Raw genomic sequence first — 46,785 nt, 5'->3', positions numbered from 1 at the left:
GTCGTGGAGGCTGCGTTCTGGCTGGCGTCTGTTGAGGTTGCCGCTGCAGGCGTAGTCGTGGAGGCTGCGTTCTGGCTGGCGTCCGTTGACGTTGTCGCTGCTGACGTAGTCGTGGAGGCCGCGCTCTGGCTGGTATCCGTTGAGGTTGCCGCTGGCTGCGTCGTTACCGCCGCGTTTTGATCGGGCGTGGCCTCTGGTTTTGCTGGTTCAGCGGCGGGCGCCGGGGCTGGAAGCTTGGTGACGCCCTCTTTGGCAAAGACCGGTTTGTCTTTAGTAACCGAATAGGCAATCTGCGTCGATTCGCCCGCTGCCGTGGTGACTTCCAGCGCGGGGATCGTTACCCGGCCCAGGCCCAGCATGGTAGCCGCATAGCCACCTACCTTGTGCTTACCGGCGGGCACGCGAACCTCGGTGTTCTGACCGGCGATCAGCGGTCCGGCATCGTTGCCGTCAATGGTCAGGAAGATATCGGAGCCATCGTCGGCACGGGTCATTACATGCGACACGTTAATCTGTGAAGGGCCTTTAAAATAATTATCAGGCTGATCGCTGGCTGTTTGATGTTTAGCGCAACCGGTGAGCGTTACGACGGCCGTTAAAGCGGCCAGGGTGAAACGATAAGACATTATACCTCGCTATCCTGTGTTGGCTTTGAGACCCCATTTTAACGCTACTGCGCGCCGGAATACAGCAGGCTGGCGTTAGGGTTCCTCTCAAAAAATGTTTGGAATAGTAAATAGCGCTGTGTATTATTCCCCCAGACATCAGGACTATGCTCCTTTTGCGTAAGCGTTAACGTCAATCAACGCACTATCAGCAGGCGCTTTCCTGCTTTTCGTGCGAAGGTAATATGGCTCAGACTGACTCCTCAATCCGTTCCTCTGCTGTTTCCAGCTCCGGCTATTTTTTGTTTGTGCTGCTGATTACTGCGGCGAACTTACGTACCCCAATTGCCGCCACTGGCCCGATTCTGGACAATATCTGCCAGACATTTGGCCTGAATCCCTCGCAGGCGGGCCTGCTGAACTTTATTCCGCTGCTGATGTTTGCCGTCCTGGCACCGGTTTCTGCCGCGCTGGGCAACCGCTTCGGGCTGGAGAGAACGCTGTGGTGTGCGCTGTGGCTAATCACGTTGGGGTCCGTGCTGCGTATCAGCGATGGCGAGACCGGGCTTTGGCTGGGAACCTGGGTGCTGAGCTCAGGTATCGCGGCGGCCAATGTGCTGCTCCCTCCGCTGATTAAGCGTGATTTTCGTGAGCACACGGCCAAATATATTGGCCTGTACGCCACCACCATGGCGATCTCCGCCGGACTGGCCTCTGGCGTGGCGGTTCCGCTGGCGGAAATGACCCAGGCTGGCTGGACGCTGTCGCTGGGCGTCTGGCTGCTGCCTGCCGGAATTGCGCTGCTAGCCTGGCTACCGCCGCTGAAAAATCATGCCCAACCGCAGCACGCGTCCCAGAAAGCTTCTGCCGCCAGGCTGAAAAATCCCTGGGGATCGCTGCTGGGCTGGCAGGTGTCGCTTTTTATGGCGCTCCAGTCGATGGCTTTCTATACCCTGATTACCTGGTTCACGCCCTATGCCCAGGCTAACGGATTTAGCCAGCAGGCCGCTGGATGGCTGCTGTTCGTTTATCAAATCGTGGCGGTGGCTTCGAACTTTGCCTGTATGGCGGCGCTGAAGAGGCTGCCCGATCAGCGCCTGCTGGGGTTTGTCTGTTCGCTGGCGATTTTTATCGGGCTGGCAGGATTATGGCTGGCGCCGCATTTTGCCGCGCTGTGGCTGATTATCGCCGGTTGCGGGGCGGGAGCCTCAATGGTGACCTGCCTGACGCTATTCAACCTGCGGGCCGCCGATCATCGTCAGGCTTCCCAACTTTCCGGCATGGCGCAGTGCGTTGGCTATGCTCTGGCTGCGCTGGGACCGCTCTTTTTCGGCGTGCTGCATGAGCACAGCGCGGGCTGGACGCTGCCTCTTGGCGTCCTGACCGCGATGAGCCTGCTGCAAACGATCGTAGCCCCGCTGGCTGGAAGGAAAGCGCAGATTGGCTGAACGGCGGGAAAGACGTTCAGCGCACCAGTTTAGCCAGCTCCGGCCGGTTCACCAGGCGTAACCATGCCTGGTGAACCGCGTCAGGAAGGTCAACGTGCCCAATAAACCCCTGTCCCGCCGGACCATAACCTTCGGCATCATCGCGCAGCCTGCGAATTTCGCCCAGCGTCATGGCGACAAAGCGATCCACTGACCACAGCCCCTCAGCCGTTTCTGCGCCAGCAATGCGCAGCCCGCCGTCCGTTTTCTCCAGGTAGGGGATAAATACCGGCCAGCTGATAAACGTGGCTGAGACGCCGTGGCTGGCCCAGGTGTAGCGGTAAGTTTCTACGGTTCTGCGCTGCATCAGCGGGTCCTGGACCAGGATGATGCGCTGCGGCCGCTCGCCCAGCGTTAATAGCATTTGCAGGCTGAACGCCGCATTTTCGCCACAGTTACGCGATTTATTTTCCAGCAGAAGCCGATCGCTGCTGAGATTAAATGCGCTTGTTGCCAGCTCTGCCAGCAGTTCCGCTTCACTGGCGCCCGCAAAGCGAAGCGTTCCATACTGCTGGCTTGCCGTCAGCGCATTACGCAGCAGTTCAGTCGAGTGGCCTGTGCCGCCGCTGATCAGCAGGGGAAGCGACGTCTGCGCCAGCAGGGCGAACGCACCGGCAATATTTGGCAGCACCGCATGACCCGCAAGGATCATCAAATCGGCTTCGCTGGCTTGCTCAGTATTAAAATCATCCTCGGCCAGCCAGTAGGCGAGGGTATTCAGGTCTGCAACATCACTAGCGGATAAATTCATATTCTGGCTCTTGTGGTTAGTGGCTCCGGTTGGTTTGCCATCCCGATCCTGTTAGTCCCTATACTACGATAAAGTCACTACTTTTCCCTTTGCGCCTTCAGGGTAACACTATCCTTCACTCAACAAGGGAGGTAACTGATGCTTGTATTTCTGACTGGCGCGACGGGATTCATCGGGTCGCGAATTGTTACTGAACTGCTTGCGGCGGGACATCAGGTTCTTGGTCTGACAAGATCCGACGCCGGGGCTGAGGCGCTTGCGGCCGCAGGGGTGGAAGCGTATCGCGGTTCACTGGAGGATCCTGACAGTCTGCGCGCCGGAGCGGCAAGGGCGGATGCGGTGATTCATACCGCTTTTGACCATAACTTCGCCAACTTTGCCGCCAACTGTGAAAAAGATCGCCGCGTTATTGAAGCCCTGGGCGACGTGCTCAAAGGCTCCGATCGTCCGCTGCTTATTACTTCGGGCACCGGCATGGGAGAAGTAGGAAATGGGCAGCCGGCCAGGGAGGATGTGTTCAACGATCGGCATCCCAATCCGCGTATTCTCTCAGAGAAGACCGGGAATGTGTTGCTGGAGGCAGGCGTTGACGTGCGGGTGATTCGTCTTCCTCAGGTGCACGATACGGTTAAACAAGGATTAATTACGCCGTATATCGGCATTACCCGCGAGAAGGGCGTGGCGGCCTATGTCGGCGATGGTGCTAACTGCTGGCCTGCCGGTCACGTTCTGGATGTGGCTAAGCTCTATCTGCTGGTGCTGGAAAAAGGCCAGAAAGGCGGCCGGTATCACGCCGTGGCAGAGCAGGGCATTTCGTCGCGTGAGATAGCGGAAGTGGTTGGTGCAGGGCTTGGCCTGCCGGTGGTGTCTCTGAAGCCAGAGCAGGCTGCTGAGCATTTTGGCTGGTTCGCCATGTTTGCCAGCCTGGATCTTAGCGCTTCCGGTACGTGGACCCAGCAGCAGCTGGGTTGGAAGCCTTCGGGGCCGGGGCTGATCGCAGATCTGAAGGGGATGGATTATTCCCACCCGATCAACTAAGCGCCAGCGTCTGGCATAAAAAAAAGCCGCTCACAGCGCTGTGAGCGGCTTTTTTATGGCTTGCCGACAGGCTGATTATGCAGCCAGCAGCGCCTGACCGGTGCTTTCAACCAGCGCCAGCAGGGTTTTAATGTCTTCCAGCGTCACCGTTGGGTTCAGCAGGGTCATTTTCAGACAGGTTACGCCGCCTGATTCGGTTACGCCAACGTTGGCGCGGCCTGAGTCAAGCAGCGCATCGCCGATCCGCTGGTTAAGCAGCGCCAGAGCCGCATCGTCCGCGATCGTCGAAGCGGTCGGGCGATAGCGGAACAGCACGCTGGCCAGCTGAGGCTGCATGACCAGTTCCAGCGAAGGCTGTTCGCTGACGTAGTGAGCAACCTGCTGCGCCAGCGTGACGCCATGATCGATGATCTGCGCATACTGTTTCTGTCCTAACGCTTCGAGCCCCATCCAAAGTTTCAGCGCATCGAAACGGCGGGTGGTTTGTAGCGATTTAGAGACCAGATTCGGCACGCCCTGAGCCTCGTCGAACTCTGAGTTCAGGTAGGCCGCCTGGTAGCGCATCAACTCATAGTGACGGGCCTCTTTCAGCAGGAAGGCGCCGCAGCTGATGGTCTGGAAGAACTGCTTGTGGAAGTCCAGGGTAACCGAATCCACCAGCTCAATGCCGTCCAGATAGTCACGGTACCGCTCAGACAGCAGCAGCGCGCCGCCCCAGGCCGCATCAACATGCACCCAGATCTGCTGTTCAGCTGCCAGCCCGGCAATAGCCCGCAGCGGATCGATAGCGCCCGCGTCGGTGGTTCCCGCCGTGGCGACGATAGCCAGAATCTGCTCGCCGTTGGCTTTCGCCTGCGCCAGTTTCTCGCGCAGATCGTTCACATCCATTCGCGCGAAGGCATCGGTTTTCACCAGCGTCACCGACTGATAGCCAAGGCCGAGCAGCGCCATATTCTTCTGCACCGAGAAGTGAGCATGTTCAGAGCAGAAGACTTTAATCTTCTTCAGGTTGCCGACCAGGCCATCCTGCTGAATCGAGTGTCCCTGACGGGCAAAGAAGGCATCGCGCGCCAGCATCAGTCCCATCAGGTTGCTCTGCGTTCCGCCGCTGGTGAATACGCCCGCATCGCCAGCCTGATAGCCAACCTGGCTACGCAGCCATTCAATCAGCTTCATCTCGATGATGGTTGCTGACGGGCTTTGATCCCAGGAGTCCATGCTCTGGTTAGTGGCGTTGATCAGCACCTCAGCGGCCTGGCTGACCACCAGGCTTGGGCAGTGCAGGTGAGCAACGCACTGCGGATGGTGTACCGACAGGCTGTCTTTCAGGAAGAACTCAACCGCACGCTCAATGGCGGCCTGGTTGCCCAGGCCCTGAGGGTTAAAATCCAGCGTAATGCGCTCGCGCAGTTCGGCAACGGACTTGCCCTGATACATCTCAGGCTGCTGTAGCCACTGCACAACGGCCTTGCTGCTCTGCTCGATCGCCTGTTTGTAGGCTTCGGTGCTTTGCGCGGAGGCCGCGAGAATAGGGTTTAACCCGGACATCAACTTCACTCCACTCAAACCGGTTTGACGCCTGCTAATAACAGCGCGTTTTCAAATTTATCCAGGAACACACAGAGTTCCTCATTGGTGATCAGCAGGGAAGGCAACAGGCGCAGCACGCAGCCGTTACGGCCCCCGCGCTCAAGGATCAGCCCGGATTCGAAACATTTTTTCTGTAGCAGCGCAGACAGCTCGTCGTCAGCAGGATAGCTGCCCATATGATCCGGCGCTTCGTTGGGTTTGACGATCTCCATGCCGATCATCAGACCCAGGCCACGAACGTTGCCAATCACCGGATAGCGTTTCTGCAGCTCGGCCAGTTTGCCTTTCAGCCATTCTCCCTGGGCAGCCACTTTTTCAGCGATGTTGTGTTCTTTAAGGTATTTGATGGTCGTCAGGCCGGTGGCCATAGCCAGCTGGTTACCGCGGAACGTGCCGGTGTGGTGACCCGGTGACCAGACGTCAAATTCTTTCTTAATTCCCAACACGGCCAGCGGCAGGCCGCCGCCAACGGCTTTCGACATTACGATGATGTCCGGCTCGATGCCAGCGTGCTCGAAGGCAAACTGCTTGCCGGTCCGGCAGAATCCAGCCTGAACCTCATCGAGGATCAGCAGGATGCCGTGCTCGCGGGTGACCTTACGAATGCATTGCAGCCACTCGGCCGGAGCCGGGTTCGCGCCGCCTTCGCCCTGAAGGGCTTCAAGGATCACGGCCGCAGGCTTGCGCACGCCGCTTTCAACGTCGTTGATCAGGTTTTCGAAGTACCAGGTCAGCGCTTTTACGCCAGCGTCACCACCAATGCCCAGCGGGCAGCGGTACTGGTGTGGGTAAGGCATAAACTGCACTTCCGGCATCATGCCGTTGACCGCTTCTTTCGGGCCCAGGTTGCCGGTCACCGCCAGCGCGCCGTGGGTCATGCCGTGGTAGCCGCCGGAGAAGCTGATCACGCCGGAACGGCCGGTGTATTTTTTCGCCAGCTTCAGCGCGGCTTCTACGGCATCCGCACCTGAAGGACCGGTGAACTGCAGGCAGTACTCTTTGCCCTGGCCTGGCAGTAAAGAGAGCAGGTATTCCGAGAACCGATCTTTTAATGGAGTGGTCAGATCCAGTGTATGTAACGGCAAGCCGCTGGTAATGACACTTTGTATGCTTTGCAGGACGTCAGGATGATTGTGTCCCAGGGCCAGCGTTCCAGCACCGGCCAGGCAGTCAAGATATTGATTATTCTCAACGTCGGTAATCCACACGCCCTGCGCTTTAGCGATAGCTAACGGCAGTTTGCGAGGATAACTCCTGACATTTGATTCAAATTCAGCTTGTCTCGCCAAATAGGTCTCATTGTTTGCATTTAAAGAATTCGCACCTAAAGTTTCAATACGGACTTTATCCGTCATCATATCTCTCCTACAACCGGGGCGTCCGTACGTCCTGGATGAATAAGTGGTTAAAAAAGTAGCAACTCAGTGTAAAATCGCGCCCAATATAGGGCTTTTCCTGTCCGACCTCAATGATTAATTTTGTTAAGATTTGTTTACTATTTTTCTATATGAATCATGTCGTTGCAATACACATGTCATCAGTGTGGGTTTTCGCGTCGGCACAGGTGCTTTGCGGCAGGTTTTTTTAGCGGAGGGCAAACTCAGCAGCGATCTGATAACGCGTGCTGCGGCCACCGCCTTCCAGCTTTTCAATACAGCCTTTTTCCAGCAGATCGCTCAGATGGCGTGTTGCCGTCGCTTTACTCACTTTTGCCACCTTCTGGTACTGGCTGGCGCTGATACCCGCTTCAAATCCCTGTTCGCCGCCGTCCAGCAGGCGATTTAAGACCTTGCTCTGCTCTTTACTCAGCGTGGTGTTTCGATTGCGCAACCAGAACCGCGCTTTTACCTGAGTGCGGCCAACGCTGGCGATGGCTTCACTGAGGCTTTTATTCAGCGTATCGAGAAACCAGCTCAGCCAGTCAGTGATATCCAGATCGCCTTTTTGCGTCTGCTCAAGAATGCGGTAATAGCTGGCGCGCCTGGTCAGAATAGCGGGGGACATGGCATAAAGTCGGATGCTCTGGCTATCCGCCTGCGACAGTGCCAGGTCGGTCAGCGCACGGGTAATGCGTCCGTTGCCATCATCGAAGGGATGCAGCGTGACGAACCACAAATGGCCGATCGCCGCGCGTAGCAAAGGGTCGAGCAGCACGTCATGCTGACTGCTGGCAAACCAGTCGATAAACTGTTGCAGCTGCTGCTCCAGTCCGTCGCGCGGAGGCGCCTCGAAATGGACCACCGGTCTGTCGATGCGGCCTGACACTACCTGCATGGTGTCGCTGCCGCGCAGGACGCCAACGCCCAGCGTATGCACGGACTTTTCATCCTGAGGGAACAGCCACCGGTGCCACTGACAAAGTCGTTCAGTGGTCAGCGGCTGCTCCCGGTTATCGATGGCGTCCAGCATCATGGCGGCAAGGCCTTCAGAGCGGTCGGAAACCGGCCAGGGCTGCGCTTCGGTTACGCCTAACCGGCGGGCCAGCGAGGAGCGTACCGACAGGGCGTTCACCTTTTCCTCTTCAATAGCCGAGGAGGAAAGGATATTCGCCAGTAGCGTATCCAGCGTCTGCTGCGATTCATCATCCGGTTGCAGTCCCGCGCGGCCGAGCAGCAGCCCGCGCTGCTGCTGAATTTCACGCAGGCGCGGCAGTAGCTCAGCGTCTTGCCAGTGGAAACGCGGCCACTCCGGGTGCTGCCATATCCATCGTGATGTCATCTTTGCCGACGCCCTCTGAGGAGAATGAGCCGATTAACGTAACTTTTGGCTCGCAGGATGAGCCGAATAAGAAGGTTATTCGGCTCACTACATGAGCCGAATATAGCAACTAATCGGCTCACAGGCTAGTGAGGCTCGGTTTGTCTCCGGCAAGAGCAGACTTCTTTCCGCTGGTGCTGCCCAGAAGAGGAGCCTGAGCCTGGGGTCAGATCACATAAGATAGCGCCATTTCACCATCCGCTGGTGCAGATCGATCTGCTCGCCATCCACGCTGAAGCGCCCGTCGCCCTGATGATGTATCAGCCGCTTTTCCTCTTTCTCGTTGTCGATCCAGATACGCTGGACTTCGAGAACAAACAGGTTATAGCGGCTTGACCACTCGCTGTCGGAAATGCGGCATTCCAGATTGGCCCAGCATTCGCGCACCAGCGGCGCGCCCACCGTTTCCGCCGCTACGGCGGTCAGACCAAAATGCTGGAACTTATCCATTGTGTCGCCTGAACAGTTGCCAATATCGACGACGGTTTCAGCCAGCTCAACGGTAGGGACCGCCAGCACACATTCGCCGGTTTCCACCAGAGCTCGATGGCTGTGATCCCAGGGGCCGATAATGACGCCGACCAGGGCAGGCTCATGCTGCATCATCATATGGAATCCCATGGTCATCAGGTTGGCCTGGCCGTCCACACCGCGTGTAGACACCAGTACGATGGGCCCGGATTCGAGAATGCGATGGGCCTTTTCAGCGGGGAAATGATCAAACATGACAAATCTCCTGATGCGTTAACCACGGGCTGTCACAGCTCGCAGAGGGTTGTTAAGATTACGGTGGGTTTCCCGATGAGCCTGGTGGTCACGGAATGTGAACCGTTCCGGCGGCTGGCGTGGGCAACCACGGTTGACGGTGACGAAACAGGGTCGAGTGCCTATCACGGTTGGGTTATTACCCCGACCAGCGAAGGGTGCCATGTGTTAACGGAAGAGACGCAGCAGGGGCCCTGGTTCCTTGAAATGCTCGGTCGTCAGCATCCCGGCGGACTTTACCGCTATCACCAGCAATGGGTGGAATGTCTTGCCCGTGCCGCAGAGGCAGAAGTTTCCCACCGCCGTAATGATACCGCGGTGGGTTAACGAAGTAACGTGACTGGATGGGTTCCGCAATCACCGGCCGGAACGCTAGGGCGCACTGTTTCCCGTATCCATACGGAGCCCATTGATGTAGTAAAGGGTCGCGTTGGCGGCCAGCACATGCTGTTCATCGTTACCCGGCTTATGGGACTCCACCTCGGTAATATGATAGGCAGCGGCACCCGCCTCCAGCGCTTTCTGCACGAAGGCATCGTTCAGCTCTTCCATCGACGTGACCCAACTGACTGATGCCAGCCCGTTAGGTTTGAGGGAGGCTATCTCATGATGAGATAAGCCCGCACGAATAATCACGGGCTTAACGGTCTGGCGTGAAAATATAGATAAAACATCATTCACTAATTCTTTCATGATCCTGCTCTCCGGTGTTGAACATTAAAGCCGGTTATTTGCAAAAGGGTAACGACCCGATAACGGGTCGTTAAGTAAAGTAACCGTTAACAAATATCGGCGATTGCGCACGTAAGGTGTTGAGCGTCGACAGGCCTAATTAAGCGCTTTTACCGTGGAACCGTTTGACTTTAATTGCTAATTAGATGTTATAAAAATGTTTAGCCACAACTCGGTTAATTAACAATGAAGGTATTTTCAGCCTGTTACATTTTGGCGCGAATTGACACCGCCCGCGGCGGCTAAACCGCTATTCGCCATTGCCTATTTGCCAGATGAAAGTAGGGTCATTGCCGTTGACTTCCCAGTCGCCCACATTGCGTAATTTATAAATCACCGGATTGTGCGACGCCACCGTACGCGCGTTGCGCCAGTGCCGATCGAGTGATTTACTGACGCGGGTATCAGAAGCCCCCAGCGCGTTAAACAGTTCACTGGCCGCGCGCGTCACCAGCTCGACGGCAATCGCCTGCGCGCGAGCTGACTCAACTTCTGCCAGCACGTTAGCGGCGTGAATCCGGGCTTCATCTGCGCCGTCTTGCGCCGCGTCAAAAGCCTGTTGCAGCGAATGCGTCGCGCGCTGCACCGTGGCGTCAACGGCCCAGGCCCAGCTACTGATCTGGCCAACAACCTGTAGCACCTGCACATCCTGTTTAACCAGCCGGGCGTTACCGTGGCTGTATATCCGCTTGCGCAACGCTACGCCCTGAGCCGCATCACGGTTAACCGCGCGTCCGATACCGGCCAGCGTTGCCAGCAACACATGCTGATAAAAGGCGGTCTGGTAACGGAAACGCTCGCTGAAGTCGTAAACATGCGGCTGGGCTACCTGAGCCTGCCTGAAGCGCGTGGTGCCGCTGCCGGTCAGTCGCTGGCCGAATCCATCCCAGTCGTCGTCGCGTTCGACTGCCTCTTGCCGGGTGCTGACCAGGGCAATCACATCGCGGTTGTTATCCGTGCGTTTTGCATAGACATCGATCCAGTCAGCATAGAGCGTGCCGGTGCTGTAGAATTTCTCCCCGTTCAGCCACCATCCGTGCTCTGCTGGCGAGACGGTGGTGATGACCTCTCCCAGCTTAATGCTGCCCGTTTCACTCCAGCCGCTGCCCACCAGCTCACCCTCAATAAAGCGGCTAAACCACTGGCGGCGATCTTCGCTGTCCGGCTGATTGAGCCGGTCTTCGACAAACGCAAAGTGGGCCCGCAGCGCCTGCGGCAGATTTGAGTCTGCCTCGGCCAGCTCGGTCAGCAACTGAAATAACTGCGGCAGGGAAGCGCCAAAACCGCCATGCCGCACCGGGATCCGCAGGGTGCCGAATCGGGCCTCTTTCAGCCAGCGGATGGGTTCCCGGGCCAGCGTCCGGTCGCGCTCCCGTTCAACGGCACCGGCCGCAATACGGGCAAAAATCGGGCGGAAACGCTGCGCCAGTTCGGCGTATTCTGCACTGTTTACTTCAGACATGGTGTTCTCCGTTATCGTGCTGGTCATCAATGTCCTGACGGGTAGGCTCAAAACGAATGATTAGCAGGAAAATGATCGGGATGATTGCCGCAAGGGAGACTATCCAGAACATATTGGTGCCGTAACTGGCCTGTAAAATGGGCAGGATGAATAGCGCCAGCGCGCTGCCGATACCCGACAGAGAACGGCCGAAACCCACGCCGGTCGCCCGAATATGGGTAGGGTAAGAGAGCGCGGGGTAGATCATCATTTGCGCGCCGGGGCCAAAACCTTCGGCAAACAGCCACAGTCCCAGCATCAGAATCGCGAACACCACACCGAGCGTGGCATCAGGATGTCCGATCAGGGCCAGCGAAATCAGCGCGATGAACTGAAGAGCAAAGCCGGCAATCGCCACATGGCGCGACGGGAATTTCCACGCCAGCCGCATCCCCAGCAGTCCGCCGGTGAAGGCAAACAGCGCATTCAGCCCCAGCGAGGCAGAGATTGTTTCAAATACCCCCGCGCCCAAAAACTGCGCCAGAATAGAGGGCAGGAAGAAGGCAATCGCCGTGTATTCGAATGAAATACAGATATTCATCACCGCGGTAACGATGGTGCGCTCACGGTATGGCTTCTGAAACAGGACGCGGAAGCTGACTTTGGGCGGTTTGTGGCTGGCGGCCTCCGGCTGAAGCGGCTTCTCTTCATGGGCAACAATGCCGTAAGAGTCGCGTAAAATGCGCACTGCGCCGCTCAGGTCACCCTGGTTGGCAGCCCACAGCGGCGATTCATTCATAAACTTACTGCGTACTGCAATAATCAACAGTGCCGGAACCGCGCCAAACAGCAGCGAAGCGCGCCATAACCAGTCGATATGCTCCGCAGGCAGTAAGAAGTAGAGCGCGAAGATGATAAAGAAACAGGCCGAAGAGGCGGCATACCACATCGGGCACCAGGCCGCGAGCCGCGCCGCTTTATTACTCTTGCCGGAGAATTTTGAAAATTCGGCCAGATAAGCCATCGCGACCGGTAAATCAATGCCCACGCCGACCCCCATCAGGAAACGCGCGCCAATCAGCACCCAGACGTTCGGAGCAAGGCCGGCGGCTATCGCGGAGACCACGAAGAACAGCATATCCGCCATAAAAACGGAGTAGCGGCCATATTTGTCGGTTAACCAGCCGCCAATTAAATTACCCAGGATGGTGCCGATCATAATTGAAGAGGTAACGAGGCCGGTTAGGGTGGGGGTTAAGCCAAACTCCTTCACCACGTCATCAATGCCGTACGAAAGCGTGGTGAGATCGTAGGCATCAAGAAATACGCCGCCGAGCGCCAGGAAAACAATCCAGCGCGCATAGCTATTTTTCTCGGTATTACTGTTAATTAATCTCGCCACGTCGCTGACGGAACGAACCGGTGTTGAATGCGGCGGCGGTACTGCAATGCCGTCGTCAATATTCAGTGTGCTCATAGTATCCTCGTTATTTTATTGTGCAGGTAACAGGGCAGTTATAAGCAGAATTACCGGCAACAACAAACAACAAAAAAACCTATCTATTGCAATAAAATCAATTACTTGAATTATTTATTTTCGCAAATGGAAATACCGGATGCATCAGGGACGCATCCGGTAAAAGTGAGATAGTTTTCTGACGTTATTCAGCTGAAACGGGGACTAATACGCCTTTTACCAGCGGATCGTCGGTTTCCTTCAGCCACTGTTGTAAACGGGGATCGGCGAAGGCCTGCTTCAGTTTTACAATATTTTCATCCTCTAACCAGGCGTTGCCGATAACCAGCTGTGAAGCAAAGGTTCGCGGCGCAGGCGGAAACAGAATGCCTTTATCACGCGGTACTTTGCCCGCATCGAATTGTGAAACATAGCCGATCGCCGCATCTACAGAATTAAGTGCGCGCGGCATAGTTAACAGATCTAATTCTTTAAAATTAAAATTGTGCGGGTTGTCTTTAATATCTTTGAGTTTCGCGCTACGAGGTTCTACCGCAGGATCGAGACCAATCAAACCAATTCGCTGTAATAACCACAGCGCCTGCGCCTGGTTCGCGCCATCGTCAGGCACCACAATTTCGGCTCCCTGCGGTAAATCCTTAATGTCGCTGTAGCGGTCGGAATAAATACCAAAAGCCCACTGGAATAACGGCATCGTCGAGGTGAGCTGGAATTTATTGGCGTCAACGACCTGCTTAAGCCACCACTGATGTTGATAAACCGTGGCGGCGTACTGACCTTCCGCAACCGCACGGTCCGCCTGCACCGGGTCCTGTAAGCCAACCGCCTCCAGCTTGATACCGTAATCAGGGGCGATATGCTCGCCGACATACTGGATCAGACGCTCTTCGCCCGCCATCGCCGGTTCAAAATGCACTTTGAGCGTGGTGCCAAAGGTTACGGCCCGCTGCTGATGGGCAAAATGGTACCAGGCAAAACCGATCGCCAGGATCAGCACTCCGGCCACAGCCAGCCACGGCCATCTTTTCTGCTTTCTGAGTTCAAAATTTTGATATGTCATGATGACGCTGCTCCCTGAGTAGGTTTAAGTGCCTTAATTAAACGGTCACCCGTAAACTGAATAATCTGAATAGTGGCGATAAGAACAATGATGGTGGCGATCATGATGTGATTATCGAAACGCTGATAGCCGTAAACCACCGCCAGATAGCCGATGCCACCGGCACCGATGGTGCCGGCGATCGCGGAATATTCGATCATCGAGATCAGATTGAGCACGATGGCGGCGACGATAGCCGGTAGCGCCTCGCTGAGCTGAGCTCGCGCAATGATTTGCCAGGTGGAACCGCCGGAAACCAGGCCGACAGCCGTAACCTCGGCAGGAAGTTCACGTAACGCATTCTCAACCAGCCGCGCAAAAAAAGGCGTTCCGGCAATAATCATCGGCACCACCGCCGCAGGAATACCGATCGTGGTGCCGGTCAGCCAAAAGGTGAAGGGGATAATCGCGGCCATTAATACCAGAAAAGGCAGCGAGCGGCCCATATTAGCCGCCCAGCTCAGGCTACGATTGAGCGCTGGCTGCGGAAACAATCCCTGAGACGAGGTATTGAACAGCACGATGCCAAGCAGCCCGCCTAGCGTGATCACAAACAGCATGACAATGCCGACCATCAGCCAGGTTTCGCCATAGGCTGGCAGCATCAGGGCAGGGATATCGCTCCAGGGCGTGTCCTGGCTCATCACCTCGACCGGCTTCATACGGCCTCCCGTAGCGCCGGGCGCTCATCCACCATTTCCGCATGAATGCCAAACTGATGGAGCTGTTGGATCAGCGCCTGCGTTGCCACTGGCTGGTGGGCGAAACGCACGGCGATACGCATCCGGCCAGCCAGCACCTCGCCAACCTGCTCAATATGGGCAGCCAGCACATCGACCTGAAGTCCGTGTTGCTGACTAAGACGGCTGATCCAGTCGGTGGCAACAGGCCGGTTTGCGTAGGTGAGTTGCAGCAGCAGATCGCCAGACGCCGACAGCGGTTGCAGCGGGAAAAGCTGCTCGCCCAGTGACGATGCCTGTCCCGACAGCAGCTCGCGCAGCGTCCCCTGGGTAACCAGTTTGCCCTCCGCAATTTGCGCCACGGCATCTGCCGTTCTGCGCACGACATCCATCTCGTGGGTGATAAGAATGATCGCCAGGCCAAACTGGTCGCGGAGCTGTTTCAGCAGGGTTAAAATCGACGTCGTCGCCTGCGGATCAAGACCTGATGTGGCTTCATCGGCCAGCAATACCGACGGCCTGAGCGCCAGCGCGCGGGCAATCCCAACCCGCTGACGCTGGCCGCCCGAGAGCTGTATCGGATAAAAATCGGCCTTGTCGCTCAGCCCAACGCTTTCCAGCAGCGCGCCGACGTGGCGTTTAATCTCGGCTGGCACCACGCCCAGCCATTCCAGAGGCAGCGCAACGTTTTCCCAGGCGGTTTTGCGCTGTAGCAAGGCGGAGGATTGAAAGACCGTACCAATGGCGCGGCGGCGCTGCCTCAGCGTTTCTCCCGAGAGTTGTGACAGATCCTCGCCGTTTACGCGAATGCTGCCGGAAGTGGGTTTTTCCAACAGGCTGATGCATTTTGCCAGCGTCGATTTTCCCGCGCCGCTCGGCCCAACTACCGCGGTGATGGTGCCTGCGGGCACGGTTAGCGTAATATCTTTTAAGATATCGACGGAATGACCGTGCGGAGCCCGATAGGTTTTGCATAACCCGGCAATTTCAATCATAAAACCTCCGCCGATTTCAGCGGATTTCCGCTAGCCGGTGTCCGACGGTAACCCGCTCCCGGATGCGGTAACGCCAGCCGCGGCCCCTGAGCAAACAGCTTTTCGCGCAGGGTTCCCGGCTGGTAATCCTGCTTATAGACGCCGCGCTTTTGCAGTTCGGGAACAAGCAGTTCAACAACATCACTGAAGGTTTCGTGGGTCACGGCATACGCCAGGTTAAAGCCGTCAACGTCGGTCTCTTCCACCCAGCTTTGCAGCTCATCGGCGACGGTTTCCGCGCTGCCCACCATCAGCGGACCAAATCCACCAATGCCAACCCAGTCGGCCAGCCCCTGGACTGTCCACTGGCGGTCAGGATCGGCGGTAGAGAAGGTTTCTACCGCCGACTGAATGGCGTTGGTATGCAGATGCTTCAGCACCTGGTCCGGCTGATACTGGCCAAAATCGATGCCGGTCCAGCCGGAAATCAGCGCCAGCGCGCCTTCATAGCTGACATAGCGGGTGTATTCCTGCCATTTAGCCTGGGCCGCTTTATCGCTTTCACCGACAATCACCGTTTGCAGGTTAAAGATCAGAATACTGCGCGGGTCGCGGCCCGCTTCTTCTGCACGACGACGAATATCGGCAACCGTTTTCTTCAGCAGCACTTTCGACGGGGCGGCCACAAAGACGCACTCTGCGTGTTCGGCGGCGAAGGCTTTGCCCCGGCTGGAGGCGCCCGCCTGATAGAGCACCGGCGTGCGCTGGGGAGAAGGCTCGCACAGGTGAATGCCGGGGACCTGGAAGAAATGACCCTGATGATTGATGGGATGAATTTTGCTGGGGTCGCTGAACACATGCCGCTCGCGGTCGCGCAGGATCGCGCCGTCTTCCCAGCTGCCTTCCAGCAGCTTATAGATAACTTCTAAATATTCATCGGCGTAGTCGTAGCGGGCATCGTGACCGGTTTGCGATGATTGCCCCAGGTTACGCGCGCCGCTTTCCAGATAGGAGGTGACGATGTTCCAGCCAATACGCCCTTTAGTCAGGTGATCGAGCGTGGACATACGGCGGGCAAAAGGATAGGGGTGCTCGAACGACAGAGAGGCGGTTAAGCCAAAGCCGAGATGTTCCGTCACCAGCGCCATAGGAGTTATCAGCGCCAGCGGATCGTTTACCGGCACCTGGGTCGCGTTACGAATGGCGGCTTCATTATTGCCGTTCAGCACGTCATAAACGCCGAGCACGTCGGCAATGAACAGCCCGTCGAATTTGCCGCGTTCCAGCAGGCGAGCCAAATCGGTCCAGTAGTCGAGATCTTTATACTGCCAGGAACGGTCACGCGGGTGGGCCCATAAGCCTGGGGACTGGTGACCGACACAGTTCATATCGAAGGCATTTAAGCGAATTTCACGTTGCGATGACATAGCAAGCTCCACAGCGGGTTCGGCTATTGCGGGCCGCCCACTTTTCAGTAAGTTTTTTTTATAAGGGGAAAATCAGTCAGTCAGCGAAAAGGGACATCGTTCCCGGTGTGAGGGTGACGAGATGCCAAGCAGCTGCCGCGCCACGGATTCGGCATGTTCCGCCACCTGCGGAAGCCCCATCAACTCGCCAAACCGCGCGCGCGCTGCCGGGCCGGCAACGTACAGATGCAGATTGGTCTTGCCCTGCGCGGTGAGCGTCTGGGAGCGGGCGTTAACGTGAATGCCGAGCGCCAGCGGATCGGCCTGGATTACGCCATCGTCAGCGAGCTGACGCAGCAGCGCCTCACTGTTGAGCAGCGCGCCGTGTGCCGGGCCGGTGGTGACAATCACCCGGTCAACGACAAGATCCTCAATGGCTGCGCCTCGCGGTTGCAGCGTCAGCCGAATGCTGCCGTTATCATCCTTTGCGGCTTGCAGGCGCGCGGCAGTAACGCTCAGTTGCCCGCTGCCCTGCAACTGGTTTAATTCCGCGCTCACCTGCGGGGCAATGCGGTAACGATGAACATCCCACCACGGCCGCAGGTGGCGCAGGAAGCGACGCTGTTCATTCAGCGACAGGGTCTGCCAGATAGCCTGGCCCTGACGGCGAATATCATCCAGCACCAGTTGCCACGGCAGATCTTCAGCTGCCGCGCGTGCCACTTCCTGGCGAATTCGCCGTAGCCAGGCTCGCGCGCTGGCAACCTGCGGTTGGCGATAATCCAGCGTCCGGTTCTCATACTGCCCGCTAAGATTGGTACGCGGCAGCTGTCCACGGCGCGAAAACGCAGTAATGCTGCCGAGGTGTCCCTGACCATGCAGCGAGGCGACCACGTCGGACATGGTTAATCCTGTACCGACGATCGCCACACGGTCGTGAGTCTTGACGCTGGACAGCGCATCAGGCTGCCAGGGATCGGCAATCAAACGTTCGTGACCCTGTAACGTTTTCAGGCTGCCGGGAAGCGCAGGAGGAGGGTGGCTGATTGCCAGTACCACCTCATCGGCCTGATACTTTTCACCTGAGGCGGTAGTAACCACGCCATCGCGCAGGGATACCGCGCGATCGCACAGATGCTGGAGTTTCACCGCCGAGCGCTTCTTTTCCTGCAAAAATTGCTCATTCACCCAGCGACCAAACTGCCCACGCTGCGGATAGACATTGCCATCACTCCACAGCGCGTTGCGATCGGCCTTAAACCCCGGAGAGTCACGGTACCAGCGATCGAAAGCGCCATCTTCATCACCGGCAAGCTGCATACGCGATGCCGGAACGTTGATACGGTGCGCGGGATCGCTGGTGCTGTAGGCCACGCCCTGCGCCAGCTGCGGTCGCGGCTCAATCACCGTTACCTGCAACCCTGCGGAGCCGAGACGCGCCAGATGAACCGCCAGCGCCGTGCCGGTAAATCCGCCGCCAATAATGATAATGTGCTTTGACATGCGTCTCCTTCCTGGGGGTTAACTGGCGCTGACCGATTTTTGCGGACGGCGGTCGCCGCCAATGGTCTCACCGAAAGGGCCAGTGTTAACGTTGCGCTGCTTTTTCTCTGCATTTGCAGCCAGCGGCAGCAGCGGCATAACCAGTTCTGCAAAGCGGTGGGCCTCTTCCAGATGCGGATAGCCGGAGAAAATAAAGTTCTCGATGCCCAGCGCCTGGTATTCGCGAATGCGCTCCGCAACCTGTTCGGGACTGCCGACCAGAGCCGTACCGGCGCCGCCACGGACCAGGCCGACGCCTGCCCACAGGTTCGGCCCGATGCGAAGCCCGTCGCGTGAGCCGCTGTGCAGCGCGCTCATGCGGGCCTGACCCGTCGAGTCCATACGTGCAAATATTTTCTGCGCGGCGGCAATAGTATCGTCATCCAGGTGGGCAATCAGGCGATCTGCCGCCGCCCAGGCTTCCTCTTCCGTCTCGCGGACGATGACATGCAGGCGAATACCGTAGGAGAGGGTGCGTCCCTTTTCCTGCGCCCGTTTACGCACCACCGCCAGCTTTTCGGCCACCTGCTCAAGCGGTTCACCCCAGGTCAGGTAAGTATCGATCTGATTTGCGGCAACGTCGATGGCCTCTTCAGAGGAGCCGCCAAAATAGAGCGGTGGTCCGTCCTGTTGGACCGGCGGGAAGAGGATTTCGGCGCCTTCAACGCGGATATGGTCGCCTGAGAAGTCGACTTTCTCCCCCTTCAACAGCCGGGAATAAACCTCAAGGAACTCTCTGGTGACCTGATAGCGTTCGGCATGGTCGAGAAAGATGCCGTCGCCTTTGTTTTCTACCGGGTCACCACCGGTAACCACGTTGATAATCAGACGTCCTTCTGACAGGCGATCCAGCGTGGCGGCCATCCGTGCGGCCAGGCTGGGCGGCTGTAAGCCAGGCCGCACGGCGACCAGATAGCGTAGCTTTTTGGTAATTGGCGCCAGCGCTGAGGCTACCAGCCAGGAATCTTCACAGCTTTTGCCGGTGGGGATAAGCACACCGTAATAGCCGAGGTTGTCCGCCGCCAGCGCAACCTGTTGCAGGTAAGGTAAATCAACGGCTCTGCCTCCCTGGGTGGTGCCCAAATAGCGACCATCGCCGTGAGTCGGTAGAAACCAGAACAGGTTGAGGTTTGCCTGCGCAACATTACTCATAAGTTACTTCCCTTATAACGATATCTGAATTTAATACATAGAGAGTGACGCTTTGGTTATATGGCTGTAAGCAGCTATCGTGCCAGCTACGGTAAAAGTATTTTTTCCATAAAATTCAATAAGAAATAAATCCATGCCCGTCGGGTGGCGTGCTGCAAATGCAGCAACAGTGATAACACCCTGCTGCATTTGCAGCAGTCAGGCTTATTTTTCCGCTCGTTTTCGTCGGGCGCTGACGATATTGTCATGGCCTGTTATGACTCCGGACAACGCCATGCCGAACTCAACGCCTGATTTAATTGACCCTGCCTCGCTGGCTTTTAAAACTGTGCTCGACCAGCTTGCGCCAACGGACGCGACGGTGCTGATTATTGGAGAGACGGGAACGGGGAAAGAGGTGATGGCGCGTTATCTGCATTATCACAGCCAGCGTCGTCAACATCCTTTTGTCGCCGTTAACTGCGGTGCACTGACTGAAAGCCTGGCCGAGTCAGAGCTGTTTGGCCATGAGAAGGGGGCTTTTACCGGCGCGATGGATCGCCATCAGGGTTGGTTTGAAGCCGCTGAGGGCGGCACGCTGCTACTTGATGAGATTGGCGAGTTAAATCCGTCGCTTCAGGTTAAGCTGCTGCGGGTGTTGCAGGAGCGCGAGATTACGCGGGTTGGTTCATCCCGAACGGTGAAAGTTAACGTCCGGGTGATTGCCGCAACGAATATCGATTTGGCGGTGGCGATACGTGAACGCCGGTTTCGCGAAGATCTCTTTTACCGGCTCAACGTTGCCAGCGTGACCCTGCCGCCGCTGCGTCAGCGCAGTGAAGATATTCCGCTACTGGCCCGACACTTTTTGCAGCTGTATGCCCGCCGCCTGGGACGTCCACAGTTAAGCCTTAGCGACGAAGCTATCGCCACATTGGTGGATTATCCGTGGCCCGGCAACATTCGTGAGCTGGAAAACACGCTGCACAATGCCGTGCTGCTGAGCAAAGAGTCGCAGGTCACCTCTCAGCAGCTGCGGCTGGGCACGCTCGCCGCGAATGACACGTCTGCGGGAGAGGATAAGCTCGACAGTTTCCTGCGTCAGCAGTTGCAGGAGAGCGACGGTCCGCTCTATCCCCGCGTGATGTCCTCGCTGGTGAAAAATGCCTATGAGCTGAGCCAGGGTAATCAGCTACAGACGGCCTCTTTGCTGGGCATCAGCCGCAATACGTTGCGTACCCATCTTGGTCATCTTGGCCTGATTAAACCACGTCGTAGCCTGGGCAGCCACGCCAGCCAGCCGCCGCCAGACCGGGCGATACGGGAAAGAGAGTTACGTATTGGTTATCAAAAATTTGGCAATCTGGGGATTCTCAAGGCGCGACAGTCGCTTGAAAAACAGCTGGCCGGGAAGGGCGTCAGCGTATTGTGGAGCGAGTTTCCGGCCGGTCCCCAGCTGCTTCATGCGCTGAACAACCGCGAAATAGACTTTGGCACCACGGGAGAAGTCCCGCCGCTGTTTGCTCAGGCAAATAACAGCTCAATGGTTTACGTCGCGTGGGAACCCGCCGCGCCGCAGAGCGTGGCGCTGATGGTGGCAAAGGATAGCGGAATTGACAGCATTGCGGCGCTGAAGGGCAAGCGCATTGTGGTGAATAAAGGTTCAAACGTTCACTTTCTGCTGCTACAAATCCTCGATGAAGCCGGTTTAGCGCTGGATGATGTGCGAATTGTCTATGCTCCGCCTAAATATCCGCTCACGCCTGGCGAACTGGCTGCTGTCGACGCCTGGATGATGTGGGACCCCCTGCTAAGCGATGCCGAACAGGGCGGGCAGCTTCAGGTTATCGCGAATGGCGTGGGGCGGGTTCATAACCATCAGTTTTATCTTGCCGACCGGGCATTCACCCAGCACTCCGGCGACCTGGTGCAAGTCCTGATGTCTGCTCTGGAACAGGCCGGGCGCTATATTGATGGTCACCGGCGCGAAGCCGCGGCGCTGCTGTCTGTTGAGCTTGGCATCCCCGCTGGCTCACTGGTCCACGCCCTGGAAAGGCGCAGCCATCAAACGCAGCGGATGAATTTAGCCATTATCCGCGAGCAGCAGAGGATCGCCGATCGTTTCTATGCGTTAGGGCTTCTTCCTCGCGCCATAAAAGTGCGTGATGCCGTCTGGCAGCAATGACCATTTTTAGCTAAGCATAGGATTTTTTGTCGCTAAGCCGTTAAGTCCGTGTTTGCTATGTTGCGCTAATTACAACATCACTCAGGAAAAAGAGATGAAGAAACTTTTATTAAGCGCGCTATTCGTTGCTGCGCAGGCCGCTTTTATTTTCAACACGCAGGCGGAAGAGGCACCAAAAACACTCAATATTGGTTTTCAAAAAGCCAATATTTTTGCCCTGCTGAAATATCGGGGGACGCTCGACAGCGACTTTAAAAAGCAGGGCATTGCCGTGCATTGGGTTGAGTTTCCCGCTGGTCCGCAAATGCTGGAAGGGCTGAACGTCGGCAGTATTGATATGGCGGCGACCGGGGACGCGCCCCCAACGATCGCGCAGGCTGCAAAAGCCGATCTGGTTTATCTCGCACACTCTCCGGCAAACCCCAAAACGGAAGCCATCCTCGTCCCGCAGGATTCCGCCATCAAAAACGTCGCCGATCTGAAGGGTAAGCGTGTAGCGCTGAATAAAGGTTCGGATGTTAATTATCTGCTGGTGGCCGCGCTGGAAAATGCCGGGCTGAGTTATAAAGATATTACCCCGGTTTATTTACCGCCGGCAGACGCACGCGCGGCTTTCCAGCGCGGCGCGGTTGATGCGTGGGTTATCTGGGACCCTTATTATGCGGAAGTCGAGACTAACGCTAAGGCGCGCCTGATAAAGAATGCTGAGGGTCTGGTTCCGCATTACACCTTTTATCTGGCCAGCCGTAAGTTTGCCGATACCTATCCTGAAACCGCGAAGCAGGTTATCGATCGGCTTGGCGCCTTAAGTCGCTGGGCCAACCAGAATCAGCAGGAAGCCGCGAAAATCTTATCCCTCTCTACCGGGCTGGCTCAGCCTGTCTGGGAACGTGCGCTGGCGAGAATGCCGTTTGGCGCCGAGCGGATGACGCCGGAAGTGTTTAAGGAACAGCAGAAGCTGGCCGATAAATTTACCCAAATCGGCCTGCTGCCGGTTAAAGTTGATATCAGCAGCGCAACCTGGTCAGAAGATAAAAAGTAAGGTGATGCCCGGGCACTTCGCTGAGGTGCCCGGGAAATGCGTTAGCGGAGCATCTCAGGTCTCAAGGTTTTTTATCATTCGTTGTAATGACGACACGAGCGCAGAACACTCCTCGTCACTCATCCCGTTGGTTGCCTGTTCAACTACATCAAAAAGGCTTTCTTTAACCTGTGGAAGCGTCACCCGCGCCTGCCTGGTAAGCGAAATGTAACTTGATCGTTTATCCACCGGGTGCGGTTTACGCACTATCAGGCCATCCCGCTCCATCCTGACCAGCAAAGCGGCCATTGTCGGTTGTTCAACGCTGGCATAATCCGCCAGCTGCTTTTGTTGCATATCGCCTTTTTCCTCCAGCGCGATTGCCACAGGAAGATAGGCCATACCAAAGTTAAGCGGACGCAGACGTTGTTCAAACGTGCGCATCAGCAGGCGGGATGCCTGATTTATCCAGAAAGTGGCAATGGTTTCTGGTGCCCATTGTGCATTGCGATTGATTTTCATAGTATGCTATGTACTATGTATAGCATGCTATGTACAAGTAAAAATACCGCTTCTCTCAACATCAGATAAGGAATAGATATGGGCGCACCAGATAAAAACAGTGACTTCGATGAGGCGTATCGCTCAGGTATCGGGCATCTTATGTGGACGGATGTCCGTGTTCCGGCGGAGCTTAAAACACTTATTCAGGAAACTTCCCCTGAAAATGCGCTGGAACTTGGCTGCGGTATCGGCCTGTTTTCTGACTATTTCGCCAGGCAGGGGGTCAGGATGACTTCCGTTGACTTCTCAGCCGTGGCGATTCAGAAAGCCCGGGATCGCGTCCGGGAAAATTATCCCTCACCGGATTTTCATGTTGGAGATGTCACTCACCTTGATGGTATCGCTGGACCCTTCGACGTCTCTTTTGACGTAGGCTGTTTTCACTGTCTTGATCTGCCGGGACAGTTAAAATATGCATCTGAAGTCAGTCGCCTTCTGAAGCCGGGGGGAACCCATCTGATCTGGGCGATGGATAATTCTCCCCGGGACATGGAAATGTCACCCGCCGTCATCGCAAAAGTATTTGGCCAGCATTTTGAATTAGTGAGTGCAGAAAAAAAACGCCGGCGCTTTGTCCGGTCGCACTGGTACAGGTTATTAAAAAATCATATTTAATTTAAGCCAGCCAGGACGACTAGAATGCCTGTCATGACATCTATTAAGGCAAATTGACACCATGTCCGTAGCGGAAAATCTTGATATCGAACTCCTGCGTACTTTTATCGCCGTGGCCGATTTGCACACCTTCAGCAAAGCCGGTATCCGTTTAGGGCGAACGCAGGGGGCAGTAAGCCAGCAGATGCAACGGCTGGAAACGCTGGTCGGCACGGCGCTGTTTGAAAAAGAGGGCAGAACCAAACGCCTGACGCAGCATGGCCAGCATCTGCTGAGCTATGCGCGGGATCTGCTGTTACTTAATGATGATGCGCTTCGCTCGTTAAAAGACAGTCGCTTTTCCGGCGTACTGCGTATTGGCTCGCCACATGATGTGGCAGACACCCTGTTGCCGACGCTGCTCAGCCAGATTGCGCGTTGGGCTCCGTCACTCAATATTGAGCTGGACGTTGGCCGCAGCCCCTTTTTGATGGAAGCGCTGCATCGTGGCGAAGTGGATATGACGATTTCAACCCGTTTCGATCCTCAACTGGAAGGCGTGCTGCTAAGAACGTCGCCGACCGTGTGGATCTGTTCAGCGCAGTATCAGCATCGCCCTCATTCTCCACTGCCGCTGATCCTCGCGGACTACCCCAGCATTTTTCGCCGGGTGGCGATTGAGGCGCTGGATGCCGCGCAGGTTCGCTGGACACCGGCTTATACCACCTCCAACCTGTTAGGCATCAAAGCAGCGGTGAAGGCCCGGTTAGGCGTTACCGCACGGAGTATTGAACTGCTGGACAGCGAAATGCGCGTGCTGGGTGAGAGCGATGGCTTGCCCCGTTTGCCAGACACGCAGTTTTTCCTCTGGATAAGGCCCGGCACCAATCAGACGCTGGTAAAGCAGGCGTTTGAACTGTTGGCGAGTGGCTTCAGAGCGCAGCAGCATCCGCAATAATATTAGGTGATGAGGAAAACCTATTAGCATTCAGGATAGGTTTTTAGTGCGCCGAAGCAGGTCGATCCTGAAATATTTATTATTTATCATTGTGTTAATTAAAGTTAACGGCTGGCGAAGCCGTCCATTGCTTATAAAAGCATAAAAATATATCCATTTCTCATTTCAGTACCCTAAATCCCCTCACTAGTATTGGCCCATCATCAACCATACCGGGCCGAACATGACTTCGCTTTATTCAGGTTTTGACGACGTTTCCCCCGCAGATATCGTGGGCAGCCCGCTGCACAGCGTGCTCCAGCAACCGTTTTTGCTGGGCCTGTTTCTGCCCATTCAGAACGGCGGCTGGAGCCCTTCACGGCTGGAACGCACCACTGACTGGCACTTTGACTATAACAAACGGCTGACCCTCGACGCGGAAGCGCTGGGGTTCGATTTGGTCTTCGGCCTTGCGGAGTGGAATCCGAAGGGCGGCTACGGCGGCGAAATCCGCTATCGCGAACACAGTATCGACCCGTTTATGACCACGGCGGCGTTGAGCGCGGTGACCTCCCGCATCCTGCTGATTTCTACCCTGCATATTTTATATGGGCCATGGCATCCGCTGCACCTGGCGCGTTTTGGCGCCTCGCTGGATCTGATTTCAGGCGGGCGTTGGGGGCTGAATATGGTCACCGGCAATCAGGACAGCTATGCCCGTATGTTTGGTGCGCCGCAAATTGAGCACGATACGCGCTACCGCATGGCAGAAGAGTTTGTCGCGCTGCTCAAACGTTACTGGCTTGATGACCAACAGGTGACCTTCAGGGGGGAATTCTGGTCGAGCGAAGAGGGCTGGGTAACGGCCAAACCGCGCTATGCGCGACCGCTGCTGGTCAATGCCACCGGCTCCCAGGCAGGGATTGATTACGCGTCTCGTCACTCTGACCTGGTCTTTATCACCAGCCCGGCGGGGGCAGAGATTGAGGCCGCGCTGGCGGCGCTGCCCGCGCACACGGCGCGTATCAGAGCCGCTGCCGCGTTACAACAGCGCACGCTGCGAACGTTAATCAATCCAATGGTCATCTGCCGCCCCACGGAGAAAGAGGCGTGGGATTACTACCGCGCCATTGTTGCCGCGCAGGACGAAGTCGCGGTGGATAATTTCTTCGCGTCTTCAAGAAAGCGCGATAGCCAGGCCTTTCTCGGCCATCAGCGCGACCAAAAAATCGTTGGCGGCAATATTCAGCTGGTCGGCTCACCGGAACAGATAGTTGCTTATATGCAGCGTCTGCAACAGGCAGGCTGCGATGGCGTGCAGGTGGCATTTTACGACTACGCGCCCGATCTTGCTTACTTCGGCGAAGCGGTACTGCCGTTGATGAAACAAGCGGGGCTGCGCCTGTGAAGCCGTCACGCTTCAAACTGCATCCGCTGCTGGCCCGGCTGTTACAGGCGCTGCCGGTGGCGTTTATGGTTATCATCCTTAATTTTTTCCTGCTGAAAAGCGTGCCCGGCGACCTGGCCGACGTGATCGCCGGGGAAGCGGGGGCCGCAACGCCGGAATTTATGGCACAGCTGCGCAGCCAGTTCGGCAGCGACCAGCCCCTGATGATTCAGTTCTTCTCCTATCTGAAAAACGTGCTCAGCTTTGATCTCGGCTGGTCGTTTCGCTATAGCGAATCGGTGACGCAGCTGATCGCCGAACGGCTCTCATCCACGCTGCTGCTGATGGGGGTTGCGCTGCTGATCGCCGTGATGCTGGGGACAATGCTGGGGGTGATTGCGGCAGTAACGCGCAGGACCGTCGTTGAACGTTTCATTGGCCTGATCGCCACGTTGGGTTTTGCCATGCCGGTGTTCTGGCTTGGGCTGATGGTGGTGGTGGTGTTTACCGTAAAACTGGGGTGGCTGCCCTCCAGCGGAGACAGCACCATGGGGGCCGATTTATCCGGCTTCGCCCGGTTCTGGGACGTGACGCGCCATCTGCTGATGCCTGCTGGATGCCTCGCCTTTAGTTATCTCGCGCTCTATATCCGCCTGATGCAGGAGTCGGTTCGCGGCGTAGCGCTACAGGATTTCGTCCGCACGGCACGCGCCAAAGGGTGCAGCCGTTTCCGCCTGATATGGCGTCATATTATCCCTAACGCATTGCTGCCGGTAGTGACGCTGACCGGCTTACAGTTTGGCGCAATGTTGAGTGGCTCGGTAACGATTGAAACGGTGTTCGCCTGGCCGGGGCTGGGCCAGCTGGCGCTGTCGGCGGTATCCACGCGCGATGTGAATTTGCTGCTGGGCATCTTATTTGTCACCTCGCTGTTTGTGGTGGTCGTGAATCTGCTAACGGAGCTGGTACATGCCGCCCTCGATCCTCGTAGCCGTAGCGGGGGACATTTATGAGTGCGCTCAGTTTGCTGAAACCCAGAGGCATTCATGCCAGCGGCTGGTGCGGAGCCTTCATTTTGCTGCTGATTGTGGCGATTGCCTTACTTGCTCCCTGGCTTACCACCAGCGATCCGACCGCCATGATTGCTCGTCCGTACCTCGCCCCGGGCCAGAGTGCGGCGCACTGGCTTGGCACCGATACGCTGGGGCGCGATATCTGGAGCGGCATTGCCTGGGGGGCGCGCCTGTCGCTGTCAATTGGTCTGTCTGCCGGATTGCTGACGGCTCTGCTGGGCCTGGTCATCGGGACCATCGCCGGTTTCTATGGCGGCTGGGTCGACAACCAGCTGATGCGCATTACCGAGCTGTTTCAGATCATGCCTTCGCTGCTGTTCACGCTGGTGCTGGTGCTGATCCTCGGCCCAACCGTTTCGACCATTACATTCGGTATTGCCGCCACATCCTGGCCTAATGTTGCGCGCATCGCGCGTGGCGAAGCCCGTCGACTGCGGAACCTCGACTTTGTGCTGGCCGGTAAAGTGATGGGGATGCGTGACCTGCACATTTTGTGGCTACACATTTTACCCAACGTATTGATACCGGTAGTGGCGATGCTGGCAATGCTGGTTGGTCATGCCATTTTGACCGAAGCCGCGCTGGCGTTCCTCGGCATGGGCGATCCCAATGTGGTGTCGTGGGGCAGCATGATTGGACAGGGGAGAGACGTATTGCGCAGCGCCGGATATATCTCCGCCATTCCAGGGATCGCCATCTTTATTACCGTTGCATCCCTGAGCCTGCTTGGCCGGGCCATCAATGATGTGATTAATCCGCAACGTGGGAGGCTGCAATAATGGCGCTGTTAGAGGTTAGAAATCTCACCATCACCTACCGTGGTCAGGCTCAGGCTGCCGTAAAGCAGCTGGACTTCTCGATTGAGGCGGGGGAAACGCTGGCGCTGGTCGGCGAATCGGGCAGCGGGAAAACCACCACGGGCTATGCCGTATTAGGACTGTTGCCCGCTGAGGCGATCGTCACGGCCGATCGGCTGGAGTTTGAAGGGCGGGACATCCGCCATTTTAACCAGGCTGAGCTGGGCCGTCTGCGCGGCGGGCGTATTGGGATGATTTTTCAGGATGCGCTTTCGGCGCTTAACCCGCTGATGACGGTCGGCGCTCAAATTGCCGAGGCCGTCCGTTTACATCATCGGGTAGGGCGAAAAGAAGCCAAATTCCGGGCGCTGGCGCTGCTGCGCCAGGTACGAATTCCGATGGCGGATGAGCGCTACGCCAGCTATCCGCATCAGCTGTCGGGCGGTATGCGCCAGCGCGTGGTGATCGCCATGGCTCTGGCCGGCAACCCGGCATTACTGATTGCCGATGAGCCAACCACCGCGCTTGACGTCACTATTCAGGCGCAAATCATCCGGTTGCTTGCTGCGCTACAGCAAGAGACCGGCACCGCCATCTTGCTGATTACCCATGATTTAGGCGTAGTGGCAGAACTGGCCGATCGCGTGGCCGTGCTGCGTAATGGCGAATGCCTGGAAACCCAGCCAGCAGCGCGGCTGTATCAGCAGCCGCAGCACGCCTACACCCGCCAGTTGCTCAATGCCCGGTCGGTGGCAGGAGGCCAGCTATGAGCCGTTTACTGGATGTGCGGGAACTGACGGTGCGCTATGCCACGCCAGCGGCCACCTTCACCGCGGTCGATCGCGTCAGCTTTCATATCGATCGGGGAGAGGTTCTCGCGCTGATTGGCGAATCCGGCTGCGGTAAAACCTCGCTGGGCAAGGCACTGGTAGGGTTGCAGCAGGTGCAGGAAGGCGACATCCACTTTCGTGACACTAATCTGGCGGCGTTATCGCCGCGCCAGCTGCGTCCACTGCGGCGGGCGATCCAGATGGTGTTTCAGGACCCGCTGTCAGCACTGGACCCACGTCAGCGCGCGGTGAATGCCGTTGATCTGCCGTTGAGCCTGCACAGCGGCCTGTCGCGTCAGGCGCGTCGGGAGAAAGCCGCACGGCTTTTTAACGATGTGGGCCTGGATAGCGCGCTGATGGATCGTTTTCCCCACCAGCTTTCTGGCGGGCAGCGTCAGCGTCTGAACATCGCCCGTGCGCTGGCGCCGGAACCGGCGCTGATTGTTTGTGATGAACCCGTGTCGGCGCTTGACGTCAGCCTGCAAAAACAAATTGTCGATCTTCTGCAGGCGCTGCAACAGCAAACCGGCGTCTCAATTCTCTTCATCAGCCACGATATTTCCGTGGTTGAACGAATTGCCACACGCATAGCCGTGATGTACGCCGGGCACATTGTTGAAGTCCTGCCCAGGGAGAACATGTGGAGCCACGCGGCGCATCCCTATACCCGCCTGTTGCTGAGCACCATTCCCGGCGTCAGCCCCGATCGGCGGCGCCTGCGCCAGGCCCCGCCTGACGAAGAGTCGCCGGTAAATCCCTACGAAATCAGTCAGGGCTGCCGTTTTCAACAGCGTTGCCCAAACGTGCAGGCAGATTGCCGGACGCAGACGCCAGTTCTGTCCCGGCAGAGGGACGGCCATTCTGTGGCTTGCCACCATCCGCATCTTCCAGCAGAGCCGTCGTTAATCATCAGGAGAGCCATATCATGACGGAGTTACATTCAGCACGTCCCCTCGACACGCCGGAGGTCGGGGAATTACTCACGGCAACGCGAGAACTGTCGGCGCGGCTGACCACACAGTCTTCTGCCCGAGATGCAGGACGCACTCTGCCTTTCGACGTGTTCGCGGAGATTCGTCAGCTGCGACTCGGCGCGCTGCGGGTGCCGACGGCGGTTGGCGGCGCGGGAGGAAGCTGGGTCGACGTGGCGCAGCACTATATAACGCTGGCTCGTGGCGATGCCAGCGTTGCGCAGGCGTTTTTAGGGCATGTGGTGTTTGTGGAACGCCTTCGCCTGATGGGCACGGCGGCACAGCAGCACGCATTTCTTCCGCTGGCAGCGGCAGGCTATCTTTTTAGCGGCGCGGCCGCCGAGCGCGGCGGTCAGTTTCGTGGCGAGCTGCAAACCCGCCTTACCGCCGAAGGCGATCATTTCCGGTTAAACGGTGTTAAGTACTACAGCACCGGCGCGTTATTTGGTGACTGGCTGAAGATCCGCTGCCTGAATGCTGACAACCAGCTGGTCTCCGCCATTGTGCCCGCCAACCGACCGGGCATCATTCGCCATGATGACTGGAACGGCATGGGGCAGCGCTGCACGGCCAGCGGCACCACCGAACTGCATAACGTCTGGGTTGATAAGGCTGAGGTACTGATGATGGAGCCGTGGCGCACTCAGCGTCATCACGCGGGCGCCACCGCGCAGATTATTCACTGTGCGATAGATGCGGGCATTGCACTGGCGGCGCTGGACGATGCGCTTGAATTCGCTCGTCAGCATGTCCGTCCGGTTAAAGAGAGCGGCGTGACCAAAGGCAGTGAAGATCCCTATTTACTGCATACCGTTGGCGAGATGTCGGCGCATTGTCGGGTTGCGCAGGCGCTGGTGTTAAGTGCTGCCGCTAAGCTGGAAAAGGCTGCCGCCGCCCGTTTTGCTGGACAGCCGACCACGCTGTGCGAGCAGCTGGCTGCCGAAGCCTCCCTGGCCGTTGCCGAAGCCAAAACCGTCTCAACGCGTGCTTCTCTGACCGTTTCTCAGTGGCTGTTTGATATCGGTGGCGCTTCGGCAACGCTGCGCACCCGCAATCTTGACCGCCACTGGCGCAATGCTCGCACGCATACCACCCACGATCCGCTGGCCTATAAATACCGCACGCTGGGGGATTATTACGTTAATGGCGAGTTACCGCCGCTGACTTTTTCTTATTAATGAATCAAAAAACTTAATCAGGGGTTTCGCATGGATTCTTCAGACTTGTTGCATCTTAGCCGTCGCCGTCTGCTGGAAATGATGGCTATCAGCGGTGGCGCATTGGCCGCCTCGGGCTTTCTTCCCTCGGCGATTGCAGCCCAGGTTAGCAGTCACGCCTCCGGCGATGGCGTCATTAAAGGCGGTACGCTGTTCGCCAACGTGACGCCGGAACCTGCCGGACTGGTGGCGGGGATCAATATCTCAAGCCCGGCGGTAGTGGTGTCTTCCAGCATTTTTGACGGGCTGGTCACTTACGATAAAGATTACAAACCCCAGCCTCAGCTGGCCGAGTCGTGGGAACAGTCGGCGGATGGTAAATCCATCACTTTCCATCTGCGTAAAGGCGTGAAGTGGCACGATGGTCACCCCTTTACCTCCGCCGATGTGCAATGGTCGATCCTGAATGTGGTGAAGAAAACTCACCCTCGCGGGGCGTCTAACTTTGCCAAAGTGACGGCAGTTGAAACCCCGGACGATCACACGGTGATCCTGCGTCTCACCGGCGCGGCGCCGGTACTGTGGTCCGTGCTGTTTGGTACTGAAACGCAGATTGTGCCGAAGCATCTGTATGAAGGGACCAACCCGCTGACGAATCCGTGGAACGTGAAACCGATCGGCACCGGCGCCTTTAAATTCAAAGAGTGGGTGCGCGGCAGTCATATTGTGCTGGAACGCAACGAAGACTACTGGGATACGGGAAAACCGTATCTGGATCGGATCATCTTCAAAATGCTGCCGGATGCCGGGGCGCGCAGCGTGGCGCTGGAGAGCAACGAAATTCAGTTCGCGGCCAACAACCCGGTTGCGGAGAGCGACGTTGCGCGCCTCGCCGCCGAACCTAATCTGGTACTGGACACCGAGGGCTGGCAGGTTCCGGCACCGATCTTCTTCTTTGATTTCAACTTCCGCCGAAAAACCTTCCAGGACGTGCGCGTGCGCAAAGCCTTTGCTCATGCTATCGACAGAAAAGGGCTGGCGGATATTGTCTGGTACGGGCTGGCGAATGTGGCGGAAAGCTGCGTGCCGAGTTTCCAGAAACAGTTTTTCAAGCCGGGATTGCCGCAGCATGAGTTTTCGCCGGAAAAAGCCGAGCAGTTGCTGGATGACGCGGGGCTGAAACGTGGGCCGGACGGCGTGCGGCTGCGCATCAACCATATTACCGAGGTTTCCTATGGCCAGGTTTATTTACGGGCAGCGGAGTATATGCAGCAGCAGCTTAAACACGTAGGGATTGAGGTTGAACTGATCAATCTGGAACTGGCCGCGATGATCCGGCGCGTGTTTGGCGAATATGACTTCGATACCTTTTCTCAATGGTATTCCGCCTATCCCGACCCGCAAATTGGCGTGACGCGGCGCTTCTGGAGCAAAAATATCAAGCCCGGCACGCCTTCCAGTAATGACTCTGGCTACAGCAATCCGGAGATGGATCGCATCATTGAAGGCATCCAGCAGGAGGGCGATGTGGAAAAACGCCAGCAGTATATCTGGCAGATGCAGGAGCTGGTGCAGACTGACGTCGCCTCTGTCAACTTGCTGGAGCTGAAGTTCTTTGGCTTCTATTCGAAAAAACTCCAGGGGTTGCGCAAGGGGCCGATGCTGTTCTATTCCACGCTTGCCGATGCCTGGCTGGAGAAGTGATCATGGGCGCACCCGTTTTAAATTCAGTAACGCTGTTGACCCAGGCGCAGATCCTCGGTCAGCAACTTGCCGAAGAGTCGGCAGAGTATGACCGGAGCGGTGAAGCGAACTTTTCCGCTTTCGAACGCATCAGCCAGCTGCGTCTGGGGGCATTACGCGTCCCGGTTGAGTATGGCGGTGCCGGAGGATCGATACCGGAGCTGGCGCGGCTGGTTGCCGCGCTGGCGAAGGGTGACCCTTCAGTCGCGCAGGCCATGCTGCCGCATTTTGTGTTTGTCGAACGTACTCGCCTGATGGCAACGCCGGAGCAATGCGCCAGATTCCTGTCGCAGGTGGCGCAGGGAACCTTAGTTGGCGGGGCGTCCGCGGAGTTGGGCGGCCAGTATCGTGGGGAAATGCGTACGCGGCTTACGCGTCATGGCGATGCGTATCGCCTCAGCGGTGAAAAACACTACAGCACCGGCGCGCTCATGGGACAGCTGTTAAAAGTGCTGGCGCTGGATGATAACGACCAGTCGGTGCTTGTGGTGATCCCCGCCGATCGTCCGGGCGTGGTGCGCCATAGTGACTGGTCCGGCATGGGGCAGCGCGGCACGCTCAGTGGCCGGACTGAACTTCATGATATCAAGGTCGAAGAGCACGAAGTCATGCGGGTTCATCGCTGGCAGCAGCAGCGACATCATACCGGTTCAGCCTCACAGATTGTGCACTGTGCCATTGAAGTGGGCATTGCGCAGGCGGCGCTCAGCGATGCTGCCGGTTGGGCAAGGAGCAAAGTCCGCGCGGTAAAAGAGAGCGGGCTGCCGCAGGGCAATAAAGACCCTTACTTATTGCATAAAGTGGGTGAAATCGCCGCCCGTACGCACGGTGCGGAAGCGCTGGTGCTGCTGGCGGCGGAGCAGATTGAACTGGCATCGGACGCCCGTTTTTCAGGCGCCGCCCCGGAAGAGATCGAGCAGCTCGCCATTGATGCTGCCGTTATTACCGCGGAAGCCAAAGCGATTGTTACAGAGGCGGCTCTCTTTGCCTGCCAGACACTTTTTGATGTCGGCGGCGCGTCTATGACGCTTCGTAAACACGGTCTGGATCGTCACTGGCGTAATGCGCGGACCCACACCACGCACGATCCTGTTGCCTGGAAGTACCGTGCCATCGGTGACTTCCGCGTGAATGGCTGCCCGCCGCCCATAAGCTATCTCTATTAATTCTCCACTGAAGGACTGACGTAATGAGTGCAGATATTACTGTTACCCAGCTTGAGCGCTGGCTGGGTGATGGGCAGGAACTGGCCATTTTTGATCTACGTGAACACGGCGAATATGGGGAAGGCCACCTGTTTTTCGCTGTGCCGCTTCCCTACAGCCGTCTTGAGCTGGATGTCAGCCGGTTGGCACCTAACCGCCATGTCCGCATTGTGGTGTATGACGACGGCGTGAGCGGCGTGGCGGCCGCCGCTTTAAACCGTTTAAAAGCGCTGGGATACCAGCAGGTTTTCCTGTTGTCAGGAGGAACCCAGGCCTGGGAAAAAGCCGGATACAGTCTGTTTGAAGGGGTGAATGTTCCTTCCAAAACTTTTGGCGAGCACATTGAAGCACTACGGCATACGCGATCCCTCTCCGCTGAAGCACTTCAGAAGCGGATTAACAGTGGCGAGCCTTTGCTGATTCTGGATGGCCGCCCCTTTAGCGAATATCAGAAAATGAGTATTCCCGGCAGCATCTGCTGCCCCAATGGCGAGCTGAGTGCGCGTTTTGACGACCTGGCGGCGGATGACAGCACGCCGGTGGTGATCAACTGTGCCGGGAGAACGCGAAGTATTATTGGCGCGCAGACGCTGATTGACTTAGGCGTTAAGAACCCAGTCTACGCCCTGGAAAACGGCACCCAGGGTTGGATGCTGGCAGACTATACGCTTGAGCATGGGCAAAGCCGTCGCTATCAGGAGGAGATGGCCGTCACCCCCGAGCGAGTCAAGCGTGCCTGCGCGCTGGCGGAATCTGCAGGCGTCAGTTGGGTGTCACCAAAACAGGTCAGGGCGTGGCAGGATGAACAGCAAACCGTTTATCTGCTGGATGTGCGTACTGAGAAAGAGTTTAACGCAGGCGCAATACCGGGCGTGCAGTATGCTCCGGGTGGCCAATTGCAGCAGGCTACCGATCAGTATGTGGGGGTGCGCAATGCGCGTCTGGTGCTGATTGACTCGGAAAGTGTCAGGGCACCGGTCACCGCCTACTGGCTACGGCAGATGGGGCATCAGGCTTATGTCCTTAACGGGGGCGTTGCCGTGGCCCGGCAGGCAACCCAGCCGTTGCAAAACCCGCTCACCGCGCCGGAATTAGCAGAAATAAGCGCGGCGCAATTAAACGATCGGTTACGGGCGTCACATCCGGTAGAAATATGGGATATTCGCAGCAGCCAGGCTTATAAAGAGGGGCATCTTCCCGGCAGTAAATGGATTTCCCGTGCTCATATTATCGGTAGCGATGTGAGCGATGTTGTGCTTATCAGCGATGATCCGCAGCAGGCTGGCTGGTATTCCCTCGAATTGCCGCCAGCCAGTCGTATAAATCTGTTGGCTGGCGGCATGGCAGAGTGGCGAGCCGCGGGAGGTGAAGTCGTCGCCTCTGCGGATTATCCATCAGATGCAGAGCGTATTGATTATCTGTTTTTTACCCATGACCGGCATCATGGCAACAAATCAGCGGCACGCCAGTATCTCGAATGGGAAGTGGGTTTGTGGCAAAGGTTGCATGTCAGTGAGAAGGCGGCGTTTAAGCCTCTGACGGAACGCTAAATCCCTCACGCGCCTGCTGTCACGTTTACCCCCCAACTTCATTCAGCTTCATCGTAGGCGCGTCGTGAAGCTTCTATATCCTGCCATGTGTCGCGAATCCACTGGGTAAAGCCCGCCAGCGGTGCCAACATGGAGCGCCCTCGTTCGGTCAACTCGTATTCGACGCGAGGCGGCAGTTCAGGGTAGTAGTGGCGCGAAACCAGTCCATCCCGTTCAAGGTTGCGCAAAGTCAGCGTCAGCATGCGTTGCGAGATGTCCGGGATGCCCCGTCGAAGCACCCCGAAACGCATCGGGGTATATGGATAGAGAGATAAGAACGAAATAACCAAAATTGTCCACTTGTCTCCCAGTCGGGCTAATACACTCCCGGGAGCACAAGGCGTCAGTACCGGGCCTCCGGGCGTATGTAGAACAGGTCGACCATTGACCTCATCTGGCATCATGGTCTGTCCATCTTCAGGAATACTCTCCATTGGTTATCTCTCTGTAACTCAGTATCAAAAAAGTGCCGTCTTGCGGAAATGTCATGATAGTTCAAAATGAGAACCTTCAAAAGTTACTATGGGTTACTGAAATGCAACAGTCTTTGGAATTTTTGGTTTTTGGTGCTACCGGGCAGCAGGGCGGTGCTGTGGCAAGAGCGTTGAAAGCCAGGGGGGAAACGGTACGTGCCTTCGTCAGGGATGCCCAAAGCCATAAAGCAAGAGCTCTTGCCGAACAGGGCATCAAACTGGTTGTGGGCGATCTGTTTGACCGTGCCTCGATTGAGCGGGCGATGCAGGGCGTCGACCGTGTGTTTAGCGTGCAGACCAGTTCGCCATCCGGCCTGGTGTCAGACGAACAGGAGGTGATGCAGGGCAAAGCAATCGCCGATAGTGCGGTTGCAGCAAACGTTGAATTCATCGTGTACTCTTCGGGCGGAGCGGCGGGAAAAGGTCTGACCGGCATGGGGCATTTCGACAGCAAGTCCCAGATAGAGGAGCACATTCGCGGCCTGCCGATCGCCGCTACGATCACGCGTCCGGCCAGCTTTATGGAGATGATGCTGCTGCCTGGTATGGGATTGAACACGGGTGTATTCACCTTTTTCATGCATCGGGATCAGCCTATGCAGATGATTGCGCTTAACGATCTTGGCCGAATTAATGCCGAAATCCTATGCCACCCGGAGCGTTACGCAGGTCAGGCGTTGGAGCTCTCAGGGCAGAGTATTACCGGCAAAGACTTGGAGTGCGCTTTCTCGCTTGCTGCAGGCCACCCAATTCGCTATCAGCGGTTTTCAGAAGAGTTGCTGGCAGGCAACGTGTTCCTGAGAAAACTGACGGAACTTGTGGACAACGGCGTGGTTGCAGGAATTGCAGATATCCCAGCCTTAGAGAGAGAGTTCGGTCCGATGTTGACACTGAAAGAATGGCTTGCGGGGGCGGGAAAAGCTCCTTTTGACGCTGCGCTGAATATGGCAACTGCTGATATTGCATTGAGATAACACCGTCTGCAGGAGTGCGGCTGCGCTCCTTCAGGTTATGGCATTCATCACTCTGGACCACAGACCCGACGTCAATTGCAGATGCAGTTGGAAGATTTCCTATCCTCGGGGTCTGGAGTTAAAGTCAGATCCACTAACAAAAATTAATCCTGCGGTTTTTCAGCATCCTGCTGGAGCAACCGGTCTCGTTTGTCGAAGATGCTCGTCATTTCCTCCATGTTCTCAGTGCCCCAACTGCACAGCGGGATGATCGCCTCGGCCAGGCTGCGGCCGAGCGGGGTCAGCTTGTAGTCCACGCGCGGCGGCACTTCCTGGTAGTCGGTCCGCGCCAGTACGCGATCGGCTTCCAAATCCTTCAATTGCTGGATCAGTACCTTATCGCTAACGCCCTGGATCAAGCGCTTGAGCTCGCCGTAGCGCTTCGGACCGTCGCGCAGGAAAAAAAGGATCAGCGGTTTCCACTTGCCCGAGATGATGCGAAGCGTGGCGCCGAGCCCGCAGGATAAGCCGATACCACAGGTTTCAGGTTGAGAAGATTGGGTCATTTTTTTTGATACTTACCAAAAGGTGCATACTTGACCTCAGGTTATCAGAATCGCACACTGGCCCGCAAGTAAGCCGTTACCTGATTCCGTACAACTCAAACGAAGGGTGCATGATATGAACAGACTGGATGGAAAGACCGCAGTGATCACCGGGGGCGCTACCGGCATCGGTCGCGCCGCAGCAAAGCGCTTTATCGAGGAGGGCGCCTTCGTCTTCATCTTTGGCCGTCGGCAGGAAGCGCTCGACGCCGCGGTGGCAGAGCTGGGGCCCAATGCCCGCGCGGTGAAAGGCTCGGTTTCCGATCTTGATGACCTGGATCGACTTTACGCGTCGGTGAAGGATGAGCGCGGAACCCTCGACATCGTCTTCGCCAATGCCGGAGCGGGAAGCCAGCTTGCGCTTGGCAAGATCACTGGCGAGCACATCGACGAAATCTTTGACACCAATGTGAAGGGGGCGATCTTCACGGTTCAGAAGGCTTTGCCGCTGATGGGCGAGGGCGGTTCGATAATTCTGACTGGTTCGAGCGCTGGCACCACGGGCGCTCCGGCATTCAGCGCCTACAGTGCGAGCAAGGCGGCGGTGCGTAATCTCGCTCGGACCTTTGCGCTGGATCTGAAGGGCACCGGTATCCGGGTAAACGTGCTGACGCCAGGGCCGACGGCAACTGAACTCGCTAAGGAAGCGCTAGGCGAGGAGGGCATGAAGGTCTTCGCCGCGATGAATCCGCTTCAGCGCATGGCCGATCCCGCGGAGCTCGGGGCGGCGGCGGCCTTTCTCGCATCGGACGACAGCAGCTTCATGACCGCCAGCGAAGTTGCTGTCGACGGCGGCCTGGCGCAAATCTGACCGGCTACGCCCGACCGGTCACGCATTCGATAGCGAGGCCGCAGGGCGTAGTAGTCAATCTGAGGAGCAGTTAAGTTGATACTGCCCTTAATTTCGCCCCTGCTGACGTAGCAAATAGATAAAATAGGGCGCGCCAATAAAGGTGGTCAGCAGCCCTGCCGGGATCTGATTCGGAAACATCAGGATGCGGCCGCACCAGTCGGCAATCAGCATCAGTAGTCCCCCGATGATTGCTGCCATACCCAGCTGCGGTACGGCGCGGCGAAAGCCCATCATGCGCGCCATATGCGGTGACATCAGCCCGATAAAACTCAGTGGTCCGACGGTTAGCGTTGCGCCAGCCGTTAACACTGAAGCCAGCAGCAGGATAGTCAGGCGAGCGCGGACCAGCGGTACGCCTGACGAGCGGGCGCTGTCGTTGCCCAGAGGCAGAATATTTAGCCAGCGGCTGCACAATGGCGTCAGCGCCAGTAGCAGCAGCGTTAGCAGAGCGCTGGCTACGGCCTGTGCGGGTTGCACACCATAGGTTGAGCCGGAAATCCAGGCCAGCAGATTACCGAGGCGAGGATCGCCGCTTGCCAGCAGCAGCGAAATCGCGGCAGAGAACAGCGTGCCTAGTGCTATGCCAGCCAGCAACAGGCGCTGACTGGAAAAGTGCTGACGACCCGCGACCAGCAGGATCACTGCCAGCGTCAGGGCTGCCCCGGCACTGCCGGCATACAGCATTGAGCTAAAGCCTGCGGCAGGCAGTAAAAACATCATCACGATTGTCGCGGATGCCGATCCGGCGCTAATGCCGAGCACCTCCGGGCTGCCCATCACATTGGCAGTCAGTTTCTGAATCAGCGTACCGGCTAGTGCCAGCATAACACCGGCACTCAGCGCTGCGAGAGTGCGCGGCCAACGCCACGGCAACAGCTGTCCAATATTGCCTCCAGCCCAGCTGATACCATGGCTGTTACGCCCCACCATCAGTACGATCGCCAGTGCAAAGAATAACAACAGCGTCCCCCCAGCAATCCATATACCTGGCCGCTGACGCTCCTTCAGCAGGCCGTTGCGGCTGGCGATCTCCGTATGGCGCAACTTCGGTAACAGCCACAGCAGGACGGGCGCGCCAAGCAAAGCAGTGGCGGCTCCGGTAGGGACTTCCTGCCATACCTGTGCCAGCAACACCATGGACTGGTCGGAGATCCACAGCAGCAGCGCACCCGTCAGCGGGGCCAGTAACATTCGCGAGAGCAGACGACGCGCACCGAAAAGTTTAGTCAGTAAAGGGGCAAACAGACCGATAAAACCGATCACCCCGACTGCACTGACCATCAGCGCGCTCAGGGCGATCGCCAGTACCAGCGCCGCCAGCCGGGCAGCGCTCAGCCCCAGCCCGAGGTTGCGGGCGATATCGTCATCGATGCCCAGCAGCGTCAGCGGCCTGACCAGCAGCAGCGCCAGCAACCATCCGGGTAGCAGAAACGGCAGCAGCATCAGCACCTGATGCCAGTCCTGCTGATTCAGCGCGCCGCTGCTCCATAAAAACAGGCTTTGCAGCTCCTGATAATGGAACAACGCCAGCAAGCTGTTAATCGCGCTGCAATACAGGCTCAGCACCAGCCCCGCCAGAATCAGCGTCACCGGCGAGAGCCGTTTCCCCCACGCGGTGCCAAACACCGCCACGCCGACCACCAGTGCTCCTGACAGCGCGGCGAGCGGTTGTCCCAGTGCTCCGCCTGGCAGCATACCGAGACTGGCCATGGTCACGCCCAGCTGCGCCCCGCTGGCAACGCCCAGCGTGGCAGGTTCGGCCAGCGGGTTGCGCAGTACCTGCTGAAACAGGACGCCAGCCAGCGCCAGCCCCGCGCCGATCAGCAGCGACATCACTATCCTTGGCAGCACGCTGTAACGGAACAGGACCTGATGAATATCCGTAGCATTGGGACGCAGCATCGCCGTGGACCATTCACGGTATGGCAACACCTGTCCGGCGTTATAGCTGGACAACATCAGCGCGGCGGCGACAGCCAGCAAAATCGCTAACAGAGGCGTACGTTTTACCATTTTTTATCCAGTTCTTGCAGCATATGGCAAAAGCGCTGAGCAGCGAGCGTGGCGCCAAAAATCCAGATCGCGGGGACAATGCGCAGCGCGTTCTGACGAACGAAAGGGAGAGCCTGCCACAGTGGCGTGGTGCTGATGCGATTGCGGATAGCAGCGTCACCATGATCGAGACAAATCGCCCGTAGCGTGGGTAACATTGCCAGATGTTCAATGCCCACCGTCGCCGTCCCCCAGAAACCGTCTTCACCCTGCCAGGCATTCTCAATGCCCAGCTGTTGCATCACATTGCCAAACAGGCTGCGGTTACCGAGGATCACCGCATGACGCTGATCAATTAACGAAAAAACCAGCAGCGGCTGGCGACGCCAGGCGATCAGCTGTTCGCGGGCCGCGACCAGCTGACGGTCAAACCAGGCAAGATGTAAGCGCGCCTCCTCAGTCTTTCCCAGCCGCCCAGCCAGAGAAAGTAATCCACTGCGTACCTTTGCTAAAGGTTTGCCCTGTTCGTCGGTAAAGGCGAATTCCATCGTCGGGGCAATATTCTGTAGCTGGGCAGCATGAGGTCCGTATCCCTGCGAATAGACAATCAGGTCTGGTTTCAGCTCAGCGATATATTCGAGGTTGGGTTCTGAGCGCTGTCCAACATCAATCAAACCGGCGGGCAGGGCGGGTTCCTTCACCCACAGGCCGTAATCGCGGGTATCCGCTGCGGCCAGCGGCGTCACGCCGAGGGCCAGCAGCATTTCCAGCGGCAGCCATTCAAGGGCGATAATGCGCGGCTGCGGCAGGGCGGCCAGCGCAGGAAATCCGGCCAGCCAGGGAGACAGAGCCAGTGCCGACAGCAAACGCCGTCGACGCAGGTCAATCTCCCCAATCTCCCCGGCCATGGGCCGGGGCAGGAGGCTGTCAGAATGCATAGGAGACACTGACGGAGTAATTACGCGGTTCACCGTAAACGTAGTTGTTCATGTAGGAGTAATAGGTGCGGTCGAATAAATTAGCGATATTAGCCTGCACCGATACCTGTTTGGTCACCTGATAGCGCGCGAACAGGTTAGCCAGCGGGTAGCTGCTCTGATAAACGCGCTGGGTGCTGCCATCTGGCGCAGTGTCATCTTCAAACACGCGGTTCTGCCAGGTGACGCCGCCGCCAACGGTTAACTCCTGTAGCATCGGCAGTTGATAGCGAGTAAACAGTTTGAAAACGGTTTGCGGTTGGTTCGGGTTATACCGCCCATCCGAATCGCGCGCCACATAGCGGGTCGCACCAAAGGTCATTTGCAGGTTATCGGTCAGAGCGCCATTCAGCTCGAATTCAGCCCCTTTGCTGCGCGCGCCTTTGGTTGTTGTATAGGCCTGTTCGCTGCTGTTATTCACATAAACGCCGTTTTCTTCCTGACCAACGTTGTTTTGTTCAATACGGAAGATCGCCACGGTGGCGGTCAAACGGCCATCATACCAGGCAGATTTCAGGCCGGTTTCGTAGCTCTTGCCAGTAACCGGTGACAGATACTGGCCGGAGCTGTCGCGATAGGTTTGCGGCTGGAAGATCGAGGTATAGCTGGCGTAAGCCGACCAGGTATCGTTAATGTCATACACCAGACCGGCATAGGGGGTGATGTTATTTTTATCCATGTTGCCGCTGCTGCCATCGGTGCTGTATTGGGTATAACGTGCCCCCACAATCAGCGACAGCGGGTCGGCCAGCGAGAAGCGCGCCGCGGTGTAGGCCGATTTCTGCCGCACCACATCATCGGCATTCTGATACCAGTCTCCCCAGGCTGGTTCAGCGATATTGCCATTCCAGTTGTTATTAAACACGCCTATATCGCTGGGCGAGATGTCATAGGCATCCTGGTCGGTAATGCCGTCGCTGCTATAGGTGACATTATGCTGACGGCTGTAGCTAACACCCGCCATTAGCTGATGCTGGCGACCCAACAGTTCGAACGGGCCGCTGGCATAGCCGTCGACCGATGTCAGCTCGCGTTTGCCCCGATCCATACTGCCATAGCCATCGGCACCTTCTCCGCTGTCACGATCCGGATAGGACGTGTAACCTACGTAAAGTAACTTGTCACTGAACGTGTTTTCAGCATGGGTGCCATTGAGGAAGACGCTCCAGCCGTTATCAAAGTTGTGCACCAGGTCGGCGTACACTTTACGTGCCGTGGTGTGGTAGTAAGTCCAGTCGGCGGAGGAGTTCAGGCTGCGATTGTAGTGGGTCAGAGAACCGTTGCTGTAAAAGACCGGGTTGCCTCCCCAGGTGGGATTTTTCGTATCGGCATCCTGATAATCATAACCGAGCGACAACGTGGTGTTATCAGTGAGATCGGCATCAATTACGCCGTAGAGGAATTTGGTATTTTTACTGTAGCGATCCAGCCAGCCGTCCTGATTCTGATAACCCCCGATGACACGGCCACGTACCGTTCCTGATTCATTTAGCGGGGCGGAAATGTCGGCAACATAACGTTGTTTATTCCAGCTACCGTAGCTGGCATTCAGCGTGCCGGTGAATTCCTTGCTGTCGGCCCGTTTACGTATCATGTTGACTGAGGCCGCCGGGCTGCCTGCGCCGGTCATCAGTCCGGTTGCTCCGCGCACCACTTCAATGCGGTCATAAATTGCGGTGTCTGAAGCCGCGTCACCAAAGTTCCACGAATCACCCATGGAAGTAGGAATGCCGTCAAAAGTGAAGTTGGTGAGTTGAAAGCCGCGGGAGTAGTAGTAGGAGCGTTCGCTATCGTCCTGCTCGCTGGTAATACCAGTGGTATTATTCAGCACGTCATTAACCGTTTGCAGCTGCTGATCCTGCATACGCTGCTGGGTAATGACGCTGACGGACTGGGGGACATCGCGCGGTGTCAGCAAAAGTTTAGTACCGGCGCGAGTGGTTTTTACCTGGTAGTCTGTTTTGTCCTGTGCGCTGGTATCGCTGCCGGTGGTGGCATCAACGACCAGATCTTGCTGGGGATTACTGGTGGTGGTATCAGCGGCTAACGCCGGATTAAGAAGGGCATGAACAGCCATCGTCAGCAACGACTGAGTAAAGATTTTGCGGAGACCAGACGCGCCTGGTCCCGCGCAAGTTTCCCTGCGATTCAAAGACATAATAATATTTCCCGCCAAATTGAAAGTGGTGTGCTGTTGTGTCGTTGGTGGTTTTTAATAATTGAGAAAGTCAATGATAATGATTTGCGTTAGAGATTCTTAAAAGGTTTCATCTAAATATGTAAATATTTGTATAGGTGAGAGTAATCAGTAGGATAGGGCGAATATTAACCCGTTAATTGCTGGGTGTTTTCGCTTTTTAGCCGTCAATCGGCGAGGAATAACGGTGAATTTAATTGGCATCCGCTTCCTGGAGAATGGCCTCAGTACCGAGGGTACTGTGGGAAAAATTGTTATCCAGATACTGGCAGCAGTGGCGGTGGCCGAGCGAGAGCGTATTCTGGAGCCTACAAATGATGGCAGGAGCGCGGTCTTGCAGCCGGCGTAAAATTTGGGCCAAAGGTTCATCCCCGAACGCCCGCAGCTCTGACGCTTATCCTTCAGGGGGAAACTATGGGTACGGTGACCGAGATAAAAAACATGGTTATTCCCTTGTGGGCCATGTGATAGTAATATCCTGTTTACAGAGTATCTTTGCAGGAAAAGATGAGTATGGATTTCAAATATTACATTAGCAAAGTGTTTTGGAGTATTTTAATCGCTGGAATTGTTCTTTTTTGCAGTAATGGTGATAATAATCAAGTGAGAATACTTTATTTCAATGTTTTCAGCCTTGTGAGCGCCATACTGTTCCCTTTATCTTGGTATCAGATTGAGAAGACAGCACTGAAATATAGTGATGAAAAGTTTTGGGTCACAGGAATATTTAAAGATGGTGTTCCCAAAACCTATCTTCTTACTCTGTTTGTATTAGTTAATTTCATTGTGTCCATCCCTTTTGGCTTGGTTTTTATATTTAATGAGATAAAAAAAAGTCGTCATAAAAATGACGACCTTGAAGAGGTTAATAAATCCAAAAGGAAATTTAAATCCCGATAATTTTGTTTGCTGCCTCTACAACATCGTCACTAACTAACGCGCCGATACCAGCCATAATTAATGCATATCCAAGCAAACCGACAGGGGCTCCTAAAAGGGAAGCAAAAGCCAGTGCAGCTAATTGCGTCGCGGAAAAGCTGATGGCGATAGCTTCGACCTTAACAAAGAATGATCTCCAGTTATCTTCCTTGATGGCTTTTCGCAACGCCATGAATAAATCAACAACATCCATCGTAGGGCCAACATAACCAAGCCCTTTACTAAACTTAGCAAAGTTTTTGGCAGCCTCTTTCACCTCGACCGACTCCAAAGCTTTAGCAATAGCTGCACGATCTTGTGCATTAATATTTTTGTTGATGTTTGCTTTATGTTTTTCATAAGCTTTCAAAGCATCATCAATATTTCGAATCGTTTTTCCCTTGGCCTGGTTTGCTAATAAGTTAGCAAGCTGTTCTGCCTTTTCGCCATAAACACTAAAAACTTCTTTGTAAAAATCTGAAGTGAATTTGATAGCATCTTTCACAGCATCAGCTTCTGCCTTAGCTTTCACCTCTGCTGCGGCTTTTGCGCGGGCTTCTGCCTCTGCTCTCGCTTTCGCCTCTGCTGCGGCTTTTGCGCGGGCTTCTGTCTCTGCTTTCGCTTTCGCCTCCGCTGCAGCTTTTGCGCGGGCAGCTGCCTGATGCTGATTCAGTGCCTCATTGAAGTCTGAGGCAATATGCGGGATTAACTCGCCCAGCCTTTTCTTCTGTTTGTTCGGACCGGTTCCGGTTATGGTTCTCCCGTTACGTCCTCCTGTCTCGCGTTTGGTGGTAACCCGATCCGGCATCGCTTTATGACACGTATGACACGCCTGAACTATCTGGTCGCGGGCCGGCGGTTGAGCGCTGAGAGGAACCGCATCAAACGCTGAACGCATCATTCTGTAGACCGCCACTGACCGGATACCCGTTTTGTCTGCGCTGACCGGCGCTACAATAACCGCCTGTATCGCGCTGTTTATCAGGGTGGGATCAACCGGACCGCCTGGCGCCCAGCTGCCACCGGCAAGGTAGTTTTCCGTTGCCGTCTGGGTGGAGGATTTTCCTCCGCTGTTTGAGGGGTGGCTTCTGGGTTTGCTGACCAGACTGTTCAGTACGCGGACAACGCCGCCTGAGAGATCGTCAACCATCGAGGAGTTACTTTCGGTCATCACCGTTCCGTTCATCACCGGATGCCCTTGCGGGTTAATGACAACCGGCCCCCACGGGGTCATATACGACTCGCCGCGCCGCGCCTGTGAGACGCTAATCCCTCCGCCACTATTGTTTTTTCCGTTACCGCCGTTTCCATTACCGCCCCCCCAGTGGATGCCACTTCCCGGGTTTTCGGATACGTTCATTGTTCCCTGATCTTTACTCATTATTGTCTTCCTTATCAATATAGAACGCTGTATTTATATACAGCGTGCCTTATGCTAACCACAGGAAATAATAACGTCAATGGGCGGGTAACATAATTCACCAGAAATCGGAGAAAGGGGAGTAACGGAACAGTAAATAACGCAGTAGTACTGTGAAACTCGTTAGCTTTCGCGAGATGAAAGCCTTTATGGACGAGTTATTCTGGATATCCATGCAAGAGGCTGTTGTACGCATTCAGGTAGAGCACAACACCAATTAATACCTTATTTTGAAGCCGCCGGCTGCGGTCTTCGAGGCAGAGTCTGAGCGTTACTGTGCCACAGGATTTTTGGACGAAAGAATTGCCAATTAAGGCCGCAGCTATCAATGATTACGTAGACAGGATCCGGCGGAACAAACAGCGGCGGATTGAAGAACAGTTGCAAAAAGAGTCTCGAAAGCAAACGAGGTAATAGTCTTAACCAACAGGACGGCGTATGTGTGAACAACCAGAGCAAGCAGGGAACACAGGCCTGGGGCCGAGCCTGTGTAGCCTATGGATCTAATGAGCTTATAAAGAAAATAACCGGCAAACATAACGCGCGGCAAGTAAAAGATGAAGGTAGGGTAAGTGTATGATTGATCGTGGTCTACAGGTGGTTATGAACTAAAGAGATGGCGAACTATATTTAACATAATATACATTATGCGAACCAACATAGAGGTACGTGAATTCTGCAGTTCTGTGGCCATGATTGTGCTGATGCGAAAACGCTGGCTAATGCTGTTCTCAACTCTCTGGCACCGTTTTTCATTAAGGCTCACTCTGGATCATGGCTGTAACGTAGTCTGCCACTGATAGCAATACCATCTTGATTGATCACCAGTCGCTGAGGCACCAGATAATGTGACCCTGTACACGATTCTG

Annotated in this window: 42 protein-coding genes; 20 read left to right on the top strand and 22 right to left on the bottom strand. The window is 56.3% G+C overall.

Features of this window, described 5'->3' with window-relative positions; all coding sequences use genetic code 11:
* On the bottom strand, positions 1-626 hold a 626-nt coding region (locus NG99_RS29800; RefSeq protein WP_072017501.1), incomplete at its 3' end, for a hypothetical protein.
* Between the two features lie 224 nt (positions 627-850).
* Between NG99_RS29800 and NG99_RS00235 the strand changes: the two genes are divergently transcribed.
* On the top strand, positions 851-2,053 hold the full coding sequence (locus NG99_RS00235; RefSeq protein WP_034887173.1) for a CynX/NimT family MFS transporter: 1,203 nt from the start codon (positions 851-853) through the stop codon (positions 2,051-2,053).
* Positions 2,054-2,069: 16 nt separating this feature from the next.
* Here the strand turns inward: NG99_RS00235 and NG99_RS00230 are convergent, their stop codons facing one another.
* Positions 2,070-2,843, bottom strand: coding sequence for a YdcF family protein (locus NG99_RS00230; protein ID WP_034887171.1), 774 nt, complete (start codon positions 2,841-2,843; stop codon positions 2,070-2,072).
* A gap of 138 nt (positions 2,844-2,981) precedes the next feature.
* On the opposite strand from NG99_RS00230, the gene NG99_RS00225 reads away from it, so the two are divergent.
* Positions 2,982-3,881 (top strand): SDR family oxidoreductase, encoded by a 900-nt coding sequence (locus NG99_RS00225; RefSeq protein ID WP_034887169.1) that lies wholly within the window; start codon positions 2,982-2,984, stop codon positions 3,879-3,881.
* A 75-nt stretch (positions 3,882-3,956) separates the two neighbouring features.
* Here the strand turns inward: NG99_RS00225 and NG99_RS00220 are convergent, their stop codons facing one another.
* From NG99_RS00220 to NG99_RS00205, 4 genes are all read right to left on the bottom strand, one after another.
* The gene (locus NG99_RS00220; RefSeq protein WP_034887167.1) at positions 3,957-5,429 is read right to left on the bottom strand and encodes a pyridoxal phosphate-dependent decarboxylase family protein; all 1,473 of its coding nucleotides are present in this window, start codon (positions 5,427-5,429) and stop codon (positions 3,957-3,959) included.
* A 14-nt stretch (positions 5,430-5,443) separates the two neighbouring features.
* The gene (locus tag NG99_RS00215; RefSeq protein WP_034887192.1) at positions 5,444-6,826 is read right to left on the bottom strand and encodes a diaminobutyrate--2-oxoglutarate transaminase; all 1,383 of its coding nucleotides are present in this window, start codon (positions 6,824-6,826) and stop codon (positions 5,444-5,446) included.
* 229 nt (positions 6,827-7,055) lie between these two features.
* The gene (locus tag NG99_RS00210; RefSeq protein WP_034887165.1) at positions 7,056-8,189 is read right to left on the bottom strand and encodes a Fic family protein; all 1,134 of its coding nucleotides are present in this window, start codon (positions 8,187-8,189) and stop codon (positions 7,056-7,058) included.
* 210 nt (positions 8,190-8,399) lie between these two features.
* Positions 8,400-8,954 carry a flavin reductase family protein gene (locus tag NG99_RS00205; protein ID WP_034887163.1) on the bottom strand — a complete coding sequence of 185 codons (555 nt, stop codon included), beginning with the start codon at positions 8,952-8,954 and terminating at the stop codon, positions 8,400-8,402.
* Between NG99_RS00205 and NG99_RS00200 the strand changes: the two genes are divergently transcribed.
* Entirely contained in the window at positions 8,943-9,320 is a 378-nt protein-coding gene (locus NG99_RS00200) for an SRPBCC family protein (protein WP_232298134.1), read from the top strand. The genes NG99_RS00205 and NG99_RS00200 overlap by 12 nt on opposite strands.
* 45 nt (positions 9,321-9,365) lie before the next feature.
* Here NG99_RS00200 and NG99_RS00195 read toward each other — a convergent pair whose 3' ends face one another.
* From NG99_RS00195 to ssuD, 9 genes are all read right to left on the bottom strand, one after another.
* The gene (locus NG99_RS00195) at positions 9,366-9,686 is read right to left on the bottom strand and encodes a YdgH/BhsA/McbA family protein (protein WP_034887161.1); all 321 of its coding nucleotides are present in this window, start codon (positions 9,684-9,686) and stop codon (positions 9,366-9,368) included.
* Between the two features lie 289 nt (positions 9,687-9,975).
* A complete protein-coding gene (locus NG99_RS00190; protein ID WP_034887159.1) occupies positions 9,976-11,187 on the bottom strand; it encodes an acyl-CoA dehydrogenase family protein in 1,212 nt (403 codons plus the stop codon).
* A complete protein-coding gene (locus tag NG99_RS00185; RefSeq protein WP_034887156.1) occupies positions 11,180-12,643 on the bottom strand; it encodes an MFS transporter in 1,464 nt (487 codons plus the stop codon). Before NG99_RS00185 ends, NG99_RS00190 begins: the two co-directional genes overlap by 8 nt.
* 184 nt (positions 12,644-12,827) lie before the next feature.
* Positions 12,828-13,703 carry a MetQ/NlpA family ABC transporter substrate-binding protein gene (locus NG99_RS00180; protein ID WP_034887155.1) on the bottom strand — a complete coding sequence of 292 codons (876 nt, stop codon included), beginning with the start codon at positions 13,701-13,703 and terminating at the stop codon, positions 12,828-12,830.
* Positions 13,700-14,404 (bottom strand): methionine ABC transporter permease, encoded by a 705-nt coding sequence (locus NG99_RS00175; protein ID WP_034887153.1) that lies wholly within the window; start codon positions 14,402-14,404, stop codon positions 13,700-13,702. Before NG99_RS00175 ends, NG99_RS00180 begins: the two co-directional genes overlap by 4 nt.
* Entirely contained in the window at positions 14,401-15,417 is a 1,017-nt protein-coding gene (locus NG99_RS00170) for a methionine ABC transporter ATP-binding protein (protein ID WP_034887151.1), read from the bottom strand. Before NG99_RS00170 ends, NG99_RS00175 begins: the two co-directional genes overlap by 4 nt.
* Positions 15,414-16,823: an LLM class flavin-dependent oxidoreductase gene (locus NG99_RS00165; protein WP_034887149.1), complete on the bottom strand. Its 1,410-nt coding sequence runs from the start codon at positions 16,821-16,823 to the stop codon at positions 15,414-15,416. The genes NG99_RS00170 and NG99_RS00165 overlap by 4 nt, the downstream gene beginning before the upstream one ends.
* Before the next feature lie 72 nt (positions 16,824-16,895).
* Positions 16,896-18,305 carry an FAD/NAD(P)-binding protein gene (locus tag NG99_RS00160; RefSeq protein ID WP_034887148.1) on the bottom strand — a complete coding sequence of 470 codons (1,410 nt, stop codon included), beginning with the start codon at positions 18,303-18,305 and terminating at the stop codon, positions 16,896-16,898.
* A gap of 18 nt (positions 18,306-18,323) precedes the next feature.
* A complete protein-coding gene (gene ssuD / locus NG99_RS00155) occupies positions 18,324-19,496 on the bottom strand; it encodes an FMNH2-dependent alkanesulfonate monooxygenase (RefSeq protein WP_034887146.1) in 1,173 nt (390 codons plus the stop codon).
* A gap of 274 nt (positions 19,497-19,770) precedes the next feature.
* On the opposite strand from ssuD, the gene NG99_RS00150 reads away from it, so the two are divergent.
* Both NG99_RS00150 and NG99_RS00145 read left to right on the top strand, forming a co-directional pair.
* Positions 19,771-21,660 carry a sigma-54-dependent Fis family transcriptional regulator gene (locus NG99_RS00150; protein ID WP_034887145.1) on the top strand — a complete coding sequence of 630 codons (1,890 nt, stop codon included), beginning with the start codon at positions 19,771-19,773 and terminating at the stop codon, positions 21,658-21,660.
* A 94-nt stretch (positions 21,661-21,754) separates the two neighbouring features.
* Positions 21,755-22,702 (top strand): sulfonate ABC transporter substrate-binding protein, encoded by a 948-nt coding sequence (locus NG99_RS00145; protein WP_034887143.1) that lies wholly within the window; start codon positions 21,755-21,757, stop codon positions 22,700-22,702.
* Positions 22,703-22,756: 54 nt separating this feature from the next.
* On the opposite strand, the gene NG99_RS00140 is transcribed toward NG99_RS00145, so the two are convergent.
* Entirely contained in the window at positions 22,757-23,203 is a 447-nt protein-coding gene (locus tag NG99_RS00140) for a MarR family winged helix-turn-helix transcriptional regulator (protein WP_034887141.1), read from the bottom strand.
* 78 nt (positions 23,204-23,281) lie between these two features.
* Between NG99_RS00140 and NG99_RS00135 the strand changes: the two genes are divergently transcribed.
* The 11 genes from NG99_RS00135 (at position 23,282) to NG99_RS00085 (ending at position 35,489) form a co-directional block, all read left to right on the top strand.
* Complete coding sequence (locus tag NG99_RS00135) at positions 23,282-23,860, top strand: class I SAM-dependent methyltransferase (RefSeq protein WP_034887140.1); 579 nt, start codon at positions 23,282-23,284, stop codon at positions 23,858-23,860.
* Between the two features lie 61 nt (positions 23,861-23,921).
* Positions 23,922-24,797, top strand: coding sequence for a LysR substrate-binding domain-containing protein (locus NG99_RS00130; protein WP_034887138.1), 876 nt, complete (start codon positions 23,922-23,924; stop codon positions 24,795-24,797).
* Positions 24,798-25,020: 223 nt separating this feature from the next.
* A complete protein-coding gene (locus tag NG99_RS00125) occupies positions 25,021-26,184 on the top strand; it encodes an LLM class flavin-dependent oxidoreductase (protein ID WP_034887136.1) in 1,164 nt (387 codons plus the stop codon).
* Positions 26,181-27,176, top strand: a complete 996-nt coding sequence (locus NG99_RS00120; RefSeq protein WP_034887133.1) for an ABC transporter permease — start codon at positions 26,181-26,183, stop codon at positions 27,174-27,176. Before NG99_RS00125 ends, NG99_RS00120 begins: the two co-directional genes overlap by 4 nt.
* Entirely contained in the window at positions 27,173-28,015 is an 843-nt protein-coding gene (locus tag NG99_RS00115) for an ABC transporter permease (RefSeq protein ID WP_034887131.1), read from the top strand. The genes NG99_RS00120 and NG99_RS00115 overlap by 4 nt, the downstream gene beginning before the upstream one ends.
* Positions 28,015-28,803 (top strand): ABC transporter ATP-binding protein, encoded by a 789-nt coding sequence (locus NG99_RS00110; protein WP_052130482.1) that lies wholly within the window; start codon positions 28,015-28,017, stop codon positions 28,801-28,803. Before NG99_RS00115 ends, NG99_RS00110 begins: the two co-directional genes overlap by 1 nt.
* On the top strand, positions 28,800-29,792 hold the full coding sequence (locus NG99_RS00105; protein WP_052130481.1) for an ABC transporter ATP-binding protein: 993 nt from the start codon (positions 28,800-28,802) through the stop codon (positions 29,790-29,792). Before NG99_RS00110 ends, NG99_RS00105 begins: the two co-directional genes overlap by 4 nt.
* On the top strand, positions 29,789-31,012 hold the full coding sequence (locus NG99_RS00100; protein WP_084110309.1) for an acyl-CoA dehydrogenase family protein: 1,224 nt from the start codon (positions 29,789-29,791) through the stop codon (positions 31,010-31,012). The genes NG99_RS00105 and NG99_RS00100 overlap by 4 nt, the downstream gene beginning before the upstream one ends.
* Positions 31,013-31,042: 30 nt before the next feature.
* Positions 31,043-32,695, top strand: a complete 1,653-nt coding sequence (locus NG99_RS00095) for an ABC transporter substrate-binding protein (RefSeq protein ID WP_198138708.1) — start codon at positions 31,043-31,045, stop codon at positions 32,693-32,695.
* A 2-nt stretch (positions 32,696-32,697) separates the two neighbouring features.
* Complete coding sequence (locus NG99_RS00090; protein ID WP_052130480.1) at positions 32,698-33,900, top strand: acyl-CoA dehydrogenase family protein; 1,203 nt, start codon at positions 32,698-32,700, stop codon at positions 33,898-33,900.
* A 23-nt stretch (positions 33,901-33,923) separates the two neighbouring features.
* Positions 33,924-35,489 (top strand): rhodanese-like domain-containing protein, encoded by a 1,566-nt coding sequence (locus NG99_RS00085; RefSeq protein WP_034887129.1) that lies wholly within the window; start codon positions 33,924-33,926, stop codon positions 35,487-35,489.
* Positions 35,490-35,527: 38 nt separating this feature from the next.
* On the opposite strand, the gene NG99_RS30170 is transcribed toward NG99_RS00085, so the two are convergent.
* A complete protein-coding gene (locus tag NG99_RS30170) occupies positions 35,528-35,962 on the bottom strand; it encodes a winged helix-turn-helix transcriptional regulator (RefSeq protein ID WP_269745660.1) in 435 nt (144 codons plus the stop codon).
* Positions 35,963-36,063: 101 nt separating this feature from the next.
* Here NG99_RS30170 and NG99_RS00075 point away from each other — a divergent pair, with 101 nt between their 5' ends.
* Positions 36,064-36,975 (top strand): NmrA/HSCARG family protein, encoded by a 912-nt coding sequence (locus NG99_RS00075; RefSeq protein WP_034887178.1) that lies wholly within the window; start codon positions 36,064-36,066, stop codon positions 36,973-36,975.
* Between the two features lie 143 nt (positions 36,976-37,118).
* Here NG99_RS00075 and NG99_RS00070 read toward each other — a convergent pair whose 3' ends face one another.
* Complete coding sequence (locus tag NG99_RS00070) at positions 37,119-37,520, bottom strand: winged helix-turn-helix transcriptional regulator (protein WP_034887128.1); 402 nt, start codon at positions 37,518-37,520, stop codon at positions 37,119-37,121.
* Positions 37,521-37,635: 115 nt separating this feature from the next.
* Here NG99_RS00070 and NG99_RS00065 point away from each other — a divergent pair, with 115 nt between their 5' ends.
* Positions 37,636-38,370: an SDR family NAD(P)-dependent oxidoreductase gene (locus NG99_RS00065; protein WP_034887125.1), complete on the top strand. Its 735-nt coding sequence runs from the start codon at positions 37,636-37,638 to the stop codon at positions 38,368-38,370.
* A gap of 87 nt (positions 38,371-38,457) precedes the next feature.
* Here the strand turns inward: NG99_RS00065 and fhuB are convergent, their stop codons facing one another.
* Genes fhuB through fhuE form a run of 3 tightly spaced genes read right to left on the bottom strand, consistent with a single transcriptional unit; the run spans position 38,458 to position 43,539 of the window.
* On the bottom strand, positions 38,458-40,425 hold the full coding sequence (gene fhuB, locus NG99_RS00060; RefSeq protein ID WP_034887123.1) for a Fe(3+)-hydroxamate ABC transporter permease FhuB: 1,968 nt from the start codon (positions 40,423-40,425) through the stop codon (positions 38,458-38,460).
* A complete protein-coding gene (gene fhuD / locus NG99_RS00055; RefSeq protein WP_034887121.1) occupies positions 40,419-41,312 on the bottom strand; it encodes a Fe(3+)-hydroxamate ABC transporter substrate-binding protein FhuD in 894 nt (297 codons plus the stop codon). The genes fhuB and fhuD overlap by 7 nt, the downstream gene beginning before the upstream one ends.
* Positions 41,313-41,331: 19 nt before the next feature.
* Positions 41,332-43,539: a ferric-rhodotorulic acid/ferric-coprogen receptor FhuE gene (gene fhuE, locus NG99_RS00050; protein ID WP_084110307.1), complete on the bottom strand. Its 2,208-nt coding sequence runs from the start codon at positions 43,537-43,539 to the stop codon at positions 41,332-41,334.
* Between the two features lie 226 nt (positions 43,540-43,765).
* Between fhuE and NG99_RS30300 the strand changes: the two genes are divergently transcribed.
* Both NG99_RS30300 and NG99_RS00040 read left to right on the top strand, forming a co-directional pair.
* A complete protein-coding gene (locus NG99_RS30300) occupies positions 43,766-43,927 on the top strand; it encodes a recombinase family protein (protein WP_408606376.1) in 162 nt (53 codons plus the stop codon).
* 158 nt (positions 43,928-44,085) lie between these two features.
* On the top strand, positions 44,086-44,478 hold the full coding sequence (locus tag NG99_RS00040; protein ID WP_157032513.1) for a colicin E1 family microcin immunity protein: 393 nt from the start codon (positions 44,086-44,088) through the stop codon (positions 44,476-44,478).
* On the opposite strand, the gene NG99_RS27370 is transcribed toward NG99_RS00040, so the two are convergent.
* Positions 44,465-45,877, bottom strand: a complete 1,413-nt coding sequence (locus NG99_RS27370) for a colicin-like pore-forming protein (protein ID WP_052130479.1) — start codon at positions 45,875-45,877, stop codon at positions 44,465-44,467. The genes NG99_RS00040 and NG99_RS27370 overlap by 14 nt on opposite strands.
* Positions 45,878-46,785: the final 908 nt, after the last annotated feature.

The organism is Erwinia typographi, from assembly GCF_000773975.1.
Taxonomy (GTDB): Bacteria; Pseudomonadota; Gammaproteobacteria; order Enterobacterales; family Enterobacteriaceae; genus Erwinia; species Erwinia typographi.
Note: the sequence above shows the minus strand (reverse complement) of the source record. Positions and strands in the feature narration are given on the sequence as shown.

Bases quoted from the DNA above. Each gene is read 5' to 3' on its own strand.
- NG99_RS00235 (WP_034887173.1), top strand. From the start codon at position 851: ATGGCTCAGACTGACTCCTCAATCCGTTCCTCTGCTGTTTCCAGCTCC.
- NG99_RS00230 (WP_034887171.1), bottom strand. From the start codon at position 2,843: ATGAATTTATCCGCTAGTGATGTTGCAGACCTGAATACCCTCGCCTAC.
- NG99_RS00225 (WP_034887169.1), top strand. From the start codon at position 2,982: ATGCTTGTATTTCTGACTGGCGCGACGGGATTCATCGGGTCGCGAATT.
- NG99_RS00220 (WP_034887167.1), bottom strand. From the start codon at position 5,429: ATGTCCGGGTTAAACCCTATTCTCGCGGCCTCCGCGCAAAGCACCGAA.
- NG99_RS00215 (WP_034887192.1), bottom strand. From the start codon at position 6,826: ATGACGGATAAAGTCCGTATTGAAACTTTAGGTGCGAATTCTTTAAAT.
- NG99_RS00210 (WP_034887165.1), bottom strand. From the start codon at position 8,189: ATGACATCACGATGGATATGGCAGCACCCGGAGTGGCCGCGTTTCCAC.
- NG99_RS00200 (WP_232298134.1), top strand. From the start codon at position 8,943: ATGATCAAACATGACAAATCTCCTGATGCGTTAACCACGGGCTGTCAC.
- NG99_RS00205 (WP_034887163.1), bottom strand. From the start codon at position 8,954: ATGTTTGATCATTTCCCCGCTGAAAAGGCCCATCGCATTCTCGAATCC.
- NG99_RS00195 (WP_034887161.1), bottom strand. From the start codon at position 9,686: ATGAAAGAATTAGTGAATGATGTTTTATCTATATTTTCACGCCAGACC.
- NG99_RS00190 (WP_034887159.1), bottom strand. From the start codon at position 11,187: ATGTCTGAAGTAAACAGTGCAGAATACGCCGAACTGGCGCAGCGTTTC.
- NG99_RS00185 (WP_034887156.1), bottom strand. From the start codon at position 12,643: ATGAGCACACTGAATATTGACGACGGCATTGCAGTACCGCCGCCGCAT.
- NG99_RS00180 (WP_034887155.1), bottom strand. From the start codon at position 13,703: ATGACATATCAAAATTTTGAACTCAGAAAGCAGAAAAGATGGCCGTGG.
- NG99_RS00175 (WP_034887153.1), bottom strand. From the start codon at position 14,404: ATGAAGCCGGTCGAGGTGATGAGCCAGGACACGCCCTGGAGCGATATC.
- NG99_RS00170 (WP_034887151.1), bottom strand. From the start codon at position 15,417: ATGATTGAAATTGCCGGGTTATGCAAAACCTATCGGGCTCCGCACGGT.
- NG99_RS00165 (WP_034887149.1), bottom strand. From the start codon at position 16,823: ATGTCATCGCAACGTGAAATTCGCTTAAATGCCTTCGATATGAACTGT.
- NG99_RS00160 (WP_034887148.1), bottom strand. From the start codon at position 18,305: ATGTCAAAGCACATTATCATTATTGGCGGCGGATTTACCGGCACGGCG.
- ssuD (WP_034887146.1), bottom strand. From the start codon at position 19,496: ATGAGTAATGTTGCGCAGGCAAACCTCAACCTGTTCTGGTTTCTACCG.
- NG99_RS00150 (WP_034887145.1), top strand. From the start codon at position 19,771: ATGCCGAACTCAACGCCTGATTTAATTGACCCTGCCTCGCTGGCTTTT.
- NG99_RS00145 (WP_034887143.1), top strand. From the start codon at position 21,755: ATGAAGAAACTTTTATTAAGCGCGCTATTCGTTGCTGCGCAGGCCGCT.
- NG99_RS00140 (WP_034887141.1), bottom strand. From the start codon at position 23,203: ATGAAAATCAATCGCAATGCACAATGGGCACCAGAAACCATTGCCACT.
- NG99_RS00135 (WP_034887140.1), top strand. From the start codon at position 23,282: ATGGGCGCACCAGATAAAAACAGTGACTTCGATGAGGCGTATCGCTCA.
- NG99_RS00130 (WP_034887138.1), top strand. From the start codon at position 23,922: ATGTCCGTAGCGGAAAATCTTGATATCGAACTCCTGCGTACTTTTATC.
- NG99_RS00125 (WP_034887136.1), top strand. From the start codon at position 25,021: ATGACTTCGCTTTATTCAGGTTTTGACGACGTTTCCCCCGCAGATATC.
- NG99_RS00115 (WP_034887131.1), top strand. From the start codon at position 27,173: ATGAGTGCGCTCAGTTTGCTGAAACCCAGAGGCATTCATGCCAGCGGC.
- NG99_RS00110 (WP_052130482.1), top strand. From the start codon at position 28,015: ATGGCGCTGTTAGAGGTTAGAAATCTCACCATCACCTACCGTGGTCAG.
- NG99_RS00105 (WP_052130481.1), top strand. From the start codon at position 28,800: ATGAGCCGTTTACTGGATGTGCGGGAACTGACGGTGCGCTATGCCACG.
- NG99_RS00100 (WP_084110309.1), top strand. From the start codon at position 29,789: ATGACGGAGTTACATTCAGCACGTCCCCTCGACACGCCGGAGGTCGGG.
- NG99_RS00095 (WP_198138708.1), top strand. From the start codon at position 31,043: ATGGATTCTTCAGACTTGTTGCATCTTAGCCGTCGCCGTCTGCTGGAA.
- NG99_RS00090 (WP_052130480.1), top strand. From the start codon at position 32,698: ATGGGCGCACCCGTTTTAAATTCAGTAACGCTGTTGACCCAGGCGCAG.
- NG99_RS00085 (WP_034887129.1), top strand. From the start codon at position 33,924: ATGAGTGCAGATATTACTGTTACCCAGCTTGAGCGCTGGCTGGGTGAT.
- NG99_RS30170 (WP_269745660.1), bottom strand. From the start codon at position 35,962: ATGGAGAGTATTCCTGAAGATGGACAGACCATGATGCCAGATGAGGTC.
- NG99_RS00075 (WP_034887178.1), top strand. From the start codon at position 36,064: ATGCAACAGTCTTTGGAATTTTTGGTTTTTGGTGCTACCGGGCAGCAG.
- NG99_RS00070 (WP_034887128.1), bottom strand. From the start codon at position 37,520: ATGACCCAATCTTCTCAACCTGAAACCTGTGGTATCGGCTTATCCTGC.
- NG99_RS00065 (WP_034887125.1), top strand. From the start codon at position 37,636: ATGAACAGACTGGATGGAAAGACCGCAGTGATCACCGGGGGCGCTACC.
- fhuB (WP_034887123.1), bottom strand. From the start codon at position 40,425: ATGGTAAAACGTACGCCTCTGTTAGCGATTTTGCTGGCTGTCGCCGCC.
- fhuD (WP_034887121.1), bottom strand. From the start codon at position 41,312: ATGGCCGGGGAGATTGGGGAGATTGACCTGCGTCGACGGCGTTTGCTG.
- fhuE (WP_084110307.1), bottom strand. From the start codon at position 43,539: ATGTCTTTGAATCGCAGGGAAACTTGCGCGGGACCAGGCGCGTCTGGT.
- NG99_RS00040 (WP_157032513.1), top strand. From the start codon at position 44,086: ATGAGTATGGATTTCAAATATTACATTAGCAAAGTGTTTTGGAGTATT.
- NG99_RS27370 (WP_052130479.1), bottom strand. From the start codon at position 45,877: ATGAGTAAAGATCAGGGAACAATGAACGTATCCGAAAACCCGGGAAGT.